54 protein-coding genes (1 of these 54 running past the window's edge) are annotated in these 57149 nt (G+C 66.3%); 39 read left to right on the top strand and 15 right to left on the bottom strand.

Annotation, left to right across the window (positions count from 1 at the left end; translation table 11 throughout):
- The first annotated feature begins 210 nt into the window (after positions 1-210).
- The 4 genes from KYX69_RS17475 (at position 211) to KYX69_RS17490 (ending at position 3198) form a co-directional block, all read left to right on the top strand.
- Positions 211-858: a PepSY-associated TM helix domain-containing protein gene (locus tag KYX69_RS17475; protein ID WP_300499508.1), complete on the top strand. Its 648-nt coding sequence runs from the start codon at positions 211-213 to the stop codon at positions 856-858.
- A gap of 78 nt (positions 859-936) precedes the next feature.
- Entirely contained in the window at positions 937-1377 is a 441-nt protein-coding gene (locus tag KYX69_RS17480; RefSeq protein WP_300499678.1) for a DUF2271 domain-containing protein, read from the top strand.
- A 16-nt stretch (positions 1378-1393) separates the two neighbouring features.
- Entirely contained in the window at positions 1394-2224 is an 831-nt protein-coding gene (locus KYX69_RS17485) for a DUF4198 domain-containing protein (RefSeq protein ID WP_300499510.1), read from the top strand.
- Between the two features lie 98 nt (positions 2225-2322).
- Positions 2323-3198, top strand: a complete 876-nt coding sequence (locus KYX69_RS17490) for an FAD:protein FMN transferase (RefSeq protein WP_300499513.1) — start codon at positions 2323-2325, stop codon at positions 3196-3198.
- A 1-nt stretch (position 3199) separates the two neighbouring features.
- Here the strand turns inward: KYX69_RS17490 and KYX69_RS17495 are convergent, their stop codons facing one another.
- The 7 genes from KYX69_RS17495 to KYX69_RS17525 all read right to left on the bottom strand — a co-directional run bounded on the left by KYX69_RS17495 (position 3200) and on the right by KYX69_RS17525 (position 10610).
- Positions 3200-3883: a Fe2+-dependent dioxygenase gene (locus KYX69_RS17495; protein ID WP_300499516.1), complete on the bottom strand. Its 684-nt coding sequence runs from the start codon at positions 3881-3883 to the stop codon at positions 3200-3202.
- 81 nt (positions 3884-3964) lie between these two features.
- On the bottom strand, positions 3965-6322 hold the full coding sequence (locus tag KYX69_RS17500) for a TonB-dependent siderophore receptor (RefSeq protein ID WP_300499519.1): 2358 nt from the start codon (positions 6320-6322) through the stop codon (positions 3965-3967).
- 77 nt (positions 6323-6399) lie between these two features.
- Positions 6400-6675, bottom strand: coding sequence for a ribbon-helix-helix domain-containing protein (locus KYX69_RS17505; RefSeq protein ID WP_300499521.1), 276 nt, complete (start codon positions 6673-6675; stop codon positions 6400-6402).
- Positions 6668-8500, bottom strand: a complete 1833-nt coding sequence (gene cobT / locus KYX69_RS17510; protein WP_300499524.1) for a cobaltochelatase subunit CobT — start codon at positions 8498-8500, stop codon at positions 6668-6670. The genes KYX69_RS17505 and cobT overlap by 8 nt, the downstream gene beginning before the upstream one ends.
- Positions 8501-8507: 7 nt before the next feature.
- Positions 8508-8870 (bottom strand): hypothetical protein, encoded by a 363-nt coding sequence (locus KYX69_RS17515; protein WP_300499527.1) that lies wholly within the window; start codon positions 8868-8870, stop codon positions 8508-8510.
- Positions 8867-9871 (bottom strand): cobaltochelatase subunit CobS, encoded by a 1005-nt coding sequence (cobS, locus tag KYX69_RS17520; protein WP_300499529.1) that lies wholly within the window; start codon positions 9869-9871, stop codon positions 8867-8869. The genes KYX69_RS17515 and cobS overlap by 4 nt, the downstream gene beginning before the upstream one ends.
- 70 nt (positions 9872-9941) lie before the next feature.
- On the bottom strand, positions 9942-10610 hold the full coding sequence (locus tag KYX69_RS17525) for a helix-turn-helix domain-containing protein (protein WP_300499532.1): 669 nt from the start codon (positions 10608-10610) through the stop codon (positions 9942-9944).
- 142 nt (positions 10611-10752) lie between these two features.
- Between KYX69_RS17525 and KYX69_RS17530 the strand changes: the two genes are divergently transcribed.
- The 8 genes from KYX69_RS17530 (at position 10753) to KYX69_RS17565 (ending at position 15711) form a co-directional block, all read left to right on the top strand.
- Positions 10753-11187, top strand: a complete 435-nt coding sequence (locus tag KYX69_RS17530) for a VOC family protein (protein WP_367280213.1) — start codon at positions 10753-10755, stop codon at positions 11185-11187.
- A gap of 25 nt (positions 11188-11212) precedes the next feature.
- Positions 11213-11443, top strand: coding sequence for a DUF4287 domain-containing protein (locus tag KYX69_RS17535; RefSeq protein ID WP_300499534.1), 231 nt, complete (start codon positions 11213-11215; stop codon positions 11441-11443).
- Between the two features lie 22 nt (positions 11444-11465).
- The gene (locus KYX69_RS17540; RefSeq protein ID WP_300499537.1) at positions 11466-12191 is read left to right on the top strand and encodes a DUF1428 domain-containing protein; all 726 of its coding nucleotides are present in this window, start codon (positions 11466-11468) and stop codon (positions 12189-12191) included.
- A 151-nt stretch (positions 12192-12342) separates the two neighbouring features.
- Positions 12343-13134: a VOC family protein gene (locus KYX69_RS17545; RefSeq protein ID WP_300499540.1), complete on the top strand. Its 792-nt coding sequence runs from the start codon at positions 12343-12345 to the stop codon at positions 13132-13134.
- Complete coding sequence (locus KYX69_RS17550; RefSeq protein ID WP_300499543.1) at positions 13131-13790, top strand: glutathione S-transferase family protein; 660 nt, start codon at positions 13131-13133, stop codon at positions 13788-13790. The genes KYX69_RS17545 and KYX69_RS17550 overlap by 4 nt, the downstream gene beginning before the upstream one ends.
- An 11-nt stretch (positions 13791-13801) precedes the next feature.
- Positions 13802-14470 carry a dihydrofolate reductase family protein gene (locus KYX69_RS17555; RefSeq protein ID WP_300499546.1) on the top strand — a complete coding sequence of 223 codons (669 nt, stop codon included), beginning with the start codon at positions 13802-13804 and terminating at the stop codon, positions 14468-14470.
- 40 nt (positions 14471-14510) lie between these two features.
- Entirely contained in the window at positions 14511-15086 is a 576-nt protein-coding gene (locus tag KYX69_RS17560) for a hypothetical protein (RefSeq protein WP_300499549.1), read from the top strand.
- 1 nt (position 15087) lies between these two features.
- A complete protein-coding gene (locus KYX69_RS17565; protein WP_300499552.1) occupies positions 15088-15711 on the top strand; it encodes a TIGR04222 domain-containing membrane protein in 624 nt (207 codons plus the stop codon).
- A gap of 4 nt (positions 15712-15715) precedes the next feature.
- Here the strand turns inward: KYX69_RS17565 and KYX69_RS17570 are convergent, their stop codons facing one another.
- Positions 15716-16321 carry a J domain-containing protein gene (locus KYX69_RS17570; RefSeq protein ID WP_300499555.1) on the bottom strand — a complete coding sequence of 202 codons (606 nt, stop codon included), beginning with the start codon at positions 16319-16321 and terminating at the stop codon, positions 15716-15718.
- Between the two features lie 36 nt (positions 16322-16357).
- Here KYX69_RS17570 and KYX69_RS17575 point away from each other — a divergent pair, with 36 nt between their 5' ends.
- The 3 genes from KYX69_RS17575 to KYX69_RS17585 all read left to right on the top strand — a co-directional run bounded on the left by KYX69_RS17575 (position 16358) and on the right by KYX69_RS17585 (position 18563).
- The gene (locus KYX69_RS17575) at positions 16358-16642 is read left to right on the top strand and encodes a BolA family transcriptional regulator (RefSeq protein WP_300499558.1); all 285 of its coding nucleotides are present in this window, start codon (positions 16358-16360) and stop codon (positions 16640-16642) included.
- Between the two features lie 73 nt (positions 16643-16715).
- Entirely contained in the window at positions 16716-17615 is a 900-nt protein-coding gene (locus KYX69_RS17580; protein WP_300499561.1) for a pirin family protein, read from the top strand.
- Between the two features lie 60 nt (positions 17616-17675).
- Positions 17676-18563 carry an alpha/beta hydrolase gene (locus KYX69_RS17585; RefSeq protein ID WP_300499563.1) on the top strand — a complete coding sequence of 296 codons (888 nt, stop codon included), beginning with the start codon at positions 17676-17678 and terminating at the stop codon, positions 18561-18563.
- Here KYX69_RS17585 and KYX69_RS17590 read toward each other — a convergent pair.
- Positions 18553-19575 carry a M48 family metallopeptidase gene (locus tag KYX69_RS17590; protein WP_300499566.1) on the bottom strand — a complete coding sequence of 341 codons (1023 nt, stop codon included), beginning with the start codon at positions 19573-19575 and terminating at the stop codon, positions 18553-18555. The genes KYX69_RS17585 and KYX69_RS17590 overlap by 11 nt on opposite strands.
- Positions 19576-19992: 417 nt before the next feature.
- On the opposite strand from KYX69_RS17590, the gene KYX69_RS17595 reads away from it, so the two are divergent.
- A complete protein-coding gene (locus KYX69_RS17595) occupies positions 19993-20229 on the top strand; it encodes a hypothetical protein (RefSeq protein ID WP_300499569.1) in 237 nt (78 codons plus the stop codon).
- Between the two features lie 313 nt (positions 20230-20542).
- Here the strand turns inward: KYX69_RS17595 and galU are convergent, their stop codons facing one another.
- Positions 20543-21412: a UTP--glucose-1-phosphate uridylyltransferase GalU gene (gene galU, locus KYX69_RS17600; RefSeq protein ID WP_300499572.1), complete on the bottom strand. Its 870-nt coding sequence runs from the start codon at positions 21410-21412 to the stop codon at positions 20543-20545.
- A gap of 98 nt (positions 21413-21510) precedes the next feature.
- Between galU and KYX69_RS17605 the strand changes: the two genes are divergently transcribed.
- Positions 21511-22536, top strand: a complete 1026-nt coding sequence (locus KYX69_RS17605; protein ID WP_300499575.1) for an NAD-dependent epimerase/dehydratase family protein — start codon at positions 21511-21513, stop codon at positions 22534-22536.
- 168 nt (positions 22537-22704) lie between these two features.
- Here the strand turns inward: KYX69_RS17605 and KYX69_RS17610 are convergent, their stop codons facing one another.
- The 3 genes from KYX69_RS17610 to cysD form a co-directional block, all read right to left on the bottom strand.
- The gene (locus KYX69_RS17610; protein ID WP_300499578.1) at positions 22705-23433 is read right to left on the bottom strand and encodes a 3'(2'),5'-bisphosphate nucleotidase CysQ; all 729 of its coding nucleotides are present in this window, start codon (positions 23431-23433) and stop codon (positions 22705-22707) included.
- Positions 23434-23435: 2 nt separating this feature from the next.
- Positions 23436-25352, bottom strand: a complete 1917-nt coding sequence (cysN, locus tag KYX69_RS17615) for a sulfate adenylyltransferase subunit CysN (protein WP_300499581.1) — start codon at positions 25350-25352, stop codon at positions 23436-23438.
- Positions 25353-25476: 124 nt separating this feature from the next.
- Positions 25477-26373, bottom strand: coding sequence for a sulfate adenylyltransferase subunit CysD (gene cysD, locus KYX69_RS17620; protein ID WP_300499583.1), 897 nt, complete (start codon positions 26371-26373; stop codon positions 25477-25479).
- A 173-nt stretch (positions 26374-26546) separates the two neighbouring features.
- Between cysD and KYX69_RS17625 the strand changes: the two genes are divergently transcribed.
- Positions 26547-27860: a UDP-glucose/GDP-mannose dehydrogenase family protein gene (locus KYX69_RS17625; RefSeq protein ID WP_300499586.1), complete on the top strand. Its 1314-nt coding sequence runs from the start codon at positions 26547-26549 to the stop codon at positions 27858-27860.
- A gap of 205 nt (positions 27861-28065) precedes the next feature.
- Here the strand turns inward: KYX69_RS17625 and KYX69_RS17630 are convergent, their stop codons facing one another.
- On the bottom strand, positions 28066-28845 hold the full coding sequence (locus KYX69_RS17630) for a metallophosphoesterase (protein ID WP_300499589.1): 780 nt from the start codon (positions 28843-28845) through the stop codon (positions 28066-28068).
- A 117-nt stretch (positions 28846-28962) separates the two neighbouring features.
- Between KYX69_RS17630 and KYX69_RS17635 the strand changes: the two genes are divergently transcribed.
- From KYX69_RS17635 to KYX69_RS17720, 18 genes are all read left to right on the top strand, one after another.
- Positions 28963-30081 carry an acyltransferase gene (locus KYX69_RS17635; RefSeq protein ID WP_300499591.1) on the top strand — a complete coding sequence of 373 codons (1119 nt, stop codon included), beginning with the start codon at positions 28963-28965 and terminating at the stop codon, positions 30079-30081.
- A gap of 118 nt (positions 30082-30199) precedes the next feature.
- The gene (locus tag KYX69_RS17640; RefSeq protein WP_300499594.1) at positions 30200-30979 is read left to right on the top strand and encodes an FkbM family methyltransferase; all 780 of its coding nucleotides are present in this window, start codon (positions 30200-30202) and stop codon (positions 30977-30979) included.
- Complete coding sequence (locus KYX69_RS17645) at positions 30952-32496, top strand: hypothetical protein (RefSeq protein ID WP_300499596.1); 1545 nt, start codon at positions 30952-30954, stop codon at positions 32494-32496. The genes KYX69_RS17640 and KYX69_RS17645 overlap by 28 nt, the downstream gene beginning before the upstream one ends.
- Before the next feature lie 4 nt (positions 32497-32500).
- Entirely contained in the window at positions 32501-34309 is a 1809-nt protein-coding gene (gene asnB, locus KYX69_RS17650; protein WP_300499598.1) for an asparagine synthase (glutamine-hydrolyzing), read from the top strand.
- Entirely contained in the window at positions 34281-35549 is a 1269-nt protein-coding gene (locus tag KYX69_RS17655; RefSeq protein ID WP_300499600.1) for a glycosyltransferase family 4 protein, read from the top strand. Before asnB (KYX69_RS17650) ends, KYX69_RS17655 begins: the two co-directional genes overlap by 29 nt.
- The gene (locus tag KYX69_RS17660) at positions 35546-37246 is read left to right on the top strand and encodes an alginate lyase family protein (protein WP_300499603.1); all 1701 of its coding nucleotides are present in this window, start codon (positions 35546-35548) and stop codon (positions 37244-37246) included. Before KYX69_RS17655 ends, KYX69_RS17660 begins: the two co-directional genes overlap by 4 nt.
- Positions 37243-39333 carry a bi-domain-containing oxidoreductase gene (locus KYX69_RS17665; protein WP_300499604.1) on the top strand — a complete coding sequence of 697 codons (2091 nt, stop codon included), beginning with the start codon at positions 37243-37245 and terminating at the stop codon, positions 39331-39333. Before KYX69_RS17660 ends, KYX69_RS17665 begins: the two co-directional genes overlap by 4 nt.
- Positions 39333-40265, top strand: a complete 933-nt coding sequence (locus KYX69_RS17670) for a glycosyltransferase family 2 protein (RefSeq protein WP_300499607.1) — start codon at positions 39333-39335, stop codon at positions 40263-40265. Before KYX69_RS17665 ends, KYX69_RS17670 begins: the two co-directional genes overlap by 1 nt.
- The gene (locus KYX69_RS17675; protein WP_300499610.1) at positions 40262-41419 is read left to right on the top strand and encodes a glycosyltransferase; all 1158 of its coding nucleotides are present in this window, start codon (positions 40262-40264) and stop codon (positions 41417-41419) included. The genes KYX69_RS17670 and KYX69_RS17675 overlap by 4 nt, the downstream gene beginning before the upstream one ends.
- Positions 41420-41491: 72 nt before the next feature.
- Positions 41492-42373, top strand: coding sequence for an FkbM family methyltransferase (locus tag KYX69_RS17680; RefSeq protein ID WP_300499613.1), 882 nt, complete (start codon positions 41492-41494; stop codon positions 42371-42373).
- Positions 42370-43143, top strand: a complete 774-nt coding sequence (locus KYX69_RS17685) for an FkbM family methyltransferase (RefSeq protein ID WP_300499614.1) — start codon at positions 42370-42372, stop codon at positions 43141-43143. Before KYX69_RS17680 ends, KYX69_RS17685 begins: the two co-directional genes overlap by 4 nt.
- Entirely contained in the window at positions 43136-44317 is a 1182-nt protein-coding gene (locus KYX69_RS17690) for a glycosyltransferase family 4 protein (protein ID WP_300499616.1), read from the top strand. The genes KYX69_RS17685 and KYX69_RS17690 overlap by 8 nt, the downstream gene beginning before the upstream one ends.
- A complete protein-coding gene (locus KYX69_RS17695; RefSeq protein ID WP_300499618.1) occupies positions 44301-45374 on the top strand; it encodes a glycosyltransferase in 1074 nt (357 codons plus the stop codon). The genes KYX69_RS17690 and KYX69_RS17695 overlap by 17 nt, the downstream gene beginning before the upstream one ends.
- Positions 45371-46726 (top strand): oligosaccharide flippase family protein, encoded by a 1356-nt coding sequence (locus tag KYX69_RS17700; protein WP_300499620.1) that lies wholly within the window; start codon positions 45371-45373, stop codon positions 46724-46726. Before KYX69_RS17695 ends, KYX69_RS17700 begins: the two co-directional genes overlap by 4 nt.
- Before the next feature lie 40 nt (positions 46727-46766).
- A complete protein-coding gene (gene asnB / locus KYX69_RS17705; protein ID WP_300499621.1) occupies positions 46767-48689 on the top strand; it encodes an asparagine synthase (glutamine-hydrolyzing) in 1923 nt (640 codons plus the stop codon).
- Between the two features lie 54 nt (positions 48690-48743).
- Positions 48744-49568: an FkbM family methyltransferase gene (locus KYX69_RS17710; protein ID WP_300499624.1), complete on the top strand. Its 825-nt coding sequence runs from the start codon at positions 48744-48746 to the stop codon at positions 49566-49568.
- Between the two features lie 5 nt (positions 49569-49573).
- Positions 49574-50434, top strand: coding sequence for an FkbM family methyltransferase (locus KYX69_RS17715; protein WP_300499625.1), 861 nt, complete (start codon positions 49574-49576; stop codon positions 50432-50434).
- Between the two features lie 8 nt (positions 50435-50442).
- Positions 50443-51669, top strand: a complete 1227-nt coding sequence (locus tag KYX69_RS17720; protein ID WP_300499627.1) for a hypothetical protein — start codon at positions 50443-50445, stop codon at positions 51667-51669.
- A gap of 1 nt (position 51670) precedes the next feature.
- Here KYX69_RS17720 and KYX69_RS17725 read toward each other — a convergent pair whose 3' ends face one another.
- Positions 51671-52813, bottom strand: coding sequence for a glycosyltransferase family 4 protein (locus KYX69_RS17725; RefSeq protein ID WP_300499628.1), 1143 nt, complete (start codon positions 52811-52813; stop codon positions 51671-51673).
- Between the two features lie 139 nt (positions 52814-52952).
- On the opposite strand from KYX69_RS17725, the gene KYX69_RS17730 reads away from it, so the two are divergent.
- The 3 genes from KYX69_RS17730 to KYX69_RS17740 form a co-directional block, all read left to right on the top strand.
- Positions 52953-54350, top strand: a complete 1398-nt coding sequence (locus KYX69_RS17730; protein ID WP_300499632.1) for an O-antigen ligase family protein — start codon at positions 52953-52955, stop codon at positions 54348-54350.
- A gap of 82 nt (positions 54351-54432) precedes the next feature.
- The gene (locus KYX69_RS17735; RefSeq protein ID WP_300499635.1) at positions 54433-55110 is read left to right on the top strand and encodes a polysaccharide biosynthesis/export family protein; all 678 of its coding nucleotides are present in this window, start codon (positions 54433-54435) and stop codon (positions 55108-55110) included.
- Between the two features lie 14 nt (positions 55111-55124).
- Positions 55125-57149: the 5' portion of a polysaccharide biosynthesis tyrosine autokinase gene (locus tag KYX69_RS17740; protein WP_300499637.1), read on the top strand. It continues 231 nt past the right edge of the window; only the first 2025 of its 2256 coding nucleotides appear in the window; the start codon lies at positions 55125-55127; its stop codon lies off the right edge, out of view.

Below are 57149 nucleotides of genomic sequence, written 5' to 3' on the forward strand. Positions count from 1 at the left end.
AACACGCTGCTCTTTGCCTTCATCGGCCAGGCGGCAGGCCAAGCAGGCATCCTGCTCATCGCCGCCTCTGCTGGCGAACATTGAGCCCCGCCGCCGAAAAGGCGACTACGTCAACGGCCTGTTAAGGGGCCGCACACACGCGCCGATTGTAATTGCGAATCACTCTCGCTAAAGCTGCGAACGAATCGCAATTAGGTCCTTCTCACCCCGATGCACGGAACCACCACGACCGCGCGTGCCAAGCGCAGCCGCAAGGCCTTTTGGCTGAAGCAGCTGCATACCTGGCACTGGATCAGCTCGGCGATCAGCCTGGTCGGGTTGCTGCTGTTCGCGGTCACCGGGTTCACGCTCAATCACGCCGCCGAGATCGAAGGATCGCCGCAGACGGTGGAGCGTGCCGCACAATTGCCCGCGCCGCTGCTGCCCGCCGTAAAGGCCGACGACGCTGCCGATACGAAGAAACCCTTGCCCGCCCCGGTCGCCGACTGGGTCGAGGGCAATCTGGACGTCAAACACGCCCGCGGCGATGCCGAATGGTCGGCCGACGAAATCTACCTCGCCCTTCCCCGCCCCGGCGGCGATGGCTGGGTCGCGATCGACCGCGCGAGCGGCGCGGTGACGACCGAGCAGACCAATCGCGGCTGGATCGCCTGGCTCAACGACCTGCACAAGGGCCGCAACAGCGGCACGGTGTGGAAGTGGTTCATCGACATCTTCGTGCTCGCCTGCATCGTGTTTTCGCTGACCGGTCTCGTGCTGCTGCAAATGCATTCCAAGAATCGCCCGAGCACCTGGCCGCTGGTCGGTGCGGGCCTCGTCATTCCCGCGGTCCTCGCGATCTTCTTCATCCATATCTAAAGGGAGCCGCCCGACATGCAGTTTCGCGTAACCGGATTGACCGCCACCGCATTGGGCGCAGGCCTGTTCGCGCCGGGGATGGCGGCCGCGCAGACGCTCGACGTCTCGGTCACGATCCCGCGCCTGACGGTCGCCGAATATCACCGGCCCTATGTCGCGATCTGGATCGAGAAGGAGGGCGGCCCGGCCCAGACCCTCTCCGTCTGGTATGATGTCGACCTCAAGAACAATGAGGGCACCAAGTGGCTGCGCGACGTGCGCCAATGGTGGCGCGCATCGGGCCGCACGATGCGCTTTCCCGCCGCCGGCGTGACCGGCGCCACCAAGGCGCCCGGCACGCACAAGGTGAGCTTCAAGCCCAAGCTGACACCGGGCAACTACACGCTGGTGGTCGAGGCCGCGCGCGAAGTGGGCGGGCGCGAGTTGGTCCGCATCCCCCTCTCGCTGCCCAAGGGCGGCACCGCCCGTGCCAGCGGCTCTAGCGAGCTGGGCGCAGTTACTTTGACCGTGAAGCGTTGAATCGAGGGGCCTGACTATGAAGTTCCGCAATCTCCTCATCGCCACCGCAATCGCTGCGGTCGCCATTCCCGCCAGTGTCCAGGCGCACCGCCAGTGGATGCTCCCGTCGATGACCGTCGTCTCGGGCGAAGGCGCCGATGTCTGGGTCACGGTCGATGCCGCCGTGTCCAACGACCTGTTCTATTTCGAGCATCAGCCGCTGCGCGCCGACATCGCGGTGATGCTGCCCGACGGCACGCCGGGCGAGGTCAAGAACAAGGCGACCGGCCGCTATCGCACCACACTCGACGTGCAGATCCAACAGCGCGGCACCTACAAGATCTACTACGCCAGCGAGGGCGTGATGGGATCGTACAAGCTGAACGGCGAAGAGGTTCGCATCCCGCGCGGCACCACTGCCGACAAGCTCGCCAGCGTAATCCCGGCGGGCGCGACCGATGTGCGCACGTCGATCAACAGCAACCGCAACGAGATTTTCGTGACGGCGGGTGAGCCGACCACGACCGTGTTCAAGCCGGTCGGCAAGGGCATCGAGCTAGTGCCGGTGACGCATCCCAACGATCTGGTGATGGGCGAGGACGCGACCTTCCAGTTCCTGCTCGACGGCAAGCCGGCTGCAGGCTTGGCGGTCACGGTGATCCCGGGCGGCATTCGCTATCGCGACCAACTGCGTCAGCAGGATCTGAAGACCGGCGCCGATGGCAAGGTCACGATCAAGTGGAGCGATCCGGGCATGACCTGGATCAACGTCACCACCCCGCGCGCGGGTGGCGAAGAAGGCGCCCCGCCCGCCCCCGGTGCGCGCCGTGCAAGCTATGTCACCACGGTCGAGGTGATGGCGCCCTGACGCCCGAGCCCCGCATCGCCATTCCCGCGACACTGTCGCCCGCTGCCTTTCACCGGCGGCGGGCGCATGCGCGGGTCGAGGGGTTTGGCGGGGAGACGATGGGGACGCGCTGGTCGGCCGCGATCGTTGCGCCGCCGCCCGGGGTGGAGGCCGCGATTCAGGGCGTGCTGGCGCATATCATCGCGCAGATGAGCAATTGGGAGCCGGCATCGCAGCTGAGCCGGATCAACGCCGCCGCGCCGGGAGGCTGGCACGGCATCGCGCCAGAGTTCGTGCAGGTGATGACCGTCGCGCTGGATATCGCGACGCGTTCGGACGGGGCGTTCGATCCGGCGATGGGGGCACTGGTCGACCTGTGGGGCTTCGGCCCGCCGGGACCGCGCGACGATGTTCCTGATGACGGTGCGATCGACGCTGCCCGCGCCGCAATCGGACCGGGGGCGATGGAGCTGGACGCGCCGCTGCTGCGCTTGCGCCGCACGCGCCCGGCGCGGCTCGACCTGTCGGGGATCGCCAAGGGCTATGCGGTCGATGCGGTGGCGGCGCGGCTGCGCGGGATAGGCTGCACCGATTTTCTGGTCGAGATTGGCGGCGAGCTGGTCGGCGTGGGGATTCCGCCCGATGGCCAGCCCTGGTGGGTCGATGTCGAGGCGCCGCCGGGCGTGGCGCTGCCCCCGCTGCGGATCGCGCTGCACGGCATCGCAGTCGCCACATCGGGCGATTATCGTCGCGTTGGCGCGCACGGGAGCCATAGTATCAATCCGCGGACCGGCCGCCCGATCGCGCATGGCACGGCGAGCGTTACCGTCGTCCACGCCGATTGCTGCCACGCCGACGCCTGGGCGAGCGCGCTGACCGTGCTGGAACCGGACGCGGCGATGGCGCTGGCCGAGCGCGAAGGGCTGGCGGTACAGCTGGTGGTGCGGGGAAGCGGCGAGTGGCTGTCGTCGGCAATGCGGGCAATGCTGGACTAGCTTACGCGTCCGCCCAACGCCTCAGCAGATTGTGGTACACGCCAGTCAGCTCGATCACGCTGCGGTCGGTGCCGCCGAGCTGGCCGGTCAGGCGCTGCACGCTCTGGTCGAGGTCGAACAATATGCGCCGCGCGCCATCGTCGCGGATCATCGACTGGATCCAGAAGAAGGAGGCGACGCGGGCGCCGAGCGTCACCGGCTCGACCTTGTGCAGGCTGGAGGAGGGATAGAGGATCGCATGGCCGGCGGGGAGCTTGACCCGCTGGACGCCGAACTGATCCTCGATCACCAGCTCGCCGCCGTCATAGGCGGCGGGGTCTTCGAGGAAGACGGTCATCGACAGGTCGCTGCGGATGCGGAAATCGGTGCCGCGCTGGATGCGGATTGCGCTATCGACATGCACACCAAAGGTCTGGCCGACGCCGTAGCGGTTGAACAAGGGCGGGAAGACCTTGAGCGGCAATGCGGCCGCAAAAAACAAGGGCGAGCGACCCAGCGCGTCAAGGATCACCTTCCCCGCCGCCTTCGCCGCCGCGCTGTCCTCGGGCAGTTGCTCGTTATTCTTGGCGAGTGCCGATTGGTGGCCGGAGGTCGCATTGCCGTCGATCCACTCGGCCACGTCGATCGTCGTGCGCAGATCGGCGAGCGTGGCGGCGTCGAGCAGGTCGGGAATCGCGATCAGCATAGGAGCGCCTTCTAAAGGGGGGTCGGAGCGGATGGAAGCCTGGGGACAGGGATGGCTCCACCCGCTCCTCCCCCTTTAGCCTTAGAAGCGGTAGCCCACAGTCAGCACCGCCGAGCGCGCGTCACCCGGCGTCGCCCAGCCATTGTTGCGGATGCGGGTATAGTAGAGCTCGTTGGTGATGTTCTTGACGTTCACCAGCACGCTGAGGTCGCGGGTGATGTCGTAGGAAACCGACGCATTGTGGACGAGGTAATCGTCCGAGCGATAGATCACCGCCGACGCCGCAGTCGGCAGGTTCAGCGCGAAGCTGCCTTGATAGGTGACGCCGTAGCCCAGCTTCAACCCGAACGGCAGCGTGTAGGTGGTATAGAGGCTGCCCGAATGGTTCGGCACATTCTGCAGCGCCGCGCCCGCCGCCGGATCGCGGTTGGTGGCGCTGTTGCCGCACGCGGTGCTCGGGTTCGCAAGGCAGAAGTCCGACACCGACTGGATCAGCTTCGGTTCCAGATAGGTGTAGTTGGCGGTGATCGACCAGGCCGGGGTGATGTTGCCGGTCGCGCTGACCGCAATGCCATCGACGCGCGAATGGCCGTCGAGCACCTGATCGGGGAGCGTCGGGTCGTTCGACGGCACCTTGTACTGGTCACGCTCGTTGCGGAACGCGGCGATGCTGAACAGCGCGCGACCGATCTCTGCCTTGGCGCCGATCTCGTAATTCTTCGCGGTTTCCGGATCGACATTGCAGGTCAGCGCGGTGCAGCCGCCGTTGACCGCGCTCTGCGACGGGGTCTGGGCGTTGCCATAGGCGGCGTAGAGCGTCACTGCCTCGACCGGCTTGTAGACCAGGCCGACGCGATAGCTGAACAGGTCGGCATTGTTGCGGAAGCGCGGGCCGGTGACGATCGCGCCCTGCGGCGTGGTGACCGTCGCGGCGGTGCTGGTGTCGGTCTGGTAATTGCCTTCGTTCCGCCCATAGCGGACGCCGCCGTTGAGCTCGAACTTGCCGAGCTTCATCGTGTCGAACAGGTAGACGGCATAGTTAGTCACCTCGCCACGCTGGCGACCGCTCTCGAAGAAGTTGACCGGGCCGGTGTAGACGTTGCTGCCATAGGTGAAGCCCGCGGGACCCGCGACGACGTCGTTCGGGTTGGCCCAGTTGATCAGCGGATAGGTCGCGTTGGCGACGGTGCCGTTGGCGTTGCGATAGACGTTGCCGGTGGACAGGAAGAACTTCTCCCACCCCGCCGATGCGCCGACGACCAGGCTGTGCTCGACCGCGCCGGTGGCGAACTGTGCCGACAGGTCGACCTGATTGTACATCAGCTCGCTGGTCGTATCGCGCAGGTTTCCGCGCGGGCCGCCGATCAGATAATAGCCGGTGGGAACGGTCGCGGGGCACGCGACGCCCGCCGGGGTGACGCCGCCAGTCAGGCAGAACGTCCCCTGCGGCGGGCCGACGATCGTCAGCTGCTGCACCTGTTGCCAGCGGGTCAGGTTGCGGATCGACAGCTTGTCGCTGAATTCATGCGCGAAGGTCGCCGTCGCCTGATCGACGGTGATCTCCTGCGTATCGACGTTGCGGTACCCGAAATAGTCGCTGCGATCGATGCCCGGCAGCGCGCCGTTGGACACGCCGTTCTTGTAATAGGGCACGCCGTACTGCGGGATATTGGTCTCTTCCTGATGCAGGTACTGCAGCGTCAGGCTGGTGGGTCCTTCGATCCCGATCGCCACTGACGGCGCGACGCCCCAACGCTCGTAAGTTTCGACATCGCGGCCCGGCACGTCGTTCTGGTGAACCATCGCGTTGAGGCGCACTGCGATCATATCATTGGCGCGGACATTGGCGTCGATCGTGCCGCGAACATAATCATCGGTGCCGATTCCGCCCTGCACCGCGATCGACGTTTCCGCCTGGGGACGCTTGGTCACGATGTTGATCGACCCGCCGACCGATCCCGAACCGTTATAGACCGAGTTGGCGCCGTTGGTGACCTCGACCTGCTCCAGGTTGAACGGGTCGCTGCGCGAATAGGGGGCGCTGTCGCGCACGCCGTCGGTAGTGATGTCCGACGAGGCGGAATAGCCGCGCAGGGTGATCTGGTCGCTCGGGGCGATGCCGCCCTCCGCTGCGCCAAAGGTGATGCCCGGGACCGTCGAGAGCACGTCGCGCAGCGTGAGCAGGTTTTGCTCCTCGATCACCTTGTTGGTCAGGATGGTGACGGTCTGCGGCGTGTCGCGCACCGGGCGGGTCGATTTGGGGCTGGCCTGTTCCGACCGCACCTGCTCGCCCGTCACGACGACATCGGCGCGGTCCTGATCCGCGACCGGATCAACCGGATCGGCGGCATAGGCGGGCGCGGACGCGACAAAGCCGACTGCAGCCAGCGCCAGAAATGCGGGCGCGGCGCGGAACGCGTCGGACGAGCTGGAAGACATGGAAACCCCTTTCGATTGTCGTTGGGGCATCCGCTATTGAGAGTCGTTCGCACTGTCAACACTAATGCGAATCGTTTTCAATATTGTCGCAACTTTGTCGCATCGTGCAGCAGCCAGCTGCGCAACGCGCTGGCGAGATTGGGGGGATCGTCGGCCTGAATGCGCAGATAATCGATCTGCGCGACGAGCGCGCTGAGCGGCAGGCCGCGTGCAGGGGCAGCGGCCTCCAGCGCCTCCCAGAATATGGGTTCAAGGCTGATCGAGGTTGGATGCCCGGCGATCGTCATCGATCGCTTGACCGGAGGGTGAAAGCCGCCCGGCGGCGGCGCGATGCCGCCGGGTGCGTCAGGCATCGAGGTCGAACAGCGACGCCAGCTGTTCGATCATCGTGCCGGCGAGCTGGTCGACATCCATGATCGTCACCGCGCGACTGTAATAGCGCGTCACGTCATGGCCGATGCCGATCGCGACTAGCCCGACCGGCGAGCGGCTCTCGATCCACCCGATCACCTGGCGCAGATGCCGCTCCAGATAGGAGCCGCTGTTGACGCTCAATGTCGAATCATCGACCGGCGCGCCGTCGCTGATCACCATCAGGATCTTGCGATCCTCCGGCCGCGCGATCAGCCGCTGGTGCGCCCACAACAGCGCCTCGCCGTCGATATTCTCCTTGAGCAGCCCTTCGCGCATCATCAGGCCCAGCGACTTCTTGGCGCGGCGCCACGGTTCGTCAGCCTGTTTGTAGACGATGTGGCGGACATCGTTGAGGCGACCGGGCTGCGCCGGGCGACCTACCGCAAGCCATTTCTCACGGCTCTGGCCGCCCTTCCATGCGCGGGTGGTGAAGCCGAGGATCTCGGTCTTGACCCCGACCCGCTCCAGCGTGCGGGCGAGGATGTCCGCGCTGATCGCGGCGATGCTGATCGGGCGACCGCGCATCGATCCGCTATTGTCGATCAGCAGCGTGACGACCGTGTCCTTGAACTCGGCCTCTTTCTCGACCTTGTAGGACAAGGACTGCATCGGGTTGACGATCACCCGCGCCAGCCGGGCGGCGTCGAGCAGCCCTTCGTCCTGATCGAAGTCCCAGCTGCGGTTCTGCTGCGCCATCAGACGGCGCTGGAGCCGGTTGGCGAGCTTCGTCACCACGCCCTGCAGGTTCGACAATTGCGTGTCGAGATAGGCGCGCAGCCGGGTCAGCTCCTCATCGTCGCACAGGTCGGTGGCAGCGATCACCTCGTCATATTGCGTCGTGTAGGCGCCATATTCGAACTGCGGCGGCAGGTCGGACCAGGGGCGGTTGGGGCGGACGGGCATCATGCCTTCGTCGCCCGGATCGCCGGGCTCGCCATCGCCCTCTTCGAACTCGCCCTGTTCCTGCTCGGTCTCAGGGCCTTCCTCGCCCTCGCCCTCGCGCTGTTCGCCGCGCGCGTCGATCTCGCCTTCGCCGGTGTCCCCGGCCTCGTCGCCCGCGTCGGCCTCGCTCTCGTCGGCCTCGTCGGTGCCTTCGTCCTCGCCGCCGCCCTCTTCCGACTCCTCGGGCACCAGATCGCCTTCGGTCAGCTCAAGATCGGCGAGCAGATTGCCGACCAGCCGCGCGAACGCCGCCTGATCGTCGATCGCCAGCGCCAGCGCGTCGAGGTCAGCCCCGCCCTTGTCCTCGATCCAGTCGCGCACCAGCGCCAGGCCGAGCGCGGCAGCGGCGGGCGATTCGCGCCCGGTCAGCCGTTCGCGCACCAGCAGTTGCACGGCGGTCGACAGCGGCACCTCATCGCGCGTCCGTGCCCGGCTGATCGGGTCGGACCGCATCTTCATCTCGAGCGCATGGTCGAGATTGTCGGCGATGCCGGCATAGCCGCGCGATCCCAGCGCCTCGACCCGCGCCGTCTCCACCGCGTCGAACACCGCACGGGCAACCGGCTCCTTCGGCGCGGCCTTCAGATGCGTCGCGGCGTCGTGCAGCCGCAGCCGCAGCGCAAAGCCATCGGCGAAGCCGCGCGCTTCGGCCACCTGCTCGGGCGGGAGGTTGCGACCGGGCATCGGCACCTTGAGATGCCGCCCCGATTGCGCCGGCGCATCGGCGGTGAAGGCAAGCTCCAGCTCCGGCTCTTGGCTGAGCGCCCGCGCCGTCCCGGCAAGGACGGACTTGAACTGGTCGAGGGGGGAGTCGGTGGGCATAATACGCTCAATCCAGCGCAGGCGAACGATCAAAGGCAACGGCGTTCAAATCCGCCATTTGAACCCAAATCGCCTTATCCGTGGGACGGATCCGCACAGAAACGCGCCGTAGCTCGCCGTCTCGAGAGAGTTCGACCGTGGCAGTATCCCCCACGATCAGTTCGGGAGAATAGCCGCAATGCGCAATCGAGTCGTTGATCTCGGAAGCAGGCGTGATCGCGATTGCACGTCCATCGACCGCTACCCGAACATCCATCATCGAGGAATAGCAGTCGATCACGAATAGGCGCACGCTGTGCCGTTCAGTTCCCGCGCTCGACGGGCCGCACGCCATTGCGATGAAGCACAGAAAGGCGGCTACTGGCTTCAAGTCTTGCCCACCACGCTCTCGGGCAGGTCCTTGCCGAACACGCGCTGATAATATTCCGCGACCAGCGACCGCTCCGCTTCGTCGCACTTGTTGAGGAAGCTCAGGCGGAAGGCGAAGCCGACATCCTTGAAGATTTCGGTATTCTGCGCCCAGGTGATGACGGTGCGGGGGCTCATCACGGTCGAGATGTCGCCGTTGATGAAGCCGCGCCGGGTCAGTTCGGCGACGCGGACCATGTTGTCGACCATCTCCTTGCCGCCGGGCTTGTCATATTCGCCGCTCTTGGCGAGCACGATCTGTGCCTCGACCGCGGCGGGGAGGTAGTTGAGCGTGACGACGATGTTCCAGCGGTCCATCTGACCCTGGTTGATCTGCTGCGTGCCGTGATACAGGCCGCTGGTGTCCCCCAGGCCGACGGTGTTGGCGGTGGCGAACAGGCGGAAATACGGGTTCGGGCGGATCACGCGGTTCTGGTCGAGCAGGGTCAGCTTGCCCTCGGTCTCCAGCACGCGCTGGATCACGAACATCACGTCGGGGCGGCCCGCATCATATTCGTCGAAGACGAGCGCGGTCGGGGTCTGCAGCGCCCAGGGCAGCAGGCCTTCGCGGAATTCGGTGACCTGTACCCCGTCCTTGAGCACGATCGCGTCGCGGCCGATCAGGTCGATGCGGCTGATATGCGCGTCGAGGTTGATGCGGATGCACGGCCAGTTGAGGCGCGCGGCAACCTGTTCGATGTGCGACGACTTGCCGGTGCCGTGATAGCCCTGGATCATCACGCGACGGTTGTGCGCGAAGCCGGCGAGGATCGCGAGCGTGGTGTCGGCGTCGAAGACGTAGGCGGGGTCGAGATCGGGAACGCGCTCGTCCGCCACGCTGAACGCCGGCACTTCCATGTCGATGTCGATGCCGAACAGGTCGCGGACGCTGACCGTCTTGTCGGGCGCCTGCAGGATCGTCGTGTCGCGGCTGTCGGGCTGGGTGTTCGGGATGCTGGTCATGGGGACTTTCGGACTCGGGACGGGTCTTTTGCGGTGCGGTATCGGCTCACGTGCCGCTCCGCAAGCTGGGTTAGCCTTCCGTCCATTTGGGCGGGAGTACGAAGCGCGTCACGAATGCCTCGGCCAGCGCGTGATCGCCCTCGATCCGCAGCACGCCCGCCGCCTCCAGCTCCGCCAGCGCGCCGCCATAGACCGCCCCGGCAATCGCGGTCGGCGGGCCGTTGAAGATGACGTCCGCGCCGCTTGGGTCGCCACGCTTCAGATCGATGCCATCACGATTATAGCGCCCGACAAATGCGTCATCGCTCATGCGAAACCCGACGATGATATCCAGGTCGCCGGTCAGCTCGGGATTGTGCATGGTCCGCAGCGACATCATCGCGGAGGCCGCCGAGAGATGCAGCGTCGGATCATGTTCGGGCGACCGCACCGCCCACGCGCCCAGCAGCTGGATCGGTTTCTCCGCCTCATAGCCCCAGGGAGTGAGGGCATAGACCTGCGCGTTCACCGGGGGAGGCAATTTCTCGCGCGTCAGGATGCCGGACTCCTCCAACCCCTCCAGCCGCTGGGTCAGGATGTTCGCCGACAGGCCGGGCAGGGCCGCCTTGATCTCACTGAACCGGCGCGGGCCGAACATCAGCTCACGCACGATCATCAGCGACCAGCGCTCCCCCACCAGCTCCAGCGCCATCGCCGTGCCGCATGCGTCATCATACCAGCGCCGCCGTTCGCGCTTCACTTCGCCTTCCCGGCAGAGCGTTTAGTCATTTTTTGTAACTTCATAGTTGCTTTTGATAACTCAGCGGCGCATCACGCTCAAGCAAGCGATTCGGAACCGCAGAGTTTCCCGAACGCGTTCCAGGAGAAGCGCGATACCCAAAATGATCTTCGTCAATCTGCCGGTGAAGGACGTGGCGGCATCGACAGCCTTTTACGAGGCGATCGGCTTCACCAGGGACCCGCGCTTCAGCAACGAAATGGCCAGCGCGATGCAGTGGTCGGACACGATCACGCTGATGATCCTCAGCCATGATTTCTACGCTACCTTCATCCCGCACAAGACGATCGCCGATTCCGCGAAGGTGAACGAAGTTTTGCTGTGCCTGTCGTTCGACAGCCGCAACGCGGTCGATGCGATCACGGAAAAGGCCGGCGCGGCCGGCGGCAAGGCCGATGTCCGCCCGGCACAGGATATGGGCTTCATGTACGGCCGCAGTTTCGAGGACCCGGACGGGCACGTCTTCGAACCGATGTTCATGGACATGGACGCCGCCATGGCCGCCTTCCCCGATGGACCGGCGCACGAACCGGCCTGAATCCTCGATCAAGAATGGACCGCACATGTCATTCCAGGCCTATCTCGACACCATTCAGCAAAAGACCGGCAAGACCCCCGACGATCTGCGCGCCCTCGGTCGCGCGCGCGGCTGGACGCAGGGCGACACGCTCGCACCCGGCGTGAAGCCGATGGCGATCGTCGCGACGCTGAAGGACGAGCTGGGGCTCGGCCATGGCCACGCGATGGCGGTGGTCGCGCTGCTCAAGGGGCACAAGAAAGAAGGCGACGCCTGACCGGCGCGCAAGGAGAGACCCCATGACCTATGTCGAAGGATTCCTGACCCCCGTCCCGACCACCAACAAAGCGGCGTATATCGAACATGCCCATGACGCGATCGCGCTGTTCAAGAGCCTTGGCGCGACGCGTTTCGTCGAAACCTGGGGCGATGACGTGCCCGACGGCAAGGTCAACGACCTGAAGCAATCGGTCGGTCTGAAGGACGACGAGACGGTGTTGTTCAGCTGGCTCGAATATCCCGACAAGGCGACGCGCGATGCGGCCAATGAAAAGATGATGAGCGACCCGAACGCGCTCAAAGCGATGAAGGACATGCCGTTCGACGGCAGCCGCATGATCTTTGCCGGGTTCGAGGCAATCGTCGACACCGGCCCGGCTGCCGCCGCAGCGGGCTATGTCGACGGCTATGTCCTCCCGGTCCCAACCGCCAAGCGGGGCGCCTATCACGAACTCGCGGCGCGGATGGCGCCGGTCTTTCAGGCACATGGCGCGTTGCGCGTCGTCGAGGGCTGGGCCGATGACACCCCCGATGGTTCGGTGACCGACTATAACCGCGCCACCCACAAGCGGGACGACGAAAGCGTCGTCTATGCCTGGATCGAATGGCCCGACAAGGCCGCGCGCGACACCGCCTGGGCCGCGATCATGGCCGACGACAGCAACCGCGAACCCGAACCGCCATTCGACGGGCAACGGATGATGTGGGGTGGGTTCGCACCGATTTTGGATACGGTGCGCGGCTAATCTCCATCGTCACCCCGGCCCTGTGCCGGGGTCCACCGGGAGGCAAGCGCGAAGCTCGAGCCTCCGACGCAGGGCGTGAGAATGAGTGGACCCCGGAACAAGTCCGGGGTGACGGTTTCCTTTTTCGGGCGTGATCGAAGGAGCGCAGGACATGACCAACCCGCATGGCAGCTGGATCTGGTACGAACTGATGACCCCCGACCCGCAGGCCTCACGCGCCTTTTACGAAGGCGTGATCGGCTGGCGGATCGACGCTGAATCGATGGCTCCGGGCGGGGCGGAATATCGCATCCTGCACGCGGACGATGGCGATATCGGTGGCATGCTGACACTCGACGCGGCGATGCTGGCGGGCGGCGCGAAGGTCGGCTGGCTTGGCTATATCGGGGTCGATGACGTCGATGCCAGCGTCGCGCAACTCAAGGCGGCGGGCGGATCTGTCCATGTGCCCCCGACCGACATCCCGGGCACCGGCCGCTTCGCGATGGTCGCCGATCCACAGGGCGTTGTCTTCTACGTGATGCGCGGGTTCAGCCCGGAAAGCAGCACCGCCTATGCCCGGTTCGGCGCGGGGTATGTCAGCTGGAACGAGCTGCAGACCAGCGACGCCGAGGGCGGATTTGCCTTCTACAGCACCGTGTTCGGCTGGGAGCACGCCGGCGGCATGCCGATGCCATGGGGGGAATACAGCTTCCTGCGCTGCAAGGATGCGGGAGTCGATATGGACGCGGTGTGGGGCGCGATGATGCCGCGCGAATGCGAGGACAAGCCGGTCGGCTGGACCTATTATTTCCGCGTCCCCGACATCGAAGCGGCGCATGCCAAGGTCAAGCAACTGGGCGGCACCCCGCATAGCGACCCGATGGAGGTGCCCGGCGGCGACCGCGTGTTCCACGCGACCGATCCGCAGGGCGCGGTGTTCGGACTGGTGGCCCCGAAATGAGCATTCCCGACCTCTACGCCCACCCCTTTTCCTCCTATTGCTGGAAGGCGCTGATCGCGTTCTACGAACATGACCGGCCCTTCACGCTGCGCATGGTGTCGCCCGACGAGCCGGAAAACAGCGCGCGCTGGGCGGAACTCTGGCCGTTCAAGCGCTTTCCGCTACTGGTCGATGGCGACCTGGTGCTCGGCGAATCGAGCATCATCGCCGAGCATGTCGATCGCGTCTCGGTCGCACCACGATTGATCCCCGCCGACCCCGACGCGGCGTTGCAGGTGCGCATGCTCGACCGACTGTTCGACCAGCAGGTGATGGACCCCGCCGCGCGGCTGGTGTTCAACGCGATCCGGCCCGCGGACAAGCGCGACCCGCTGGCGGACGAGCAGGTCGCGGCGCAACTCGCCACCAGCTATGCCTGGTTCGATGCGCATCTCGCCGGGCGGACATGGGCGGCGACCGACCGGTTCACCCTCGCCGATCTCTCCGCCGCCCCCGCACTCTTCTACGCCGACTGGATCATTCCGATCCCCGAGAGCCACGCAAATCTGCGCGCCTATCGCGCCCGGCTGCTCGCGCATCCCTCGGTGGCACGCGCTGTCGACGGCGCACGACCCTATCGCCACTTCTTCCCGCTCGGTGCGCCCGATCGCGATTAAGGACCGTACCCATGCCAAGACATATTATCGGTGCCGCATTCCTGAGCCTCGACGGCGTGATGCAGGCGCCCGGCGGCCCCGAAGAGGACTGGACCAGCGGGTTCGACCAGGGCGGCTGGCTCGCCGCCTTGTTCGACGAAGGCATCGGCAATCAGATCGACAGCGTGTTCAAGCCGCCGTTCGACCTGCTGCTCGGTCGGCGGACGTACGAGATTTTCGCCGCCCACTGGCCATTCGCGCCCGAGGGCGACGAGATTGGCGAGCTGTTCCGCACGATCCGCAAATATGTGCTGACGACCCGTGATGCGCCGCTGGAGTGGGCGGGTAGCGAGCGGCTCGCGAACCTCGACGCGCTCGCCGCGCTCAAGGACGGTGATGGGCCGAACCTCGTCATTCAGGGCAGCTCAACGCTGTATCCGCAGCTGCTCGAACGCGGGCTGCTCGACCGGATCGTGACAATGACCGCGCCGGTGGTGCTCGGCAAAGGCAAGCGGATGTTCGGTGAGGGCACCCCGCCCCGGTCGCTCGAACTGGTCGAGCATCGCCTGACCCGCAACGGCGTCGCGATGGCGACCTATGACGTGAAGGGCGCGGTCGAAATTGCGGACTTCCAATTCCCCGAACCCGCCGCGGTCGAGATTGCGCGGCGCGCGCGGATCACAGCGGGGGAAGGCTGGTAGCCGGTTGACAAATTTTCCTACTGCGATAGTAGGAGAATAGATGCGTGCAGCGGACCTTGTCCCAGCCCACACCGCCGACCACCCGGTCTGGCAACGCATCATCAGTCACCAAATCGGTCCCCCCGAAGCGGCGCTCTCCTTTTCCGCACGCCTGGCGCGCGAAAATGGATGGAGCGCCGCGACGGCGGAGCGGGTGATCGAGGAATATCGCCGCTTCGCCTTCCTCGCCGTCACCGGCGACACGCCCGCAACCCCGTCCGATGCGGTGGATCAGGCGTGGCACCTCCACCTTACCTATACCCGCGACTATTGGGAGCGCTTCTGCCCCGATGTGCTGGGTCGCGCGCTCCACCATGGTCCAACGGCGGGCGGGGCGGACGAGCATCGCCGCTATTACCGCCAATATGCCGACACGCTGGCCCGCTACAAGGCCGCGTTTGGCGCTCCGCCCCCTTCCGACATCTGGCCTTCAGCCGCCCGGCGGCTGAACGACGATCCCCGCGCGCGGCGGGTGCATCCGCGCGAGGCATTCATCGTGCCGCGCTGGCAGGCGGCGCTCTATGCGCTCGCCCTCCTCGCGATGACCGTGCTCGCGCTTTATCTAGGAGTGACGTGACATGCCGCTAGGTGTGTTCGACTGGACCGGAGGTCCCTTCCTGACGCTTTACATCGCCCTGCTGCTGATCGTGATCCTGCTGGGCATCGTCATTCCCGGCCGGATGCGGCCCGAGGGGCGCAACCGGCCGGTGAGCGATCCCGAACAACTCGCCTATCTGTCGGGCGGCAGCGCACGGCTGGCCGAAACGGTCACCGCCCGGCTGCTTGCGGCGAAATCGCTGGCGCTGGGGGCGAAGGGGAAGCTCGACATCCTCTCGCACAGCGCCGCGACCCGTGCCGAAACCGGCGTCCTCGCGCTCACCGCCCCGCTCGACTGGAGCCGGATCGAACGCGCGGTGCGGCCCCAGGCGAGCCGTATCCAGAGCGATCTGGAGCGCGCCGGGACCGAGGCGCTGTCCACGGCGCGCAAGAACGCCGACCGCATCCGCCGCGCGCCGCAAACGGGGGAGACCGCGATGGCGGTCGCCTTGTTCGGGACTGCGGTGCTGGCCGGATCGGAGTTCGACGCCTTCCACAAGCTGCGCGCGGCGAGCGGGGACGGCGGCGGCAGCGGCGGAGATTCCGGCAGCGATGGCGGCGGCAGCGGTTGTGGGGGCGGCGGCTGTGGCGGCTGCGGAAGCTAAGCCCTCACGCGAAGGCTGGCGAGCCTTTCAGCTGCTGATACGCCGCGATCACCTTTTGCAGTGCGCCCTCATGGCTGCGGTCGCCGCCATTGCGGTCGGGGTGGTAACGCCGGACCAGGTCCGAATAGCGGCGGCGCAGCGCGGTGCGATCGGCATCGAGGTCTAGGTCGAGCGCCTTCAATGCCTCCCGATCCTTACCCGATAGCGGCTTGCCGTCCTTGCGCTCTTGCGGGCGTGCGGCACGGAAACGCGCGCCGATCGCGTCGAGCGGATCGGCAAAGTCAGCCCAGCGCGGCGGGCGATCCGCGCCGCCGGTCGCGGTGAAGGCGCGCGTTTCGCTTTCCCATCCGGCGTAGGGGCGCTGCGCCGCGTGAATTTCCTCCGGGCTCATGCCCGCGAAGAAATTGTAGCGCGAGTTGAACGCGCGGACATGGTCGAGGCACAGCCAGCGATAGGCACCTGGCCCGTCGCCGCTGCGCCCGCCCGGCCCGGCCGGGGCGCGAAACTCGCCCGGTTCGGCGCAGCCCGGCTCCGCGCATAGCCGCCCCGGCGCCTCGACGCGGCCATGGAAACGGGCCTTGGGGCGATCTTTGGGGGCTTCGCGCGACACTCTGACTCCGGGGAAAAAACCGCCTATATAGGCGCGATGACCGACACCGCTACCGGCCCCGTCGCCGCCGAAATCACCGCCCGTCTCACCACCGCGCTCGCCCCGTCGCGGCTCGACGTGATCAACGACAGCGCCAAGCATCGCGGCCATATGGGCGACGATGGCAGTGGCGAATCGCACTTCACCGTAGTCATCGAAAGCGCGGCGTTCGCGGGCAAGTCGCGGCTCGACCGCCAACGGCTGGTCAACCGCGCGCTCGGCGACCTGATGATCGAACGCGTCCATGCCATGGCGATCCGCGCGAGCGCACCGGGGGAGTAACCCGAACGGGTGGATGGCGGCGCGGCGCGCTCGCCCCTATCTGTCACGTGACACCCTATTGCGGAGACGCGGCGTGACCGACGACCTGTTCATCCACACGATTCACCCGACCAGCCATGATCTGGGCGGGTTCAAGGTGCATCGCACCTTGCCCTCGCGTCCGCGCACCATGGTCGGGCCGTTCATCTTCTTCGACCAGATGGGGCCGGCGCATCTGGAGGTCGGAACCGGCATCGACGTGCGCCCGCACCCGCACATCAACCTGGCCACCGTCACCTATCTCTTCGCCGGCGCGATCGACCATCGTGACAGCCTGGGCACGTTCGCGACGATCGAGCCGGGGGCGGTCAATCTGATGACGGCGGGCAATGGCATCGTCCATTCGGAGCGCTCCCCCGCCACTGAACGCGCCGCCGGGCCGGAACTGTCGGGCATCCAGACCTGGCTCGCGCTCCCCGAGCGGTTCGAGGAGATGGACCCGGCGTTCGAGCATGTCGCCAAGGCTGACCTGCCGGTGATCGACAGCAGCGGGGCGAAGGCGCGGGTCATCATGGGGTCGCTGTGGGGTCAGAGCGCGCCGACCACGACCTATGCCGGGACGATCTACGCCGACATCCTGCTCGATCCCGGCGCGAGCGTGCCGGTCGATGCCGATGCGGACGAGCGCGCGGTCTATCTTGCGCTCGGGCAGGCCAGCCTCGACGGGGTCGAGCTGGAGCCGCAGACGCTCTACGTCCTGCGCCCCGGCGTGACCGCCCGGCTCACCTCGCGCAATGGCGGTCGCGTGATGCTGTGCGGGGGCGAGGCGTTCAGCACGCCGCGCCATGTCTGGTGGAACTTCGTCTCGTCCGACCGCGACCGGATCAATCAGGCGAAGGAAGACTGGAAAGCCGGGCTGTTCCCGAAGGTCCCGGGCGACGATAAGGAGTTCATCCCGATCCCCGAAGTGCCGAAGACGGTCAGCTACCCCTGAGGCCTTGCCAGCCCGGCCATGCGCCCATACCCTAGGTTCGAAAAATCGATGGAGAGGGCAATGGCCGGGTTTGAACTGCAGCGAATAGCGCTACCGACCGGGGTGGAGCTCGACGTCGCCACGGCCGGCGATCCCGCCGCCCCTGCGATCATCCTGCTCCACGGCTTCCCGGAATCGCACCGCACCTGGCGGCACCAGATCCCGGAGCTGGCAAAGTCACACTTCGTCATCGCCCCGGATCAGCGCGGCTTTGCCCGCTCATCCAAACCGGAAGGGGTCGAAAACTATACCCCCGACAAGCCGGTCGGCGACCTGCTCGCGCTCGCCACGCATTTCGGCAAGGACCGCTTCGTGCTGGTCGGCCATGACTGGGGCGGCGCGATTGCGTGGATGGCGGCACTGCAGCATCCCGACCGCGTCGAGAAGCTGATCATTGTCAACGCCCCCCACCCGTTCGTCTTCCAGAAGTCGCTGTTCGACGACATGGAGCAGCGCGCGGCGAGCCAATATATCCGCGCGTTCCGCAACCCCGCGCTCGACGCGCAAATCGCAGCGATGGGAGCCGAGCGGTTTTTCGACACGACCTTTGCCAAGCATACCGACCCCGCATTGGTCGCGCCCGAACGCGCCGCGTATATCGACGAATGGAGCCAGCCCGGCGCGATGACCGCGATGCTCAACTGGTATCGCGCGAGTGCAATCGTCGTCCCCGCGATGGACGAGACGCCCGAGCGGCCCGCGTTTCTCGACGGCCCATTCCCGCCACTGCCCATGCCGGTGCTGGTGATCTGGGGGATGCGCGACACCGCATTGCTGCCGGTCCAGTTGGAGGGGCTGGATGCGCTGATCCCCGATTTGTCGATCGTGCAGATCGATGCCGGACATTTCGTGCCGTGGGAGAAGCCACAGCCGGTGACAGATGCGATTCGCGATTGGCTCAGGGTTTAGGCACCAGCGGCCGCCAGTCGCCCGTCAGCGGCAAGTCCCGCTCGGCCACGAACGGCGCGCCCGGACCGTTCGCAGCGATTCGCGCTTCTTCGGCCAGCGCCACGCGGAGCCGGTCCCGCCAATGCGGGTGTGACGGCGACTGGAACATGCCCGAGCGCGCCTTGGCCACCGGATGCTGGCGGAAGCGGCTGGCGAGATCGGCGGGATAGCCCGCGCGCGCGAGCAGATGGACGGCGAGCGTATCGGCCTGCAGCTCCACCTGACGGAAGAAGCCCATGTTGCGGCCAAAGCCGGACAGCAGACCAAATTCTGCGCCCACCGCCTTCAGCCGCTCGCGGTGCCGCAGGATATTGTGCGCCAGCTCATGCGCGATCGCCGCCACCGGCAGGTCGCCGTGGAAGCTGTCATAATAGCCCGAGCTGATCCGCACCATGTCGCCATTGGCGCTGGCTTCGAGCGCGGCGGTGATCGCCAGTTCATAGCGCGTGCGGCATGCGGGGATCGGCTGGATCGTGACCGTCAGCGGCACGCCGGCGCGCAGCAGATCGACGCGAATCGGCGCGGTCGGGGACAACGCGGCTACCGCACTCCAAAAGGCGACCAGCCGGTCCGTAGAGGCCGGCCCATCCGCTTGGGGGGCGACCCCAATGTCGCCAAAGCGCACGATCGTATCGTCGGGCCGCACGCCGGCGCGCTCCGCCGGGCTTCCGGACACCACGCCCTCGACCGCGAGTGCCCCGGCAAAGCGGAAATGCGCCGCCACTGCCGGACGCAGCGCTGGCGCATATTGGTCGAGGGTATGCACCTGGATACCGTGCCCGGGCTCCAGTCGATCGCATAACGCGGCATTGGCGGTGCTCAGCCGATACCCGGCGGTGGCGAGCCGCAGATCGGCGGCGCGAAACCCTTCAAACAGCGCCGGGTCTGCTGTCACTTGTGCGTAAACAGGTGTGCCGCATGCGGCGAACACGAGGATCAGCAGGAGGTGGAACAAGCGGACACCGCAACGCATGCTGCGCATTATGCCCTATCCCGGTTCGGGTCGAAAGCAGAACCAAGTGATTCGGCAAGTCGCCGATGCAGCGGCGCGATTGGGGACGCCAGCGGCCCGAAATGCGGCGCTGCGGCAAAAACCGTTGCTTCATCGCCACAATTTCAGACGAATAATGGCATCCGTCGCCTAGCGAGTTGACGTCGGTGCCACAAAAACTTAACCCTTCCCATGCAAAGGCCGTCTTGGCTGTTGCTCGGTGAGCATATGGCGGGTGCCAAATCACCCGGCGGGATGGGAACCGGTCAATGACTATGGCGTTCTAGCCGTAACCGGGGGTGCTCGATTTGGGTGTTTTACCCTGTTGAGCTAAACCTTTGGCTGTGGCATAGGGCACGCGCTACAACACTGCGTGAGAATAAGAAGAGGGAGCAATTTATGCGGTTGGCAAAGTTGATGATGGCCGTTGCGGCCTGCTCGCTTGCAACGACCCCGGCGCTGGCCGCGCCCCAGGCGTCGGTTTCGAAGGCTGAGGCAGCACGCGTTGCGACCCCGGCGGGTGAGTCGAACCTGCAGGATGGTGGTTTCCCCTTCCTGATCGTGTTCGTGGTCGTTGCAGTTGGCCTCGGCATCTATGCCGCGACCAGCGCTGACGATGAGCCGACCAGCCCGTAAGCTGGTCTGCATGACGAGATTTTAAAATGGCGGCCTTCGGGTCGCCATTTTTTTTGGTCTGCGGTGTGTGATTGCTGAGGTTCGATCGTTGTTGCGATCGGTCCCGGCGATATTCCCGGGAGCCGCTGTTACAATTTGCGACATCCCGAATCGTCTGCGCACAGGGCGGTCCGTTCGGCACGAAGTGTCGTCCGTTGCCCGTTCGGCGCATCCTGACAGTCGCGCCAACAGCGCGAAGCAGTCCAAGGCATTGGCGATGCCAAGCATCGACCGATAGTCGGCTTAGGACGGTGCCGCCCGACTAAAAACGTGCTTACCGAATCAGCCCGCGCGCAAATTCCAGCACCGCCGGGCCGATATCCTCACGCTCCAGCGCCAGCGCGAGATTGGCCTGGGCATAGCCGGCCTTGTCGCCGCAATCGTAGCGCGTCCCCTGGAACGTCACGCCGTGGAAGGGCTGGTCGCCGATCATCCGCGCCATCGCGTCGGTCAGCTGGATCTCGCCGCCCGCGCCCGCTTCCTGCGTCTCCAGCACCCGCATCACTTCGGGTTGAAGGATGTAGCGACCGATCACCGCCAGGTTCGAGGGCGCGGTGCCGGGCTTGGGCTTTTCGACCAGCCCGTGCACCTGCGTCAGCGTGCCGTCGCGCGTGCCGGGCGTGATCACGCCATATTTGTCGGTCTGCGATTCGGGCACTTCCTGTGCGCAGATCAGGTTGCCGCCGACCTTGTTATACGCGTCGACCATCTGCTTGAGGCAGCCCGGCTGCCCGACCATGAAATCGTCGGCGAGCAGCACCGCAAACGGTTCGTCCCCGACGATGTCGCGCGCGCACCACACGGCGTGGCCCAGGCCCATCGGTTCCTGCTGGCGCACATAGGCAATCGAACCGGGCTTCAGCCGCGTCGCGTCGAGAATCTCCAGCGACTTGCCGCGCGAGGCCATCGTCGACTCAAGCTCATAGGCGATGTCGAAATGGTCCTCGATCGCGGTCTTGCCGCGGCCGGTGACGAAGATCATCTGCTCGATCCCCGCCTCGATCGCCTCATCCACCGCATATTGGATCAGCGGGCGGTCGACGACCGGCAGCATCTCCTTGGGCATCGCCTTGGTCGCGGGGAGGAAGCGGGTGCCGAGGCCCCCGACCGGGAACACGGCCTTGCGCAGCTTCTTGATCGTCATGGTCAAATCTCCTGACCGAGCGAATAGCCGATCAGGGGCATAGAACAAGGCCGGGCTTTGGGTTAGGCGCGCCGCAAACCAATGGGGAATGAACCACGATGACCGACCTGACCAATCGCCGCGTCCTCGTCACCGGGTCTGCGGGCTTCATCGGCTTCCATACCTCCAGCCTGCTGCTCCAGTCCGGCGCGAAGGTGCTGGGGGTCGACAATTTCACCCCCTATTACGACCCGTCGCTCAAGGAACGCCGCAACGCGATCCTGTCGAATCACCAGAATTTCGAGCTGGCGCGCATCTCGATCGAGGATGGGACCGCGCTGACAAAGGCGTGGAGAGACTTCGCCCCCGACGCGGTCATCCACCTCGCCGCGCAGGCCGGGGTGCGCTACAGCATCGACCATCCTGCCGATTATGTCGGCACCAACATCGTCGGCACCTTCAACCTGATGGAACTGGCGCGGCATAACCCCGTCCGCCACTTCCTCGCTGCCTCGACCAGCTCGGTCTATGGCGCGAACACGGCGATGCCGTTCGACGAGCTGCAGCGCACCCAGACGCCGATGAGCCTCTATGCCGCGACCAAGGGTGCGACCGAACTGATGGGGCACAGCTATGCCCATCTGTTCGGCATCCCGATGACCTTTTTCCGCTTCTTCACCGTCTATGGGCCGTGGGGCCGGCCCGACATGGCGCTGTTCAAATTCGCCGATGCGATGCTGCGCGACCAGCCGATCGACGTGTACAACAACGGCCAGATGGCGCGCGACTTCACCTATGTCGAAGACCTGGTCCGCTCGATCGTCGATCTCGTTTCGGCAGTGCCGGGCAGCGAGCCGGTCGGCCCGCATGACAGCCTGTCGTCCGCCGCGCCGTTCCGCGTGGTCAATATCGGCGGTGGCACGCCGACCCCGCTGATGGATTACATTGCCGCGCTGGAGAAAGCGCTGGGCATGACCGCGAAGAAGAACTTCCTGCCGATGCAGGCCGGCGACGTCCCCGCGACCGAAGCCTCGCCCGCCCTGCTCCGCGCGCTCACCGGCCGGGTGCCGACCACTTCCGTTGAGCAGGGCGTGGCGGAATTCGTCCGCTGGTACCGCGAGCATGTCGCGGCGGCGAAGGGCTGACCGAAAATCTATCCTCCCCCGCAAGGGGGAGGTGGCACGCGCAGCGTGACGGAGGGGGCGGAAGCACGCCGGCCAGAGGTTAGGGGGGCAAGAGGGTTGAGGACACGGCCGTCCTCCCCCTCCGTCGCCTCCGGCGACACCTCCCCCTGGCGGGGGAGGATTATTGCCTCAACCGCACACTCCGCTCTTCGCGACCAGCTCCAGCACCGGTGCCGCCCACTCCCGGCGGCAGATGAGCAGGTCGGGCAGCGACAGCTCGGCTTCGTTATAGCGGATCGGCGACCCGTCGATCCGCGAGACATGCAGTCCGGCGGCAGCGGCGACCGCGGCGGGGGCGCAATTGTCCCACTGATACTGCCCGCCGGAGTGGAGGTAGATTTCCGCCTCCCCCAGCACGACCGCCATCGCCTTGGCCCCGGCCGATCCCATGCCGACCAGTTCGGCCCCGATCGCATCGGCCACGCCCGAACACAGCTGCGTCGCGCGGGTTCGGCTGACCAGCATCCGCGGCTTTGCTGCAGCCGGGGGCAGTTCGGGCGGCTGCGCGGTGCAGAGCGTGACTCCGCGCCGGGGCAGCGCGACCGCGCCGACCGCCGCAACGCCGTCGATCGACAGGCCGATATGCACCGCCCAATCCTCGCGCCCTTCACCGAACTCACGCGTCCCGTCGAGCGGATCGACGATCCACACCCGTCGCGAACGCAGCCGTGCCGAATCGTCGGCGGACTCCTCGGACAGGATCGGATCGTCCGGCCGCGCGGCGCGCAGCAGGTCGAGGATCAACGCATTCGCTTCACGGTCCCCGCGCGCGCCATCGGCACCATCGTCCTGGATCGCCCGCAGCAGCGCTCCGGCGGCATCCGCGACCTGACGGGCGAGCAATGCATCATCCACCATCGTCACAGCACCGGCGACCAGATGCCAAGGATATGTTCGACCACCAGATCGGCGGCGGCTTCGGGCGTCATGGCTTGCGTATCGATGCGAATCTCGGGGTTCATCGGCGCCTCATAGGGGCTGGTGATGCCGGTGAAATTGGCAATCTCACCCGCGCGCGCCTTTTTATACAGGCCCTTCACATCGCGACGCTCTGCCTCTTCCAACGGCGTATCGACGAAGATCTCGAAGAACTCGCCCTCGGGCAGCATGCGCCGCACCAGCTCCCGCTCCGCGCGGAAGGGGGAGATGAAGGCGGTGAGGACGATCAGCCCCGCGTCGCACATCAGCTTCGCGACTTCGCCCACGCGCCGGATATTCTCGACCCGGTCGGCGTCGCTGAAGCCCAGATCCTTGTTGAGGCCGTGACGGACATTGTCGCCGTCGAGCAGGAAGCTGTGCTTGCCCAGCGCGTGCAGCTTCTTTTCAACCAGATTGGCGATGGTCGACTTGCCCGACCCCGACAGGCCGGTGAACCACAACAGGCGCGGGTGCTGGCCCTTTTGCGCTGCATGGGCTTCGCGGGTGATTTCCAGCGCCTGCCAATGGACATTCTGGGCGCGACGCAGCGCGAAGTTGAGCATGCCCGCCGCGACCGTCGCGTTGGTCAGCTTGTCGATCAGGATGAAGCCGCCGAGATCGTGGCTGTCGGCATAGGGCTCGAACACGATGGGCCGGTCGGTATAGACTTCCGCCACGCCGATATCGTTGAGGGCCAGCGTCTTTGCGCTCAACTCCGCCATGGTGTTGACGCAGATCACGTGGCGCGGCGGCTGCACCGTCGCGCTGACCGTCTGCGTGCCGAGCTTGAGCCAATAGGCGCGCCCGGGGAGCAACTCTTCCTGGTCCATCCACACGATCGTCGCCTGGAACTGGTCGGCGACCTCGGGCGGGGCGTCCGCCGCGACGATGACGTCGCCACGCGAGCAATCGACCTCGTCCGCCAGCGTCAGCGTCACCGACTGGTCGCGCCCCGCTTCGGCCAGATCGCCGTCATAGGTGACGATGCGCGCGACGGTGCTGGTGCGGCCCGAGGGGAGGATGCGCACCGCGTCGCCCGGCTTGACCGACCCGCTGGCAATGGTGCCGGCGAAGCCGCGGAAATCGAGATTGGGGCGGTTGACCCATTGCACCGGCATGCGGAACGGACGCGCCGCCGCGTCATCGCCGACCGGCACCGTCTCCAGATGTTCGATCAGCGACGGGCCGGCATACCAGGGCGTGTTGGCGCTGGGGCCGGTGATGTTGTCGCCCTTAAACCCCGAGATCGGGATCGCGGTGAAGTCGGCGATGCCGATGCTCTCGGCGAAGGCGCGGTAATCGGCGACGATGGCGTCGAACGTCGCGCGGTCATAGCCGACCAGATCCATCTTGTTCACCGCCAGCACGATGTGGCGGATGCCAATCAGGTGCGCGAGGAAGCTGTGCCGCCGCGTCTGCGTCAGCATGCCCTTGCGCGCGTCGATCAGGATCACGGCGAGGTCGGCGGTGGACGCGCCGGTGACCATATTGCGGGTATACTGCTCATGCCCCGGCGTATCGGCGACGATGAACTTGCGCTTTTCGGTCGCGAAGAAGCGATAAGCGACGTCGATCGTGATCCCCTGCTCACGCTCGGCGGCGAGGCCGTCGACGAGGAGCGCGAAGTCGATCTCCTGCCCTTGCGTCCCCACCCGCTTCGAATCGGCTTCGAGCGCGGCGAGCTGATCCTCGAAGATCATCTTCGAATCATAGAGCAGCCGCCCGATCAGCGTCGATTTGCCGTCATCCACCGAGCCACAGGTGATGAAGCGCAGCAAAGATTTCGACTGATGCTGTTCGAGATACGCGGAAATATCGGACGCGATGAGGGCGTCGGGGCGGTAGGAGGAGTCGGTCATAGATCCAATCCGTCGCCCCGACGAAGGCCGGGGCCGCTAGCGGTCGTGAGCGAGAAGCGTGAGGCAGGCGACCCCGGCCTGCGCCGGGGTTGACGCTTCGGAACGCTGCGCATTCCGTGGCGCGTCAAAAGTAACCCTCCTGCTTCTTCTTCTCCATCGACGCGGCCTGATCATGGTCGATCGCGCGGCCCTGACGCTCGGAGGTGGTCGTCAGCAGCATTTCCTGAATCACATCGTCCAGCGTCGCGGCCGCGCTCTCCACCGCGCCGGTGAGCGGGTAGCAGCCGAGCGTGCGGAAGCGGATCGAGCGCATCACCGGCTCCTCGCCGTCGAGCGGAAACCGCTCGTCATCGACCATCAGCGTGAGGCCACCGCGCACCACGGTCGGACGCGGCGCAGCGAAATAGAGCGGGACGATCTCGATCCCCTCGGCGCGGATATATTGCCAGATATCGAGCTCGGTCCAGTTGGAGATCGGGAATACCCGCATGCTCTCCCCCTTGGCCTTGCGCGCATTGTAGAGCCGCCACAATTCGGGCCGCTGCGCCTTGGGATCCCAGCGATGGCTGGCGGAGCGGAAGCTGAACACGCGTTCCTTGGCGCGGCTCTTCTCCTCGTCGCGCCGCGCGCCGCCGAACGCCGCATCGAAGCCATATTTGTCGAGCGCCTGCTTCAGCCCCTCGGTCTTCCACATATCGGTGTGCAGCCCGCCATGGTCGAACGGGTTGATCCCGCGCGCCATCGCTTCGGGATTGTGGTGGACCAGCAGCTCCATCCCCGCGTCGCGCGCCGCCTTGTCGCGCAGATCGTACATCGCCTTGAACTTCCACGTCGTATCGACATGGAGCAGCGGAAAGGGCGGCGGCGCGGGGAAGAAGGCTTTCTTGGCGAGGTGCAGCATCACCGCGCTGTCCTTGCCGACCGAATAGAGCATCACCGGCCGCTCGGCCTCGGCAACCACTTCGCGCAGGATGTGGATGCTCTCGGCCTCGAGCCGGGCAAGATGTGTAAGGGAATTCATAGCTGGCCATCTATGGACCACGCCCGCGCGCTGCGATCTAGTAATTGTTTATGCGACTTCAGGCCATATGCGCGCCCTTGCGCCCTGCCATGGCAACGCCATTTTTGGGTCGCATGGGCCGCTATGGCTGTGCATAGGGCGGCCAGACTGCCGCGACGAAAGGGACTTCCAGCGTGCGTATTGCGATGATCGGCACGGGCTATGTCGGCCTGGTTTCCGGGGCGTGCTTCTCAGACTTCGGGCATGACGTGGTGTGCGTCGACAAGGACGCGCGCAAGATCGAGCTGCTGCACCAGAATGTCATGCCGATCTATGAGCCGGGCTTGGCCGAACTGGTCGCGTCGAACGTCAAGGCGGGCCGCCTGTCCTTCACCACCGACCTGGCCGAAGGGGTCAAGGGCGCGGACGCCGTGTTCATCGCGGTCGGCACGCCCAGCCGGCGCGGCGACGGCCATGCCGACCTGTCCTATGTCTTTGCCGCCGCCGAAGAGATCGTCGCAGCGGTCGACGGCCCGACCGTGATCGTCACCAAATCGACCGTGCCCGTCGGCACGGGCGACGAGGTCGAGCGGATCGTCGCTCGCATCGCCCCCGACAAGGGGATCACCGTCGTCTCCAACCCCGAATTTCTGCGCGAAGGCGCGGCGATCAGCGACTTCAAGCGCCCCGACCGCGTGGTCGTCGGCAGCGAGGACGAGGGCGCGAGCCAGGTGATGCGCGACATCTACCGCCCGCTCTCGCTCAACCAGTCGGCTCCGGTGATGTTCACCGGCCGCCGCACCGCCGAGCTGATCAAATACGCCGCCAACGCCTTCCTCGCGGTCAAGATCACCTTCATCAACGAAATCGCGGACCTGTGCGAACAGGTCGGCGCGGACGTGCAGGAAGTGTCGCGCGGCATCGGCATGGACAACCGCATCGGGCGCAAGTTCCTGAACGCCGGCCCCGGCTATGGTGGGTCGTGCTTCCCCAAGGACACGCTGGCGCTGCTCAAGACCGCCGACGACCATGAAACCCCGCTGCGCATCGTCGAGGCGACGGTGCAGGTCAATGACAGCCGCAAGCGCGCGATGGGGCGCAAGGTGATCAAGGCGATGGGCGGCGAGGTGCGCGGCAAGACCGTCGCGATCCTGGGCCTCACCTTCAAGCCGAACACCGACGACATGCGCGACGCGCCGAGCCTGGCGGTGATCCAGACGCTGCAGGACGCGGGAGCGATCGTCCGCGCCTATGACCCGGAGGGCGTCGAACAGGCGCGCCCGCTCGTCAAGAATGTCGAATTCTGCCCTAGCCCCTATGCCGCGGCCGAGGGTGCCGACGCGCTGGTGATCGTCACCGAATGGGACGAGTTCCGCGCGCTGGATCTTGGGCGGATGAAGAAGCTGCTCAGCACGCCGCTGCTGGTCGACCTGCGCAATATATATCCCGCCGAAGAGGTGCAGCGCGCCGGGTTGAAGCTGGTCGGCGTGGGGAAGAAGGTGGATTGAGGTCAGGACGCATCGACGTAGCGTTGCTTAGCCTATCGATGCACCCCTAACGCGTCACCCCCGCGAAAGCGGGGGGCCCATCTCCGGCAGGATCGGCGCACCGCACCGGCGCAGTCAGCCAACCGTCCGGGAGATGGGCCCCCGCTTTCGCGGGGGTGACGACAGGGTGTAAGGTCAGGTCTGGACGTCCAGCCACCCTTGCGTTCTATCCCCGCTCACCCTCAGTCGCGAGATACCAGCGCTCGCTCCCCTCCAGCGCCAGCGCCGTCAGCCGTCCGGTCGCGTAAGCCCCGGTGTCGATGCCGATGCGATTGGACAGCTCCTCGACCTGAGCGGCGATCGAATGGCCATGCACCACGGTCGCGCCGAAGCCGCCCTCGAAATTCAGGAACTGTTCGCGGATCCAGCGCAGATCCTCGGGCTTTTGCCGGTCGAGCGCGACGTGCGGCTTTACCCCGGCATGGACGAAGCAATAGTCGCCGATCCGCACCATGTCGGTCATCTTGTGCAGGAACGCGATATGGTGCGACGGCACGCGCGGAAGGAAATCCTCCACCAGCTCGTCGGCGAGGCCGCGGTCGATCAACTCGATCGGCGTGCCATAGCTCAGCAGCGTCTCCTCACCGCCGATGCGCAGCCAGAAGCGCATCGTCTCCAGATTGCCACCCAATGCCTTGAGGAACACCTCCTCATGATTGCCGAGCAGGAAATCGACCTTCCGATCGCCGAAATCGGCGGTCGCCAGCAGTTCCACCACCGATGCCGAATCGGGGCCGCGATCGACCAAATCGCCCAGGAAGATGATCCGCGTCTTTGCCGCACCGCGCGCAACATCATCCGCGTCGATGCGCGCGAGCAGATCGGTCAGCAGGTCGAACCGGCCATGAATATCGCCGATCGCATAGACGCGCTCGCCATCGGGCAGCGCCGCCGACGCGGCCTGCGCCGCGGCAGACGCCCCAAACAGTGTTTTGAGCTTCGACAAGACCACGTGGAGTTCCCGTTGTTGCGGTCCAGATAGGCGCTTTGCCGCAACGCCGCAATCAAGGCGACAGCGCCATTCTGTTCCATTAAAGGAGTGAATCGTTACGGGGGTGACACCATGGTTGGAAATGCGTCGGTTCTGACAGACTCATCGACTAAGCTGCTGCCGTCGCTCCAATATTTCCGGGAGGTCGCGGCGATCCTCGTCGTCCTCTATCACGCCGCCTGCGTGTTCGGACCGGGCGGCTACCAGCCGGTGCAGAGCTGGGAAGCAATGTTCCTGTTCGGCCATGCCGGGGTCGAGCTCTTCTTCGTGCTCAGCGGCTTCATCATCTGCTGGATTCATTACGACCGGATCGGTGCGGCGGGCGAGGTGCCCGGCTATATCCGCAAGCGGCTGGTGCGCATCTATCCCCCGGTTGCGCTGGTGGTGATCGCCTGGGCGGCGCTCAGCTTTGCCGCGGGCATGCCGATGCGGCCGATCGAGTATCTCGTGTCGCTCACCCTGATTCCGTTCGATTTCGCCTATGCGCCCCCTGCGCTATGGACGCTGACGCATGAAATGGCGTTTTACGCGCTGTTCCTGCTCGCCTTTATCCGCCGCTGGCTGTTCATCGCCGCGCTGCTGGCCTGGGGCGCTGTCGGCTATGCGCTGGTGATGGTTCCAGGGCTGGCGGAGGGGCGGACGATCCCCCCGCTCGTCGGTTCGGCCTATGCCTTCCTGTTTTCGCTCGGTGTCCTCGCTTTTTTCATCGTCCGCGCGCGCCTGGCGATCCCGGCATGGGGCAAGGTTGCGCTCGGCTTGCTGGGGCTTGTCATCTTCGCCTGGGCGGCGACGCGCGATGTGGCGCTGCAGCTCGGCCCGGTCGCGCCCGAGGGCGCCGAGCGCGCCGCCCGTGCGCTGACCCCGTGGTTCGGGGTGGCCGCGACGATCTGGGTTGTCGTGCTCGCCGATCCCGCGATCCGGTTCCGGGGGCGGATGCACGCGGTGATGATGCTGCTCGGCAATGCCTCCTACGCCATCTATCTGTGGCACGAGATTCCGCAGCGCGTGCTGGGACGGCTGATCGGCAGCGTCGGGCTGGCCGGGCCGGAAACGCGCGTGATTGCGATCGCGCTGATTGTCGGAAGCGGCGTGGTGCTGGGCGTGCTGGTCTATCAGTTCGTCGAGCGACCGCTGCTGCGCTGGATCAATGCGCGGCTGGATGCACGGTCGCGAAACGCGGCAGCCGCCTGAACCGGACCAAGCCTGTGCGAAAGACCGAAAATCCGCGTGCATCGCAGCAAGGTTCTGACTATTGCCGGTCGCGGCCCTATCCCGCCGCATCCCGCGGCCGCCCGCGTCGAGAAACGGAATGATTGGCAAGCTGCTTCGCGACTTTTTCGGGATTATCCGCGTGGCCGGGCCGGCGCGCGCGCTGCAATGGGCAGGTGCGGTCGCGGTGACGATGCCCGCCGCGCTCAAGACGCGCAACCTGCTCGCCGCCGACAAGGCGATGGGCGAGGGTCCGTTCGTGGCGCGCCACGGTTCCGCTACCGCAAAGCTGGTAGGCGAACAGGCGTTCAGCGGACTGCGCGAAATCTGGGTCCGCGAAGTCTATTCGCGCGATGGGTTCCTGAAGATCCCAGACCATGGTCTGGTCGTCGATCTCGGCGCCAATATGGGCAATTTCAGCGCGATGGCGCTGGCGAGCAACCCGACGGCGCGCGTGATCGCGGTCGAACCGGGCGCGCGCAACGTCGCCAAATTTCACGCGACGATGGCCGCCAATGGCTTTGCCGACCGCGCCACCCTGTGCCGCGCGTTCGTAGGCATCTTCAGCCCGCAGCAGATCAGCGACGTCGCCACCGACCCCAGCTACACCGATGCCGAGCGGCTGTCGGAGCCCGATTTCATCGCGCGCTATGGAATCGATCGCATCGCATTCCTGAAATGCGATATCGAGGGCAGCGAATATTTCCTGCTCGATCCGCAAAGCCGGTTGCTCGACATGTCCGACCGGATCGGGATCGAGATCCACGCCTTTGGCGGCGATGTGAAAGCGTTCCTGGCGGAACTGGACCGCCGCGGCTTCACGCTCGATACCGTCATCTGGGACGGCGCGGATTGCATCGCGCTGGCGTCGCGCAGCTGATGGCGGTCGGCGCACAGCGCTGGACTCTGCCGCAGACACGCACTCGCGTCGTCCCGGCGGCCGCAACGCGCGAAGACCCCATGGCCGGCCTGATGCCGACCATCCAGGAGATTGCCGGCACCTTCGCGCTGCTGATCTTCTATGGCATCGCGATCGCCTATGGCGGCGTCGCCAGCACCTTCGCCAACTATGCCGGCCCAATGCTGCTTTCGCTCGTGGTCGGCTGGGCGATCTATCGCATGGTGCTGACCAATCGCCACACCTTGTGGTCGCCGTTGCTATGGTACCGGATCGGCGTGGTTGGCTATCTCGGCATCGGGTCGCTGATCACGCTGTTCCTGAACGACGAGACGCGGGCGATGCTCGCGACTTTTTTCGATTTTTACCCGCGCGACGTGCTCAAGTTCAACATCGTCGTGGCAATGTTCCATGGATGTTTGCTGGTGTTCGTGGCCGGCATCGTCGGCCCGCTCCGCACGCGCAGCCTCAGCCGTCAGACGCTGAAGTTCATTTCGCCGTGCAACCTGACGACCGAGACGATCGGCTTCACGTTCCTGGGCATCGGGACGGTCATCAACTATTTCCTGATCTATCCCGCATCGCTGGAAATCATCCAGTTCACCCTGCCCAACATCATCATCCAGCTCGGCCAGTTCGCCTATGTCGGCTATTTCCTGGTCGGCTATTGGGCATTGCAGAATGACCGCCGCCGCTGGTTCTGGTTGGTATTCGCGCTGACCGTGGTCGATTCGATCGTCGGCATCGTTCAGCTCAGCAAATATGCCGCGATGTTCCCGGCGCTGATGCTTCCGCTCGCCTATCTGTATCACAAGGTGACGTTCCGGCGGCTGATGCTGATCGTGGGCATTCTGGTGCCTTATTATTTCGTGGTGGCCGACATCGTGACCGAGGCACGCGGGCTGGTCACGCGCAGCGAAACCGGGCGGGCGGTGCTGTCGGAAACGATTCAGGTGCTGAATGCGCGCGCCGCGGGCGTCGAGCAGACCCGGCCCAACGAACCCGATTTCCAGATCGGTTGGGCACGCCTGAGCTATGTCAACGCCGGATCGTTCGCGATCAGCCTGTATGATCAGGGCATTCCCGGCGACACGTTGCGCGACATCTTCATCGTGTGGATTCCGCGCATCGTCTATCCGGACAAACCGATCATCACCGATATCGGGCGCGACTTCACCTTTCGCGCCAACGGCAACTACAATTCATCGACCAGCCCAAGCATCCCGGCTGAAGGCTATTGGACGGCCGGCTGGCTGGGCGTCGGGCTGTTCGCCGCGCTGATGGCGCCGGTGCTGGCATTGTGGTCGATCTACAATGTCGTCGCGCTGCAACGCGAATCCTGGCATTTGCTGCTGGTGGTTGCGCTCGGCTTGCGCACCGGATCGCGCATCGACGGGATGCTGGTGCCCGACATCATCGGGCCGATCAGCGCGGCGGTGGTGCTGCACCTGTTGCTCTATTTCGCCAACCGGCTGCTGCCGCCGCGGACGGACGCCTGATCCGATGTGTGGCATCGCCGGCATGTTCGCGCATCGTGACAATGCGCTCGCAGTCGACCCAGAACGGCTGATCGCGGTCCGCGATGCAATGGCAGCGCGCGGGCCGGACGGGGTTGGGCTGTGGATCGATCGTGATGCGCGCGTCGGCCTTGCCCATCGCCGCCTGTCGATCATCGATTTGAGCGACGGTGGTGCGCAACCGATGCACGATGAAGCCGGGCGCTACAGCCTCGTCTTCAACGGCGAGATCTACAACTATCAGGCGCTGCGGGCCGAGATGGAGGCGCAGGGGCACCGCTTCGCCAGCGGTTCGGATACCGAAGTGCTGCTCGCGCTGTTCGCGGCGCACGGTCCGGCGATGCTGACCCGGCTGCGCGGCATGTTCGCCTTTGCGATCTGGGACGCGCGCGAGCGCCGGATGACGTTGGCGCGCGACCCCTATGGCATCAAGCCGCTCTACTATGCCGATGCGCAGGGCCGGATCGCGTTCGCCTCACAGGTGAAGGCGCTGATTGCCGACCCGTCGATCTCGCGCGAGCCGTCGCCCGCTGGTCTGACCGGCTTCCACCTGATGGGGTCGGTGCCCGAGCCCTTCACCATCTATCGCGCGATCCGCGCGGTTCCGGCGGGCAGCTGGATCACCGTCGACGCGCGCGGCGTGGGCGAACCCGTCCGCTATGCCTCGGTTGCGCAGGCGATTGCCGAGGGGCGTAACGGCGGCACAGTCGATGTCGCCGAGGCGCTGCGCGACAGCGTGCGGCACCATATGGTCGCGGATGTCGAGGTTGGCGCGTTCCTCTCCGCGGGCGTCGATTCGGGCGCGCTGGTCGGGCTGATGCGCGATTGCGGCGCACAGCGGATCCGCGCCTGTACCCTCGCCTTCCCCGAATTCGCCGGCACGCCCGCCGACGAAGTGCCCGGCGCGGCATCGGTCGCCGCGCTCTATGGCGTCGAGCATCATGTCCGCCAGATCAGTGCCGAGGAATTTCGCGGCGACCTGCCCGCGATCTTCGCGGCGATGGACCAGCCGACGATCGACGGGATCAACAGCTGGTTCGTAAGCAAGGCGACCCGCGAACTCGGCCTCAAGGTCGCGCTCTCGGGCCTTGGCGGTGACGAGCTGCTCGCGGGTTATTCGACCTTCCGCACCATTCCGCAGACCCGCCGCGTGTTCGGACCCGTCGCGCATGTGCCGGGTGCGGGCAGCGCCAGCCGGGGCTTGCTCAAGCTCCTCGCTCCCGGCCTGCTTGCGCGCAATCCCAAGCTCGCCGGGCTGCTCGACCTGCCGCGCAGCTGGGCCGGCACCTATTTGCTGCGTCGTGCGGTGCTGTTGCCGTTCGAGCTGGACGGGGCGATGGACCCCGGCATAGCGGCACAGGGATTGACCGAGCTCGACCCCGAAGGCCTGATCGCCGCGACCATGACCCCCGATCCGGGCAGCGCCAATGGCCGCGTCGCCGCGCTCGAATCGTGCAACTATATGCGCAACCAGCTGCTGCGCGATTCGGACTGGGCCGGTATGGCGCATTCGCTGGAGATCCGCGTGCCGCTGGTCGATTTCACACTGCTCCAGGCGCTCGCCCCGATCCTGCCGGGCCTGACGCCGGGCGCGGGCAAGGCGATGCTCGGCAACGCGCCCTCGACCCCGCTGCCCGATGCGATTCTCAACAAGCCCAAGACCGGCTTCGGCATCCCCGTCACCGGCTGGCTGAAGGGCGCGACCAAGGATATCCGCACGCGCAAATCGGGCCGTGAATGGTCGGGCGAGGCGCTGGCGCGCTATTTTGGCGACCCCGCGCGCCTCGCCGCCTGACCGCGCCGCCGCGATGAACATCCTCGTCCTCACCCATTATTACCCGCCGGAGGTGAATGCCCCCGCGTCGCGCCTGTCCGAACATGCGCGCGTGTGGGCGCAGGCGGGGCATGACGTGACGGTCGTCACCTGCGTCCCCAACCACCCGACCGGCCAGCCCTATCCCGGCTATCGCAACCGACTGTGGCAGGAGGAGGCGCGCGACGGCGTGCGCGTGATCCGGCTGTGGACCTGGCTCGCGGCGAATGAGGGATTTCTCCCGCGTATCGCCAATTACGTGTCCTATCTGTTGTCCGTGTGCCTGTGGATGTGGCGCCTACCCAAGGCGGACGTGGTGCTATCCACCTCCCCGCAATTCTTCTGCGGGCTGACTGGCTGGCTGCTCAAGCGCAAACGGCGGCCGTGGGTGCTGGAAATCCGCGACCTGTGGCCGGAGAGCATCGTCACCGTCGGCGCGATGAAGCGCGGCGCGGCGATCAAGCTGCTCGAGGCGATCGAGGCCTTCGCCTATCGCCAGGCCGATCTGGTCGTGTCGGTCACCGACGGCTTCGTGCCGCATATCCGCGAACGTCGTGGCGACGGCAGAATCGCGGTCATCAAGAACGGCGTGGATCTCACCACCTTCACCACCCCCGATGCGGCGGCGGAGACCGAATTCCGCGCCGCGCACGGCCTGACCGGCAAGTTCGTCGCCGCCTATGTCGGCACCCATGGCATGGCGCATAAGCTGGACACCGTGCTTGAAGCCGCCGAGCTGCTGCGCGACCGCAGCGACATCGCCTTTCTGCTGGTCGGCGACGGGGCGGAGCGCGAGCGGCTGGTCGCCGAAGTTGCCGCGCGCGGTCTGACCAACGTCGTGATGCTCGGCCAGCAGCCCAAATCGGCGATGCCCGGCATCTGGGCGGCGAGCGACGCGGCTTTGGTGCTGCTGCGCCGGGTCGACACGTTCAAGACCGTGATCCCGTCCAAGATGTTCGAGGCGATGGCGATGGCCTGCCCGATGATCCTGGGCGTCGAGGGCGAGGCCAAGGCGCTGATGGAGGCAGGCGGCGCGGGGATCGCGATCACGCCCGAATCTGCAGCGGAGCTGGCGGCGGCGGTGACTCGGCTGGCCGACGATCCCGCATTTGCAGCGCAGCTGGGCGAATCGGGCCGCGGCTTCGTCGCGCAAGAGTTCGACCGCCGCGTGCTCGCCGAACGGCTGCTCGGCGAGATGCAGGCGCTGGTGGCGGCGCGATGAGCCGCCTATCCCGCCTGCGCCGCAACGTCGCCTTTGCGCGGCATGTGCCGGTCGGCCAGTTGATCGCGCGCGCGCGGTTGACCGTGCAGCGCCGCCGCTCGCTCAAGTCGCCGCCGACGCTGGAAGGGCAGGCACCGGGCGTCCTCGAACCCGCCCCAACCCCGCCCGCCCCGCGCTTTCCGCCGCGCACCGGACAGGTCGCGCGCACCGACAGCGGCTGGCGCTTCACCTTTCTTGGACGCGCGGTCGCGATGGGCGAGACGATCGACTGGGACGCCCCCGGCCCCGGCGTCGCCAACCAGCTGTGGCGGATGAACCTCCATTATATGGAATATCTGGAGGGCCTCCAAGCGGACGCAGGCCTCGACCTGATGCGCCAGTGGATCGCTGTCAACCCGCCGTGGCAGCCCGGCTACTGGCACGACAGCTGGAACAGCTACACCCTGTCGCTCCGCGTGGTGGTGTGGATGCAGCGGATCGCGGCCTGGGGCGTCGATCCCGGCGACCCGGCGCTGGCTCCGATCCATGCCAGCCTTGCCGAGCAATTGGCGTTCCTCGAACGCAATCTTGAGCTCGACATTGGCGGCAACCATCTCGTCAAGAATATCAAGGCGCTCAGCTGGGGCGCGGCGTTCTTTTCCGGCGCGAGTGCGGAGCGCTGGCGTGCCCGGGCGCTCGACCTGCTCGACAAGGAACTGGTGCGGCAGGTGCTGGCCGATGGCGTGCACTACGAACGCTCCCCCTCATACCACGCGCAGGTGTTCGCCGACCTGATCGAGACGCGCGACGCGCTCGGCGCTGCGGCACCTGAAGCGCTCGACCGCACACTCGACGGCATGGCCCGCGCAACCGCGTTGCTCGCACATCCCGATGGCGGCCCCGCGCTGTTCAACGATGCTGGCCTGACCATGGCCTATGCGCCCGCCGATTGCCTGACCGCCTATACCGGCTCTACCGGGCGCGCAGTTCCGCAGCCGCAGGGTGGCTTCGCGCTCCCGACCGCAGGCTATTTCGGGCTGCACGCGCCGCTCCTGACCCTGCTTGCCGACCATGGCCGGATCGGACCGGATGACCTGCCCGCGCATGCCCATGGCGATATCGGCAGCATCGAGCTGTCGGTCGCGGGACTGCGGATGATCGTGGATCAGGGTGTGTTCGAATATGTGCCGGGCGAGCGCCGGGATCAGAGCCGGAGTGCGCACACCCACAATGTTCTCGCACTCGACGGCGCGGAACCCGCAGACTTCTTCGGTGCCTTCCGCTGCGGCCGCCGCCCCCGCGTGTGGGTGAGCGATGCCGAGGTTCAGCCGGATTTGCTGACACTGGCGGGCGGCCATGACGGCTACACCCACCTCCCCGGCAGCCCCATCGTTACCCGCCGGATCGAGGCACAGGGCGACACCATCCGCATCCACGACCGGATCGAGGGCGCGCACTGGCACGCCGCAACCTGGCGAATCCTGCTCCATCCCGAGTGCGAAACCACGCTCGATGGCGCCACTGCAACGCTCCGCCGCGGCGGCGCAGAGCTCACCATCCACGCATCGCAACCGCTGCGTCTCGAAGCTGCAACATGGTGGCCCGACATGGGCCACGAATCATCCACGCAACGTCTGTGCTTGACACTCCCGGACGGTTGTTTTGAGAGCGACGTCACATTCATGGCCGCGTCGGTCGGGGAAACGGGGCTTAAGTGAAACAGGTCGAACAAAATTATCGCAGCGGCGTGCTGCGCCTGATCGAAGCGCCGGTGCCGCGCTCGGGCCGGGGTCGCAACCTGGTTGCCACGCGCGTCTCGCTGATCAGCGCGGGCACCGAAAAGCAGATCATCGACCTCGCGCGCAGCTCGCTCGCGGGGAAGGCGATGGCGCGGCCCGATCTCGTCCGCAAGACGCTGCAAAAGGTCCGCAACGAAGGGCTTTTGCCCACGGTGCAGAAGGTGTTCGCCAAGCTCGATACGCCGATCCCGCTCGGTTACAGCCTGGCCGGGACGGTGGTCGAAGCCGGGGCGGAAGCGGGCGGTTACGCAGTCGGCGACCGCATCGCCTGTGCCGGCGCGGCGGTGGCGAACCATGCCGAATACAACGCCGTGCCCAAGAACCTGTCGGTGCGCATCCCGGCGGGCGTGTGCGACGAGGCAGCGAGCTTCGTCACCCTTGGGGCCATCGCACTACAGGGCGTGCGCGTCGCCAACCCGACGCTCGGCGAGCGCGTCGTCGTCATGGGGCTCGGCCTGATCGGCCAGCTCACCGTACAGCTGCTCAAGGCCAATGGTTGCCGCGTGCTCGGCTTCGACCCCAATCCGGGCCGCGCCAAGCTGGCGCTGGAAATGGGCGCGGACGTCGCGGTCAGCGATGCGCTCGACGAAGCGGTGCGCGGCTTTACCGAAGGCTATGGCGCGGACGCGGTGATCGTCACTGCGTCGAGCAAATCCTCGACCCCGCCCAACCAGGCCGCCGAGATCAGCCGGATGAAGGGCCGCGTCGTCATGGTCGGCCTGACCGGCATGGAGATCGACCGCGAGCCCTTTTACAAGCGCGAGCTCGATCTGCGCCTGTCGATGTCCTACGGCCCCGGCCGCCACGACCCGGCCTATGAGCTGGAGGGGCATGACTATCCGCTCGCCTATGTCCGCTGGACCGAACAGCGCAACATGCAGGCGTTCCTGGAGCTGGTGGCCGAAGGCCGCGTGACCCCGCTCAAGCTGGTCACCCACCGCTTCCCGATCGCGGAGGCGGAAGCCGCCTACAAGCTGATGGACACGGACGAACCGTTCCTCGCGATCCTGTTGACCTATCCGGAAACTCCCGCGCCGATCGCGCGGTCGATCCCGGTCAATCCCGGCGCGGCAGCGGCGACCGGGCGCGGCACCGCGTTCATCGGGTTCGGCAACTACGCCAAGTCGGTGCTGGTCCCCGCGCTCAAAAAGGCGAGCAAGGAGCGGCTGACCACCGTCGTCACCTCGACCGGCCTGTCGGCGCATGACGCTGCGCAGCGCGAGGGCTTCGCCAATGCCGCGACCGATCCGCAGGCGGTGATGGACGATGCCGACACCGATTGCGTGTTCATCGCCACCCGCCACGACAGCCATGCCAGCCTCGCCGCCGCAGCATTGCGCGCGGGCAAGCATGTGTTCGTCGAAAAGCCGCTGGCGCTCGACCATGACCAGCTTGCCGATGTCGTCGCGGCAGCAGAGGGCGCACCGGGCGTGCTGACGGTCGGGTTCAACCGCCGCTTCGCCCCGATGATGATCGCGGCCAAGGGGGCGATCGCCTCACGCGCCGGGCCGATCGCGATGCATTATCGCGTCAATGCCGGGCATGTGCCGGGCGATAGCTGGCTGCACGGCGCACAGGGCGGCGGGCGCATCGTGGGCGAAGCGTGCCACTTCGTCGACGCGCTCACCTTCCTCGCCGGGGGACCGCCGGTCTCGGTCAGCGCGTTCCGACCGGAGGGGATCGACGACACGGTTTCGGCCGTGCTGCGCTTTGCCGACGGATCGACCGGCACGATCCTCTATTCCTCGCTCGGCGATTCCTCGCTGCCCAAGGAGTATCTGGAGATTTTCGCCAGCGGCACGGTCGTCCGCCTCGACGATTTCCGCAAGCTGCACATCACCACCGGCGGCAAGACGACCACCCAAAGCGCCTCGGCACAGGACAAGGGGCAGGCGGGGCTGGTCAAGGCGTTCTACGCCGCTGCCCGCGACGGTGCCGCCGCGCCGATCCCGCTCGATGAGCTGATCGCGGTCAGCGAAGCGACGCTCGACATCGCCGGGGTGTGATGACCCCGGACGCCCCCTCGATCACCGCGCTGATCATTTCCTTTAACGAGGAAGTGCATATCGCGCGGTGCATCGAGCGGATTCGTCCGCTGGTGCAGCGCATCGTCGTGGTCGACAGCTTCTCGACCGATCGCACGGTCGAGATCGCGCGAAGCCTGGGCGCCGACGTCTATCAGAACCCGTTCACGACGCATGGCGCACAGGTGCAGTGGGGCGCCGACCACACCGGTATCGACACCGACTGGATCCTGCGCATGGATTGCGACGAGTATCTGGAAGCCGGTCTGCTCGACGCGCTGCGCACCCGCACGCCGGCGCTGCCCGACGATGTCTCGGCGCTTGACCTCAAGCTCAAGGTGATCTTTCGCGGCAAGTTCATCCGCTGGGGCGGCTATTACCGCACCTGGCTGACGCGCATGTGGCGGCCGGGCCGCGCGCGGATGGAAAGCCGCTGGATGGACGAGAAATTGCTGATCGACAGCGGCCGGGTGGAGAAGATCATCGGCGGCGATCTGGTCGACGAGAATCTCCGCGACATCGGTTGGTGGACCGACAAGCACAACCGTTATGCGACGCTGCAGATGATCGATTTCGTGCTGCGTGAACAGGGCGTGGTGCGCGACCATGACGAGCCCGGCGCGGTGACCCCGGCGGCGAAGTTCAAGCGATTCCTGCGCCATACCGTCTATGGCGGCGCGCCGCTCTACCTGCGCGCGGTGCTCTATTTCGTGCAGCGTTATTTCCTGCGGCTCGGCTTTCTCGACGGGCGGCGCGGGTTCGTGTGGCATTCGCTGCACGGCTTCTGGTTCTTCATGCTGATGGACGCCAAGATCGACGAGGCGCGGATGCACATCGCCGCGCATGGGATCGACAGCTTCCCCGACTATCTGAAGTCCCGCTACGGCATCATTTTCGCGCTCCCCGCGTCATGAGCGCGCGTTCAACGATCCTGATCCTGATCGGTGCATTTTGGCCGGGGCATGAGGCGACAGGGCCGAACCTCAGCATCAAGGCGCTTTGCGAGACGCTCGGCGACCGGTTCGATTTCCGCATCGTCGCGCGCGATCGGGCCTTCGGTGCGGCGGAGCCGCTGGTCGAGTCCGGGCGCTGGCATGACCTTGGCTATGCCGAGGCGCATTATCTCCCCGTCGGTCGCACCGGCGCACAGGGGCTGGCGAAGCTGCTGCGCGAGACGCCGCACGATATCTTGCTGCTCAACGGCTTTTTCGACCGCGAATTCACCATTCCCGCGCTGATCGCGCGTCGCTTCGGACGCGGGTCGCGCGCACAAGTCATCCTCTCCCCCCGCGGCGAGTTTTCGGGCGGCGCGCTGGGGCTGAAGGGCGGGCGCAAGGCGGCCTATCGCCAGTTGGTCACCCTCGCGGGACTGATGCGCGGCGTGACCTTCCACGTCACCAGCGAGGCCGAGCGCGCCGATGTCCGCGCCGCCTTTCCCGGCCACCGCATCGAACTGATCGGCAATGCCCGCCCGGCCTTCCCGCTCCCGACCCACCGCCCGCGCGGCGCGGGCGAGCCGTTCCGCGCCGCGTTCCTCGGCCGCATCTCGCCGGTCAAGGGCCTCGACGTCGCGCTGGAGACACTGGCGCAGGTCCGGGCGCCGGTCGCCTATTCCATCTACGGCCCGATCAGCGATCCCGCCTACTGGGCGCGCTGCCGCGAGCTGATCGCCGCGCTCCCCCCGCATGTCACCGCCGAACATCGCGGCGAACTCGCCAATGCCGATGTCGCCGCGGCGATGGCCGGGCAGGACCTGCTGTTCCTCCCCTCTCGCAGCGAGAATTTCGGTCATGCGATCTTCGAATCGCTCTGCTCGGGTACGCCGGTGCTGATCGGGACCGAGACGCCGTGGCGCGACCTTGCCGCCGACCATGCCGGGTTCGATCTGCCCCTCGACGACCGCGCGGCGCTGGCAGAGGCAATCGATACGCTCGCGCAACTGCCCGCCGACGAACTGGCCGAATGGCGACAGGGTGCCCGCGCCCGCGCCGAAGCCTTCCTCGCTGGCAATGCAGCCGCCGCCGAGATGACCGCGCTGTTCCAGGAGCTGGCTGCCGGTGACGCTTGACCTTTCCCCACCCGTCTGCAATCCGCCGCGCGAGCTTCCGCACGCCCGCGCCGAAGGTCAGGGGGACCAGCATTGACCGGAACGACACCCCAGGGCGAGCTGCACCCGGGCGTCGCCGCGCGCACCGTGCGTGCGCTACGCGGCCTGCGCCATTTGCGCGGCTGGGGCTCGCTGGCCAATCGCCTTGCCGGCCCGACGGGCAGTTTCCGCGTCGCCAATGACGGCGTGTGGGTCGAGGGCGAACTGAACTCCTTCGTCGAGCGTCAGGCCTATCTGTTCGGCGGTTATGAGCGCGACGAGATCGCCGCGTTCCTCTCGCGCATCCCGGCCAACCGCCGCCGCACGATCCTCGACATCGGGGCGAATGTCGGCACGCATGCGCTGCAATTTTCGCGCGTGTTCGGCCAGGTGCACAGCTTCGAACCGAACCCGCTGGTGTTCGGCCGGCTTCAGCGCAACCTCGCGCTGAACAGTGCCACCAACGTCACGCCGCACCAGCTCGGCCTCGGCGCGGAGCCGGGCAGCTTCCAGCTTTATTCGCCCGCTGGCGACAATGGCGGCCTCGGCACGCTCGTCACCACCGACCAGTATGACGCCCCGCTCGAAGCGGTCGCAACTGTGCAGGTCGAACAGGGCGACGCCCTTCTCGCCCGGCTGAATGTCGGTCCGGTCGACGCGATCAAATGCGACGTGCAGGGTTTCGAGATTTCCGTGCTGCAGGGCTTGCAGGAAACGATCCGCCGCGACCGTCCGGTACTGTGGATCGAACTAGGCGGCGGCGCGCGCATCGCCGCCGATGAAGCGGCGCAGATCGTCGCCCTAGTCCCCGAACGCTCGCGCTTCTACCGTATCGCCGGGGTCCGTCACGGCGTGACCCATGGCATCGCGCTGCACGAATCCGCGCCCGACGCGCTGATGGGAGGCGATTACGTGATCGTGCCGGAGCCCGCATGACCAGCCTTCGCACCCGCATCAACCGCATCGTCGGCCCGATCCTCGCCAACCGCATGACCGGCGTGATCGCCGCCAAGCTGCTGCGCGACCGCATCCCGCATCGCGGGCTGACCATCGATACCAGCGATCCCGTGGTGACGCCGGAGATCAAGGCGGCCCTGCTGCTCGGCGGCTATGAGAGCGGCGAATACCGGTTCGTCCAGCGCCACCTGCCGCGCGATATCGACGTGGTCGAGCTGGGCGGCAGCCTTGGCGTCATCAGCTGCACCACCCGCCGCGCCATCGCGCCGGAGCGTCGCATGGTGATCGTCGAGGCTGACCCGCGCCTCGCCCGCTCGCTGCGCCGCAACCTCGCGCTCAACGGGTGTGAGACCAACACCACCGTCGCCGAAGTCGCGATCAGCTATGGCGGCGGCGATACCGTCGCGTTCGCGATGGGCGAAAGCTCGGTCTCGGGCCGCATCGCCAGCGAAGCGCCGGACCTTAAGACCGTTCAGGTGCCCGCGCGGACCTTGTCGGGCCTGCTCGACGAACATGGCATCACCGATTTCGCGCTGATCAGCGATATCGAGGGGGTCGAGTGGCAGATCCTGCGCCACGACCTTGACGCACTCGCCCGCGCGCGGATCATCATCATGGAAACCCATGACAGCCGCGAGCATGGCACGCACCAACAGCTGGTCGCGACGCTGCTCGACAGCGGCCGCTTCCGCCTGATCGACAGCCATGGGCCGGTGGTGGCGCTCCAGCCGGTGAACGCACATGGCTAAGGCGCGGCTGGCGATCGTGGTCACCCACCCGATCCAGCATTTCGTCCCCTTTTACCGCGCGCTCGCCGCGCGCGACGACCTCGACGTCCACCTGATCTTCGGCGCGCCGGTCGGGGTTCAGGCCTATTTCGACGAGGAAATGAACGCCGAGATTTCCTGGAACATGGAAATGCTCGGCGGCTATTCGCACGAGTTCCTCGAAGACGCCCGCCCCGGCCAGCAGCCCAGCCCAAGCTGGCCGAGCAGCCCCGAGGTCGCCGAGCGGCTCGCGGCGTTCAAGCCCGACGCGGTGCTGCTCTATGGCTATAATCAGGCCAATGTGCGGCGCGCCTTATGGTGGTGCGGGCGAAACCGCGTGCCGGCGATGATCATCTCCGACAGCGAATTGCTGCAGGAGCGCGGCGGGATCAAGCAGGCGGTCAAGGCGCTGCTCGTGCGCCTCGTCTATTCGCGCATCTCTGCCTTCCTCTCGGTCGGCGACCGCAACGAGGACTATTACCGGCATTTCGGCGCGCCCGCCGATCGCATCTTCCGGTCGCCCTTCACCATCGACGAAGAAACCTACCGCGCCGCCCGCGCCAACCGCGCCGCGCTGCGGGCGCAGGTCCGTGCCGAGTTCGGCATTCCCGAGGACGAGATGCTGGCGCTGTTCGTCGGCAAGCTGTCGGCACGCAAACGGCCACAGGATTTGATCGACGCGCTCACCCGCTTCCATGCGGGGCACGGCATCGGCGCGCTGTTCGCCGGCAATGGCGAGTTGTTCGAGGAACTGAAGGCGCGCGCCGCTGCCGAAAACCTGCCCGCGCGCTTTGCCGGGTTCGTCAATGTCGATCGCCTGCCCGCACTTTACGCCGCCGCCGATGTGCTGGTGCACCCGTCGCAGGCCGATCCGCACCCGCTGATCACGTCCGAGGGCGCGTGCATGGGCCTGCCGATGATCTATAGCGACCGGATCGGCGCGGTCGGGCCGACAGACATTGCGCGTGAGGGCGAGAACGTCATCGTCTATCCCTGCGGCGATACCGCCGCGCTGGCCGAGGCGCTGGCGATCCTCGCCGCCGATCCGGACCAGCGCGCGGCAATGGCAAAGCGCTCGATCGAGATTTTCGACGAACTCGACATGCGCCGCAGCGTGGGCGGCGTGATGGCCGCACTTGATGCCGTCCGCCGCTGATCCCCGCCACCCGATCCGCGCCGTCATGGCGACGGAGTTCTGGCACGGATCGACCGGCCGCGCGCTGGCGCAGGGGCTGCGCGGCGCTGGCTGGGATGTCGCCGAGGTCGATCTGGGGTCCTATCTCGGGCGCGCCCACGGCCTGATCCATCGCATCGCCAACCGCCTGCTCACCGGCCACGGCATCGCCGCCTATAACCGCGAGATTCTCGACCATGCCGCGCGGGTCGAGGCCGAGGTGCTGGTCACCGTCAAGGGCAGCTATATCAGCGCGGAGACGCTCGCGACGCTGCAGGCGCGCGGGGTGCGGACGGTGAATTTTTACCCGGATGTGGCGTATAACCATGCCGGCTCGTCGCCCGAGGCCTATGCCCGCTACGACCAGATCGTGACGACCAAGAGCTACCATCTCGACCATCTGCGCGAGACCTATGGCGCGGAGCGGACCGGCTTCGTCCATCACGGCTATGCGCCGTTGGTCCATTCTCGGCGGCATGGCGACAACGTCCCCTATCGCTGGGACATTTCGCACATCGGCAATTTCTCGCCCTACAAGTTCGAGTATATGCTGGCGGTCGCGCGCGCCTTTCCCGACCGCAGCATCGCGGTGATCGGCAATGGCTGGGCTGGTCCGGCACAGGGAACCGAGCTTGAGCGCCATATCCTCGGCTACCCGCTGGTCGGCGACTATTTCGCCCGCGCGATCGAGGAAAGCCGCATCAACGTCGCGATGCATCACGGTCCGGTCCCGCCCGACGGGTGGCAGGACGTGACCTCGACCCGCACCTTCGAGATTCCGGCCTCGGGCGGCTTCATGCTGCATATCGACAATGACGAGGTGCGGTCGCTGTTCGTCCCCGGCGAAGAAATCGACGTGTTCGCCGACGCCGCGTCCTTGTGCGCGCGGATCGGGCACTACCTGAAGCATGACGATGACCGCCGCCGGATCGCCTTGGCGGGTCACGCACGCTGCGTTCCGGCCTACAGCCTCGACGCGCGCGCTGCGGAGCTCGCGGCACTGCTCAGCGCACGCGGCGTCGTGCGGGGCGCGCCATGAGCCGCATCGCGTGGCTGCGCGCGCGGCTCACGCCCTCCTATCTGCTCGGGGCCAGCCCGGTTGCGACCTGGCTGCGCGGCGCAGGGTGGATCTTCGGATCGTCGATGGTCGAGCGTGCGGCCGCCCTCGTCCAGACCATATTGATCGCCCGTGCGATCGGTGCCGACGATTATGGCCGTTACGCGCTGCTGCTCAGCACCATCGCTCTCGCCTCCCCCATCGCTTCGCTGCAATTGCCCTATTCGGTCATCTCGATCGTCTCGCGCTTTTCGGAGCGCGACCCCGAGCGGGCGGGGGCAGTGATGCTGCTCGCCGACCGGCTGACCTGGGGCCTCACCCTCGCCTTCCTCGCGCTGTGCCTGCTCTGGCCTTCGGGGTTGTCCAGCTGGCTGCTCGGCGAGGGGCAGCATGGCTGGGCGGTGATCTTCAGTGGCGTGATCCTGCTCACCTCGGTGCAGGCGGGGCTCAGCGACGCGCTGCTGCAGGCGAAGCAGGAGTTTCGCGTGCTCGCGCTCGCCCGGTCATGGACCGCTGCAGCAGCCTTCGCGTTGCTCGTCCCCGTCGCCTTGTTCGCGCCCAGCCTCAACTATGTGATGGCGGCGGTCGCGGCCGCGAACGTGCTGCGCCTGCTCGCCGTAGCGATCCCCGCCCGCAGCCACCGCCGCACCCTGCGCACCGGCGTCCATATGCGCCCCGCCTTGGCCCATGCCAGCGTGATCTTTGCCTTCTCGGTCCCCAGCGGACTGCTGTCGGTGGTTCAGGGTGGCGCGGCGTGGCTCGGCAATTATGTGCTGTCGCGCTCGCCCGCCGGGTTCACCGACCTCGCGATCATCAACACCGGGGTGCAGTGGCGGCTGCCGGTACTGATGGTGATGGGGTCGCTCGCCTCGGCGATCCTGCCGATGCTGGGCGCGTCGATCGGCAAGGCGAAGCATGGCGAGGTGCAACGGCTGCAGCGCTACAATATGGTCGTCAATCTCGGCCTCGCGACATTGTTCAGCGGCGTGGTGATCGCCGCTGCGCCGCTGATCCTCGCGGTCTATGGCGAGAGCTTCCGGGGGAACAGCTATCTCTTCGCGCTGATCGTCATCGCGCTGATCCCGACCGTCTATTGCAATGTGCACCAGCAATTGCTGGTCGCGCGCGGGACGATGTGGACCCAGCTGTGGCTGTTCGCGCCCTATGGGCTAGTCGTGGTCGGCGGCACCTGGTGGTACGCGGCCAACCTTACCGGCGAAATTCTGGCCTATATCCAACTCGCTGGTTGGGTGGTAACGGCCATCGCGATCGGGATCTGGGTCCGAATCGACCGGCGCGCGCCGGTGGAATCGCCGGGCACACCATCAGTTTGAGGCAGCTCTAGCGCCTTGCCGCCTTTGGGGAACGGGAAGCATGTGCGGAATTCTGGGTTGGGTCGGCAAGCGGCCGCTGGAGGTCGAGCGGTATCGCGCCGCGCTCGACACGATTGCGCATCGCGGGCCTGACGGCGCGGGCGACTGGAGCGATGCGGAGGCGGGCGTGTGGTTCGGCCATCGCCGCCTGTCGATCATCGACCTGAGCCATGCCGGCGATCAGCCGATGCACTCGGCGGATGGCCGCTATGTCATGATCTTCAACGGCGAGATCTATAATTATGTCGAGCTGCGGCAGGAACTGAGCGCGCTCGGCGCCAGCTTTACCTCGCACAGCGACAGCGAAGCGATCATCGAGGGGTATCGCGTCTGGGGCCGCAAGGTCGTGGACAAGCTGAACGGCATGTTCGCGTTCATGATCCTCGACCGCACGACGCGCACGATGTTCGGCGCGCGCGACCGCTATGGCGAAAAGCCGCTGCTGTTCGCGCGCGGCGACGGGTTCATCGCGTTCGGGTCGGAATATAAGGCGCTGCTCAGCCTGCCCGGCATCGGGCGGGGGTATGACGATTTCCGCGTGCTGCGCGCGGCGGTGAACCCGAGCAAAGGCCTCGACGCCGATCCGCAGACGGCGTTCGATGCGATCGAACAATTGCTGCCGGGCGAGGCGATCGCCTTCGACCTCCAGCGACTCGAACCCGAAATCTGGCGCTATTACGCGCCGCGCTACGACGCCAGCCGCGCGAAGGCGAAGGACGCCGACGTTTTCGCCGAATTCCGCGAGCTGCTGACCGATTCGGTGCGCATCCGCCTGCGCAGCGACGTGCCGGTGGGGTCGTGCCTGTCGGGCGGGCTCGATTCGAGCGCGATCGTGTGCATCGCGCGCCAGCTGGTCGGCGACGATGCCGAATACAACACCTTCACCGGCCATTTCCCCGGCACCCCGGCGGACGAATATCATTTCGCCAAGGTCGTGATCGACGCGACCAACGTGAAGAGCCATCTGGTCGAGCCGACGGTCGACCGACTGATCGACGACCTGCCCGATTTCATCTGGCACAACGAACTGCCGACCGGCGGGTCGAGCCAGTTCGCGCAGTGGTGCGTGTTCCACCTCGCCAAGCAGCACAATGTCACCGTGCTGCTCGACGGCCAAGGGTCGGACGAGCTGCTCGGCGGGTACGAGACCTATTTCGCGCTCTATCTCGACAGCCTGCGCGAGACCGGCGACCGCGCACGGCTCGATGCGGAGATGCCGCAGATCGAGGCGCGCTATCCCGGCGTGCTCACCCCGCCGTCGCGCGCGCTGCGCGACCGCCTGCCCTTCCGCCTGCGCCACATGCTCGCCAACCGCATGGGCAAGGGGTCGAGCGTGCTCTACGCCATCGAGCCCGGCATTGCGCAGAAGATCATGGCGCAGGACGCGCGCACGCGGCAGGACCAGTTCCACCCGCTTGCCAGCGCGCTGGCGGAGGATAGTTTCGGCGGCTTCCTGACCACCCTACTGCGCTATGGCGACCGCAATTCGATGGCGCATTCGCGCGAGGTGCGCCTGCCCTTCTGCGACCATCGCCTTGCCGATTTCGCGCTGTCGCTCCCGCCGCATCTGCTGATGGGCGAGGTGCAGACCAAGCGTGTGCTGCGCGAAAGCATGCGCGGCGTGCTGCCCGAGGATATCCGCGCGCGCTGGCGCAAACAGGGGTTCAACCCGCCACAGGATCTGTGGTTCAAGTCGCCCCGGCTGCAGACCATGGTCCGCGACCTGTTCGCGTCGCAAAGCTTCCGCCAGTCGCCCTATTGGCAGGCCGGCTACTGGAACCGCATCCTCGACCGCGCTGTCGCGGGTGAGGCGGGTCTGGGCTGGATCCTGTGGCAGCCGTTCATCATCGAAAGCTGGCGCCGGGAGTTCTTCGGACGGCTCGACAGCGCCGCACCCGCTTCACCCCTTCGCACGGCTGCGTAACCCAAGCCGTTCTCCGCCGCGTTTCCACCCCTCGCAGACCGCAAGGTTCTCTTCATGCTGAATGCCAAATCGCGCCATTATCTGCTCCAGCGCATCTTCTGGAACCCGGTCGGCGCGCGCTTTGCCCGCGCCTTCATCCGGTTCAGCCGCAAGTTCGACGTGGTCGTCCGCAATTACTCGCTGAATGGCGAGACCAATGGCGAGCGCTGGCTGCTGACGCTGATGGACGAAACGCCGACGATCATCGACGTGGGCTTCCATGACGGTGCCTCGACCGCCGAGATGCTGAAGGCGCGTCCGCAGGGCAAGGTCGTCGGCTCCGACCCCTCGCGCTTCGCCGCCGAGCGCTATGCCGCCGATTTCGCGCAGGACAGTCGCGTGACCTTCGTCAATCAGGGCCTCGCCGCCGAGCCGGGCGAGCTCGAGTTCCACGATTACGAAAACATGTGCAACAGCCTCGCCCCGCGCAAGGAGCTGCCGGGCGAAGTGCCGACCACCTACAAGGTACCGATAACCACGCTCGACAGCTGGTGCGCGGAAAACGGGATCGACCACGTCAACTTCATGAAGGTCGATGCCGAGGGTTACGACCTCCACGTCCTCGAAGGCGCCAAGCAGCTGCTGGAAAACCAGAAGATCGACATCTTCATGTTCGAATTCGCCAGCGGCTGGACCGCGTCGAAGCGTTATCTGTGGGAAGTCGACGAGTATTTCGCGCCGCTCCCGTACAAGCTCTATCATCTGTTCAACGGCTTCCTGACGCCGCTGACCTATGAGGTCGAACGCGATTCCTGCACGACGCGCTACGCCATGTATGTCGGCGTCAGCGACACACGGATGGCGCGCGGCGACATCCCCGTGCGCGACTACGGGCTCTGATCGTCATGGCTCTCGAACACGCCGTCATCGCCCTTGCCACCGCACTCCCGCGCGGCGGGCACAGCCTGATCAAGCTGCTGCGCCCGGTGCTGCCGGGCCTGCGCCACTATCCGGCCAAGCTCAAGTCGAGCAGCATGACGCTGCGCGGCGATCTCGGGCTCAACGTCTTCTACCCGCTCGCGGTCCACGGCTATTACACCCATCAGACCGTCGAGGATGACGTCATCGCTTATGTCGCCCGCGACGCGCGGGTGATCGCCGATGTCGGCGGCAATATCGGATATATCACCGCGCTGATGGCCAGCGCAGCGCCGAGCGCGAAGATCGTCGCGTTCGAACCGCTTCCGCTCTGCCAGCCCTATCTGGCGCAGGTCGCGGCGCATTATCCCGGCGTGTCGGTGGTCGCCAAGGCGGTCGGGGCCGAGCCCGGCACCGCCGAATTCAGCCTGCGCGCGCAGGTCGATCGCTCGTCCTTCTCGGGCAGCGGTGACACCAATGCCGAGCTGCTGCAGGTGCCCGTCACCACGCTCGACATCGAGCTGGCGGGGCAGGATGTCGACCTGATCAAGATCGACGTCGAAGGGTTCGAGGATGTGGTCCTTGCCGGCGCACATGAAACGGTCGCGCGCTGTCGCCCGTTCGTGGTGTTCGAGGCCTATGAACTCGATGTGCTGCGCCGCGTCCTCGCCTTTTTCGACAAGGTCGGTGGCGACTATGCGATCTACCGCATCGCCGAGAATGGCGCGCTGCGCCTGCTCGCCGACCATGAACGGCAGGATGACGAGACCTGCAACTTCGTCGCCTGGCCGCCGCACCGCCCGTTGCCGGAGGGCCTGCGCGTCCCCGCCAGCTACAAGCGACCCTGAGCCAAGCCATGCGTTGCGTGTTCGTGTCCGACATGTCCCCGGCCTTGGGACATGTCTATGGCCTGCGGGTGATCTCGCTCGCCCGCGCGATGGCGGTGCGGGGGCATCAGATTTTGGTGATCGCGCCGGTTGCCGATCCTACCTCGCCCGGCGAGACTGCGCAGTCGATCGCCGACAAGATCGCCGCGCATGACTGGGCGACCCCGCTGCTGCTCGAACTCGCCCCGCGCGACTATCCACTGCTGCGCCTGCAGCGTTCGCAGAGCGCACCCGGCCTGCTCCGCCGCCTCGCTACTGCCTGGCTCATCGCGGTCGAGGGCGGGGTGCATGGCGACTGGGTCGCCGCCGCGCGTGCGGCACATGGCCCGATCCTCAAAGCGTTCAAGGCCGACATCGTCTGGGCCAATTTCGGCAATCTGAGCAATCTGGTGGTCGGCCAGCAACTGGCGCGTGCCGCAGGCGTGCCGTGGACGATCGACTTCAAGGACAATTTCGCCAACTATGTCCCCGGCGGGCTGCACGGCGTGCTGCAACGCCGCTTCGCCGATGCCGCTGCGTTCACCAGCAATGCCGAGTTGCACGCCGGGATCGCCGCGCGCTGGTTCAGCCAGCCGCACGAGGTAATCTACTCCAGCATCGCCCCATCGATGGTCGCCGCACCCGACAGCCGCCCGCGCCGCGACAAGTTCCTCGTGACGCTGATCGGCAGCACCTATGCCGACGACTTCCTCGAACGCTTCATGTCCGGCTTTGCGGCGTGGGTGAAGGCGGGCGGGGCCGAGCGACGCCACGCCACGCTGTTCCACTATGCCGGGGCCGCCGAGACCAATGTGCGCGCTGCAATCGGCAAAGCCGGGCTGGACTGTGTGGCGAGCGTCGAGCGCAACGTGCCGCACGACCGGCTGGCGAAGCTGTGCCATGATGCGGCGGTCAATTGCTATATCTGGGCGACCTTCGGCTTCCACCACAAGGCGCTGGAGCTAATGGCGTGCCGCCGCCCGCTGATCACCTTCCCCGGCGAGCATCCCGAAACCTTCGTGCTCGCCGAGCGTGTGAAGGGCGACCTGCGCACCTGCACCGACGCGGCGCAGCTAACCGCGACGCTGGACGCGGTGTGGGATGCATGGAAGGCAGACGCAATCCCCGCCACCGATCCGGACCTGTCCTCGGTTACGTGGGACGCGGGCGCTGGGCAGCTCGAACAGGTCTTCGCGACAGCAATCGCGGGGCGCTGAGCTATTTTACCAGCCGGGTGAGCAAGTCGGAGATGCGCTGGCGGTAGGCCGGCAACCCGAAATAATCGAGCCCCTCCGGCACCCCCTTGGGCTGGTCGAGCGCGCGCAGCACCGCCGCCTTGAGCCCGGCGCGGTCAGCCGGATCGACCACTTGCCCCAATTCCCCCTCACGCACCGCCTCGCGCCCGCCGTCGAGGTCGCTCGCCACGGTGGGAATCCCGCACGCCATCGCCTCAAGGAACACGAACCCGAACCCCTCGCCGGTGCTCGGCATCGCATAGACATCCGCCAGCCGGTAGGTCGCGACCTTCTCCGCCTCCGGCACCATCCCGGCGAACACGACGCGATCCGCCACGCCCAGCGCGGCCGCCTTCGCCTCCAGCCGCGCGCGATCCTCGCCCTTTCCGGCGATCAGATAGGTGATGTCAGGTGCGAGGTCGGGCAGCAGTTCGATGATCTCGTCGAACCCCTTGTAGCGCTCCGCCGGGTCCAGCCGCCCCAGTGTCAGGATCACCCGCTTGCCCGCCAGGCCATAGCGCGCCTCCAGCGCCGGATCGCGCGGCCCCGGGGCATAGCCCGCAAAGTCCATCGCATTGGGAATCACCACGCACCGCGCCGGATCGACCGGGCACCAGCTGCGGAACCGCCCCAGCGTCAGCGCGCTCACGCTCACAATGGCATCGGCGCGCAGCCCGGAGAAACGCCGCCGCGGCGTCGCTGCGGCGGGCCAGGCATCGATGCCATGCAGGCACAGTGCCCAGCGCGCGCGGCTCAGCTTGGCCGCTGCCCACGCCACGGGGGCGAGGTTGATATGCGGTACTATCACCGCGTCGAATCGGCCGGTCAGCACATGGCGCAGCACCGCACGCAGATAGGCGCCCCGCCCGCTCAACCCGCTCAGATCATAGGTCAGCTTGGCGGGTAGCGACCCGATCTCGCCATCGGCAATCCGCGGTGGGCAGACGATTTCGCCGACGCGATCATCGGCATCCAGCGCCTCGATCAGATTGCGGCTGAACAATGCGATCCCGCCATGCCCGCCATAGGCATCGGTCGCGAGATACAGGACGCGCAGTCCGTGGCGCGGGCGATCGACCAAGTTCAGCTCCTTTGCGATCCCGGCCCGCGCGTGGCCCTTCTCCACGCGACCTAACCCGCTTGCGGTGAATTGCAAGCGCCGGACCGGGCGCGCGCTTGGCAAGGCGGATGGCGGCCGTTAAGGACCGCGCTGCGCCGTCGAACAAGGGGGATGCGGGCTTTTGTTCAGTACCAGTCGACCAGGCATGCTCTATGCTGCGCTGGCCGTCCTTGTCGCGGCGATCCTGTTCGGCGGAGCGTCGCGGATCGAGACGGGGGGTGCCTTCCTCACCCGGCTGGTCACGCTCGGCGCATTTGTCTGGCTGGTGTGGCAGCGGGGATCGACCGCAATCCGGATCGAGCGTCCGGCGGCGCTGATCTGGTTCGCGCTCATCGCACTGGTGCTGGTCCAGCTGATCCCCCTGCCCTACTCCGTCTGGACCGCGCTGCCGGGCCGCGACCTTGCAAAAGCGGCGGTCGATCTGGTCGGCGAACAGCCCTGGGGCGCGATCAGCCTGACCCCGATGCGGACGCTCGACACGCTGCTGATGCTGCTCGGCGCCTTCGTCGCCTATGTCATCGGGGCTCAGCTCGACGCATCCGGGCGCACCATCCTGCTCAACGCCGTGCTCGGGCTGATGATCGTCAGTGCCCTGCTCGCCCTCGCCCAGGTCGGATCGGGGTCGCAGAGCCCGCTTTATTTCTACGCGATCACCAACCGCGATGCCGGGGTCGGTTTCTTCTCGAACGCCAATCATCTCGCCAATTTCCTCAGCGGCGGGATCGTGCTGGTCGGATGGTGGCTGGCCCAGCGCGCCTCCGACCGGCGCGCGCCGTCAACCGGTGAGCTGTTCACGGCGGGCCTCACCGTCCTGCTGTTCCTCGCGGCGATCTTCACCACCACGTCGCGCGCGGGAACGGTGTTCGCGCTGGTCGCGCTGGGCTTTGCCTTCACCCTGCTGCCGCTGCGCCAGCTCGGGGTCAGCCGCCGCCTGGCGTTTGCCGGGGCTGGCGTCGGGTTCGCCGTCGGCGCCACCGTCGTCGCGCTGTTGCTGACCGGCGTACTGGGTAGCGGCGCGTTCACCTTTACCGGCGGCGAATCGGAACGCGTCGCTCTGGTCCCGCAATTGCTGGGCATTGCGCGCGATTTCCTGCCGTTCGGCACCGGAGTTGGCAGCTTCGACCAGATTTATCGCAGCTATGAGACGCGCGACGGCCTGCAATTCGCCTATCTCAACCAGGCGCATAACGAATATCTTCAGATCCTGATCGAATTCGGCATCTTTGGCGTCGCCGCACTCGTCGCCGGGCTGATCTGGTATGCCCGACGGGCGTGGCAGGCGTTTCGGGTCGAGCCCGAAAGCCGCACTGTCAACCGGCAGCAGCGCGCCGCCGCCATGGTCATCGTCTTTGTCGTCGTGCATTCGGCGGGCGATTATCCGCTGCGCACCGATGGCTTTGCCGTGTATTTCGCCCTGCTCTGCGCCCTGCTGACCCCGCCCATCACCGTCGCGCGACGCAACGGCGGGCGGATCGGGCGGGCGTCGGGGCCACGTATCGACAACATGAACCCGGGGCTTTCCTATTCGTCATCCCACCCCTAAAGATGGGCGCCGCAGGGGTATGCGGCGCGCAGCTCGACACCATTTGATGGAGGCCGTTATCAACGCCCGGTTCCTTACCCTCATGACGCTGGGGTGTGCCCTTTCGGCATGCGCGGCAAAGCCCAATTTCAAGCCCGAACTGGCCACGACGGCGCAGGTTGCCGAGGGGCTTCCGGCGCCCAGCGCCAGCGACACGTCGCCGCGCCAGCGTGCACCACGGATCGGCGCCTTCGACAAGCTGACCGTCAGCGTGTTCGGGGTGCCCGAGCTGACCACATCGGGGTCGGTCGATGCCAGCGGCACGTTCAACCTTCCGCTGGTCGGCACCGTTCCGGTCGAAGGCATGACGTCGAACGAACTGGCCGCCGATTTGCGTCAGCGCTACGCCCGCTATGTCCGCGATCCGCAGGTCAATGTCGTGATCGACCAGGCAGTGAGCCAGCAGGTGACGATCGACGGTGCGGTCGCGCGCCCCGGCGTCTATCAGGTGTCGGGTGAAACCACCCTGATGCGCGCCATCGCCATTTCGGGCGGCCTGACCGAAGACGCGCTGAAGCGCGAGGTGCTGGTCTTCCGCACGGTGCAGGGCAAACGCATGGTCGCGCGCTTCGACATGAACGAAATCCGTGGTGCACGCGCAGAGGATCCCGCTGTGTTCGGCAACGACGTGATCGTGGTGGGCAACAATGCCAACCGTGGGCTGTTCCGTGACGCCATCCAGGCCGCGCCGCTGCTCAGCCTCTTCTATCTTCTCCGTTAAGGGTCCGACCTTCCATGAACGACGTCACAGCGCAGCCCCGCCCGCCGGAAGGGCGCCAGCCTGGTGCGAACGGAAATTCGGCCGACCCGATGCTGAACGCCCTGGTTCAGGACGAGCGGCGCGAAAGCCCGCTGACCTATTATCTTCAGGTGCTGCTGCGTCGCCGCTGGTTCATCGTCGCGACGGTCCTGCTGTCGATCGCGCTGGCGGCCTATATCAATGCGACCACGGTACGCCTCTACCGCTCGACCGGAACGATCGAAATCGCGCGTGAAGCGGCGCGGGTGATCGACGCCGATGATGGCTCGGCCAAGCCAGCCTTTTACTCGCAGGAATTCTACCAGACCCAATATGGTCTGTTGAAGAGCCGCGCGCTGGCCGAAATGGTCGTGCGCAAGCTCAACCTCGCGAATAATCCGACCTTCATGTACGGCTATTCGGGCCGCGAGCCCGGCGAGCAGCCGCGCGTGCTAGGCGCGGAGCAGCGCAAGAATCTCGAACGCGCCGCCGCCGGCATGCTGATGGCCAATCTGACGATCGAACCGACGCGTTCGTCCAGCCTGGTGTCGATCAGCTTCGACAGCCCCGATCCCCAGCTGTCCGCACGCATCGTCAACACCCTGTCCGAATCGTTCATCGAACAGAATCTCGCGCGCCGCTTCGCTGCGTCGAGCTATGCGCGCAAATATCTTGAGGACCGCATCGCCCAGACCCGCGCGCGGCTGGAGGAATCCGAGCGCAAGATCGTCGATTATGCGAGCGATCAGCGGATCATCACGGTGGATACGCCGCAGCAGAAGGAAGGCGGCGGCACGGCGGCTGCGCCAAGCCTGGTCGGGATCGAGCTCGGCGCGCTCAGCTCGGCGCTGACCACCGCCAAGGCCGACCGCGTCGCTGCCGAAGCGCGCTATAACGAAGCGCGCCAGAGCGGCCCGCTCGCTGCGTCCGAAGGGCTGACCGACAACACCATCACCGCGCTGCGCGGCCAGCGTGCCGAGCTGATGGGCGAATATTCCAAGCTGCTCGCGCGGTTCGAGCCGGAATATCCCGCCGCCGTCGCGCTCAAGCGCCAGATCGACGAAATCGACCGCCAGTTGCGCACCCAGGGCGGCAACGTGCTGGCATCGCTGCGTTCGAATTACGAAGCGGCGGCCGCGCGTGAAGCGCAGCTGCAGGCGCAGGTGGACGGGCTCAAGGACGGCGTGATCGACCTGCGCCGCCGCTCGATCCAGTATAATATCTACCAGCGCGACGCTGACACCAACCGCTCGCTCTATGACGCTCTGCTCCAGCGCTACAAGGAAATCGGCGTTGCCGGCGGGGTCGGCACCAACAACGTGTCGATCGTCGACAGCGCGATGCCGTCCTACGGTCCGATCAAGCCGCGCACGACGATGAACCTGTTGCTGGCAACGATGCTCGGCCTGTTCCTCGGTGCGGCGCTCGCCTTCCTCGTCGAACAGCTTGATCAGTCGATCATGGCGCCCGACGATCTGGAGTGGAAGCTCGGGATCCCGCTGCTCGGCAGCATCCCGCGCCTGCCCGAGACGGAGAACCTGCTGGAGGCTCTGGAGGACCGCCGCACGCCGCTGGCCGAATCCTACCTCTCGCTGTTCACCGCGCTGCGCTTCACCACCAGCCATGGCGCACCGCGCGTGATCTTCATGACCAGCTCGCGCGCGGCGGAAGGCAAGTCGACCAGCTCGGTCGCGCTCGCCCGCAACTTCGCGCAGCTGGGCAAGAAGGTGCTGCTGATCGATGCCGACATGCGCGACCCGTCGATCCATCACATGCTCAAGCTGACCAACAGCGGCGGCCTGACCAACGTGCTGGCCGGCGCCGATGATCTGCAGCGCTTCATCCAGAAAGGCCCGCACGAGAAGATGGCGGTGATGACCGCCGGCCCGATCCCGCCCAACCCGGCGGAACTGCTTGCCGGGCCGAACCTGCCGCTGGCGTTCGAGACGCTGCTCAAGAGCTTCGACCATATCGTGATCGACGGTCCGCCGGTTCTGGGCCTCGCCGACGCGCCGCTGATC

Origin of the sequence: Sphingomonas sp., from assembly GCF_030145815.1 — a bacterium.
GTDB lineage: Bacteria > Pseudomonadota > Alphaproteobacteria > Sphingomonadales > Sphingomonadaceae > Sphingomonas.

Coding starts and splice junctions, on each gene's coding strand:
- KYX69_RS17475 (WP_300499508.1), top strand. CDS start 211: ATGCACGGAACCACCACGACCGCGCGTGCCAAGCGCAGCCGCAAGGCC.
- KYX69_RS17480 (WP_300499678.1), top strand. CDS start 937: ATGGCGGCCGCGCAGACGCTCGACGTCTCGGTCACGATCCCGCGCCTG.
- KYX69_RS17485 (WP_300499510.1), top strand. CDS start 1,394: ATGAAGTTCCGCAATCTCCTCATCGCCACCGCAATCGCTGCGGTCGCC.
- KYX69_RS17490 (WP_300499513.1), top strand. CDS start 2,323: ATGGGGACGCGCTGGTCGGCCGCGATCGTTGCGCCGCCGCCCGGGGTG.
- KYX69_RS17495 (WP_300499516.1), bottom strand. CDS start 3,883: ATGCTGATCGCGATTCCCGACCTGCTCGACGCCGCCACGCTCGCCGAT.
- KYX69_RS17500 (WP_300499519.1), bottom strand. CDS start 6,322: ATGTCTTCCAGCTCGTCCGACGCGTTCCGCGCCGCGCCCGCATTTCTG.
- KYX69_RS17505 (WP_300499521.1), bottom strand. CDS start 6,675: ATGCCTGACGCACCCGGCGGCATCGCGCCGCCGCCGGGCGGCTTTCAC.
- cobT (WP_300499524.1), bottom strand. CDS start 8,500: ATGCCCACCGACTCCCCCCTCGACCAGTTCAAGTCCGTCCTTGCCGGG.
- cobS (WP_300499529.1), bottom strand. CDS start 9,871: ATGACCAGCATCCCGAACACCCAGCCCGACAGCCGCGACACGACGATC.
- KYX69_RS17530 (WP_367280213.1), top strand. CDS start 10,753: ATGATCTTCGTCAATCTGCCGGTGAAGGACGTGGCGGCATCGACAGCC.
- KYX69_RS17535 (WP_300499534.1), top strand. CDS start 11,213: ATGTCATTCCAGGCCTATCTCGACACCATTCAGCAAAAGACCGGCAAG.
- KYX69_RS17540 (WP_300499537.1), top strand. CDS start 11,466: ATGACCTATGTCGAAGGATTCCTGACCCCCGTCCCGACCACCAACAAA.
- KYX69_RS17545 (WP_300499540.1), top strand. CDS start 12,343: ATGACCAACCCGCATGGCAGCTGGATCTGGTACGAACTGATGACCCCC.
- KYX69_RS17550 (WP_300499543.1), top strand. CDS start 13,131: ATGAGCATTCCCGACCTCTACGCCCACCCCTTTTCCTCCTATTGCTGG.
- KYX69_RS17555 (WP_300499546.1), top strand. CDS start 13,802: ATGCCAAGACATATTATCGGTGCCGCATTCCTGAGCCTCGACGGCGTG.
- KYX69_RS17560 (WP_300499549.1), top strand. CDS start 14,511: ATGCGTGCAGCGGACCTTGTCCCAGCCCACACCGCCGACCACCCGGTC.
- KYX69_RS17565 (WP_300499552.1), top strand. CDS start 15,088: ATGCCGCTAGGTGTGTTCGACTGGACCGGAGGTCCCTTCCTGACGCTT.
- KYX69_RS17575 (WP_300499558.1), top strand. CDS start 16,358: ATGACCGACACCGCTACCGGCCCCGTCGCCGCCGAAATCACCGCCCGT.
- KYX69_RS17585 (WP_300499563.1), top strand. CDS start 17,676: ATGGCCGGGTTTGAACTGCAGCGAATAGCGCTACCGACCGGGGTGGAG.
- KYX69_RS17590 (WP_300499566.1), bottom strand. CDS start 19,575: ATGCGTTGCGGTGTCCGCTTGTTCCACCTCCTGCTGATCCTCGTGTTC.
- KYX69_RS17595 (WP_300499569.1), top strand. CDS start 19,993: ATGCGGTTGGCAAAGTTGATGATGGCCGTTGCGGCCTGCTCGCTTGCA.
- galU (WP_300499572.1), bottom strand. CDS start 21,412: ATGACGATCAAGAAGCTGCGCAAGGCCGTGTTCCCGGTCGGGGGCCTC.
- KYX69_RS17605 (WP_300499575.1), top strand. CDS start 21,511: ATGACCGACCTGACCAATCGCCGCGTCCTCGTCACCGGGTCTGCGGGC.
- KYX69_RS17610 (WP_300499578.1), bottom strand. CDS start 23,433: ATGGTGGATGATGCATTGCTCGCCCGTCAGGTCGCGGATGCCGCCGGA.
- cysN (WP_300499581.1), bottom strand. CDS start 25,352: ATGACCGACTCCTCCTACCGCCCCGACGCCCTCATCGCGTCCGATATT.
- cysD (WP_300499583.1), bottom strand. CDS start 26,373: ATGAATTCCCTTACACATCTTGCCCGGCTCGAGGCCGAGAGCATCCAC.
- KYX69_RS17635 (WP_300499591.1), top strand. CDS start 28,963: ATGGTTGGAAATGCGTCGGTTCTGACAGACTCATCGACTAAGCTGCTG.
- KYX69_RS17640 (WP_300499594.1), top strand. CDS start 30,200: ATGATTGGCAAGCTGCTTCGCGACTTTTTCGGGATTATCCGCGTGGCC.
- asnB (WP_300499598.1), top strand. CDS start 32,501: ATGTGTGGCATCGCCGGCATGTTCGCGCATCGTGACAATGCGCTCGCA.
- KYX69_RS17660 (WP_300499603.1), top strand. CDS start 35,546: ATGAGCCGCCTATCCCGCCTGCGCCGCAACGTCGCCTTTGCGCGGCAT.
- KYX69_RS17670 (WP_300499607.1), top strand. CDS start 39,333: ATGACCCCGGACGCCCCCTCGATCACCGCGCTGATCATTTCCTTTAAC.
- KYX69_RS17675 (WP_300499610.1), top strand. CDS start 40,262: ATGAGCGCGCGTTCAACGATCCTGATCCTGATCGGTGCATTTTGGCCG.
- KYX69_RS17685 (WP_300499614.1), top strand. CDS start 42,370: ATGACCAGCCTTCGCACCCGCATCAACCGCATCGTCGGCCCGATCCTC.
- KYX69_RS17690 (WP_300499616.1), top strand. CDS start 43,136: ATGGCTAAGGCGCGGCTGGCGATCGTGGTCACCCACCCGATCCAGCAT.
- KYX69_RS17695 (WP_300499618.1), top strand. CDS start 44,301: ATGCCGTCCGCCGCTGATCCCCGCCACCCGATCCGCGCCGTCATGGCG.
- KYX69_RS17700 (WP_300499620.1), top strand. CDS start 45,371: ATGAGCCGCATCGCGTGGCTGCGCGCGCGGCTCACGCCCTCCTATCTG.
- asnB (WP_300499621.1), top strand. CDS start 46,767: ATGTGCGGAATTCTGGGTTGGGTCGGCAAGCGGCCGCTGGAGGTCGAG.
- KYX69_RS17710 (WP_300499624.1), top strand. CDS start 48,744: ATGCTGAATGCCAAATCGCGCCATTATCTGCTCCAGCGCATCTTCTGG.
- KYX69_RS17715 (WP_300499625.1), top strand. CDS start 49,574: ATGGCTCTCGAACACGCCGTCATCGCCCTTGCCACCGCACTCCCGCGC.
- KYX69_RS17720 (WP_300499627.1), top strand. CDS start 50,443: ATGCGTTGCGTGTTCGTGTCCGACATGTCCCCGGCCTTGGGACATGTC.
- KYX69_RS17730 (WP_300499632.1), top strand. CDS start 52,953: ATGCTCTATGCTGCGCTGGCCGTCCTTGTCGCGGCGATCCTGTTCGGC.
- KYX69_RS17735 (WP_300499635.1), top strand. CDS start 54,433: ATGACGCTGGGGTGTGCCCTTTCGGCATGCGCGGCAAAGCCCAATTTC.